The 56,927-nt window shown below is 71.4% G+C and carries 50 protein-coding genes, 1 tRNA gene and 1 pseudogene (1 of these 52 running past the window's edge); 20 read left to right on the top strand and 32 right to left on the bottom strand.

Annotated elements, in window-relative coordinates:
- Positions 1 to 269, top strand: the end of a protein-coding gene (locus AB0M11_RS04195) for a YIP1 family protein (RefSeq protein WP_365701119.1). It extends 682 nt beyond the left edge of the window; only the last 269 of its 951 coding nucleotides appear in the window; the start codon falls outside the window, past its left edge; it ends in the stop codon at positions 267 to 269.
- Positions 270 to 343: 74 nt separating this feature from the next.
- Here the strand turns inward: AB0M11_RS04195 and AB0M11_RS04190 are convergent, their stop codons facing one another.
- The 3 genes from AB0M11_RS04190 to AB0M11_RS04180 form a co-directional block, all read right to left on the bottom strand.
- Positions 344 to 850: a phosphoribosyltransferase gene (locus tag AB0M11_RS04190; RefSeq protein WP_365701117.1), complete on the bottom strand. Its 507-nt coding sequence runs from the start codon at positions 848 to 850 to the stop codon at positions 344 to 346.
- 10 nt (positions 851 to 860) lie between these two features.
- Positions 861 to 1,436: a dCTP deaminase gene (gene dcd, locus AB0M11_RS04185; RefSeq protein WP_294013767.1), complete on the bottom strand. Its 576-nt coding sequence runs from the start codon at positions 1,434 to 1,436 to the stop codon at positions 861 to 863.
- Between the two features lie 115 nt (positions 1,437 to 1,551).
- Complete coding sequence (locus AB0M11_RS04180) at positions 1,552 to 1,713, bottom strand: hypothetical protein (protein WP_365701114.1); 162 nt, start codon at positions 1,711 to 1,713, stop codon at positions 1,552 to 1,554.
- 283 nt (positions 1,714 to 1,996) lie between these two features.
- Between AB0M11_RS04180 and AB0M11_RS04175 the strand changes: the two genes are divergently transcribed.
- A tRNA-Gly gene (locus AB0M11_RS04175) sits at positions 1,997 to 2,067 on the top strand.
- Between the two features lie 75 nt (positions 2,068 to 2,142).
- Here AB0M11_RS04175 and AB0M11_RS04170 read toward each other — a convergent pair.
- Complete coding sequence (locus AB0M11_RS04170; RefSeq protein ID WP_365701112.1) at positions 2,143 to 2,757, bottom strand: TetR/AcrR family transcriptional regulator; 615 nt, start codon at positions 2,755 to 2,757, stop codon at positions 2,143 to 2,145.
- Between the two features lie 137 nt (positions 2,758 to 2,894).
- Between AB0M11_RS04170 and AB0M11_RS04165 the strand changes: the two genes are divergently transcribed.
- From AB0M11_RS04165 to AB0M11_RS04155, 3 genes are read left to right on the top strand one after another with little or no spacing between them, the layout of a single operon-like run.
- Entirely contained in the window at positions 2,895 to 3,353 is a 459-nt protein-coding gene (locus AB0M11_RS04165; RefSeq protein ID WP_358972104.1) for a cupin domain-containing protein, read from the top strand.
- 58 nt (positions 3,354 to 3,411) lie between these two features.
- Positions 3,412 to 4,230 (top strand): alpha/beta hydrolase, encoded by an 819-nt coding sequence (locus AB0M11_RS04160; RefSeq protein ID WP_365701110.1) that lies wholly within the window; start codon positions 3,412 to 3,414, stop codon positions 4,228 to 4,230.
- A 14-nt stretch (positions 4,231 to 4,244) separates the two neighbouring features.
- Complete coding sequence (locus tag AB0M11_RS04155; RefSeq protein WP_365701107.1) at positions 4,245 to 5,663, top strand: DHA2 family efflux MFS transporter permease subunit; 1,419 nt, start codon at positions 4,245 to 4,247, stop codon at positions 5,661 to 5,663.
- Between the two features lie 362 nt (positions 5,664 to 6,025).
- On the opposite strand, the gene AB0M11_RS04150 is transcribed toward AB0M11_RS04155, so the two are convergent.
- From AB0M11_RS04150 to AB0M11_RS04140, 3 genes are all read right to left on the bottom strand, one after another.
- On the bottom strand, positions 6,026 to 7,102 hold the full coding sequence (locus AB0M11_RS04150; protein ID WP_365701105.1) for a hypothetical protein: 1,077 nt from the start codon (positions 7,100 to 7,102) through the stop codon (positions 6,026 to 6,028).
- A 759-nt stretch (positions 7,103 to 7,861) separates the two neighbouring features.
- The gene (locus AB0M11_RS04145; protein WP_365701103.1) at positions 7,862 to 8,038 is read right to left on the bottom strand and encodes a hypothetical protein; all 177 of its coding nucleotides are present in this window, start codon (positions 8,036 to 8,038) and stop codon (positions 7,862 to 7,864) included.
- A gap of 2 nt (positions 8,039 to 8,040) precedes the next feature.
- On the bottom strand, positions 8,041 to 9,537 hold the full coding sequence (locus tag AB0M11_RS04140; RefSeq protein WP_365701100.1) for a hypothetical protein: 1,497 nt from the start codon (positions 9,535 to 9,537) through the stop codon (positions 8,041 to 8,043).
- 260 nt (positions 9,538 to 9,797) lie between these two features.
- On the opposite strand from AB0M11_RS04140, the pseudogene AB0M11_RS04135 reads away from it, so the two are divergent.
- Positions 9,798 to 9,988 (top strand): annotated as a pseudogene (locus AB0M11_RS04135) (PIN domain-containing protein); the annotation flags it as partial.
- Positions 9,989 to 10,389: 401 nt separating this feature from the next.
- Here AB0M11_RS04135 and AB0M11_RS04130 read toward each other — a convergent pair.
- From AB0M11_RS04130 to AB0M11_RS04115, 4 genes are all read right to left on the bottom strand, one after another.
- Positions 10,390 to 11,064 (bottom strand): response regulator transcription factor, encoded by a 675-nt coding sequence (locus AB0M11_RS04130; protein WP_365701098.1) that lies wholly within the window; start codon positions 11,062 to 11,064, stop codon positions 10,390 to 10,392.
- Positions 11,061 to 12,197: a histidine kinase gene (locus tag AB0M11_RS04125; RefSeq protein WP_365701096.1), complete on the bottom strand. Its 1,137-nt coding sequence runs from the start codon at positions 12,195 to 12,197 to the stop codon at positions 11,061 to 11,063. Before AB0M11_RS04125 ends, AB0M11_RS04130 begins: the two co-directional genes overlap by 4 nt.
- A 125-nt stretch (positions 12,198 to 12,322) precedes the next feature.
- Positions 12,323 to 12,844 (bottom strand): hypothetical protein, encoded by a 522-nt coding sequence (locus AB0M11_RS04120; protein WP_365701094.1) that lies wholly within the window; start codon positions 12,842 to 12,844, stop codon positions 12,323 to 12,325.
- Positions 12,841 to 13,044: a hypothetical protein gene (locus AB0M11_RS04115; RefSeq protein WP_365701091.1), complete on the bottom strand. Its 204-nt coding sequence runs from the start codon at positions 13,042 to 13,044 to the stop codon at positions 12,841 to 12,843. Before AB0M11_RS04115 ends, AB0M11_RS04120 begins: the two co-directional genes overlap by 4 nt.
- Before the next feature lie 260 nt (positions 13,045 to 13,304).
- Between AB0M11_RS04115 and AB0M11_RS04110 the strand changes: the two genes are divergently transcribed.
- Positions 13,305 to 13,832: a hypothetical protein gene (locus AB0M11_RS04110; protein ID WP_365701089.1), complete on the top strand. Its 528-nt coding sequence runs from the start codon at positions 13,305 to 13,307 to the stop codon at positions 13,830 to 13,832.
- Positions 13,833 to 14,306: 474 nt separating this feature from the next.
- Here AB0M11_RS04110 and AB0M11_RS04105 read toward each other — a convergent pair whose 3' ends face one another.
- Positions 14,307 to 15,014, bottom strand: a complete 708-nt coding sequence (locus AB0M11_RS04105; RefSeq protein ID WP_365701087.1) for a hypothetical protein — start codon at positions 15,012 to 15,014, stop codon at positions 14,307 to 14,309.
- A gap of 3 nt (positions 15,015 to 15,017) precedes the next feature.
- Between AB0M11_RS04105 and AB0M11_RS04100 the strand changes: the two genes are divergently transcribed.
- The gene (locus AB0M11_RS04100) at positions 15,018 to 15,395 is read left to right on the top strand and encodes a hypothetical protein (protein WP_365701085.1); all 378 of its coding nucleotides are present in this window, start codon (positions 15,018 to 15,020) and stop codon (positions 15,393 to 15,395) included.
- Positions 15,396 to 15,479: 84 nt separating this feature from the next.
- On the opposite strand, the gene AB0M11_RS04095 is transcribed toward AB0M11_RS04100, so the two are convergent.
- The 7 genes from AB0M11_RS04095 to AB0M11_RS04065 form a co-directional block, all read right to left on the bottom strand.
- The gene (locus AB0M11_RS04095) at positions 15,480 to 16,118 is read right to left on the bottom strand and encodes a hypothetical protein (protein ID WP_365701083.1); all 639 of its coding nucleotides are present in this window, start codon (positions 16,116 to 16,118) and stop codon (positions 15,480 to 15,482) included.
- Between the two features lie 128 nt (positions 16,119 to 16,246).
- Entirely contained in the window at positions 16,247 to 16,492 is a 246-nt protein-coding gene (locus AB0M11_RS04090) for a ferredoxin (RefSeq protein ID WP_365701081.1), read from the bottom strand.
- 5 nt (positions 16,493 to 16,497) lie between these two features.
- On the bottom strand, positions 16,498 to 17,853 hold the full coding sequence (locus AB0M11_RS04085; RefSeq protein ID WP_365701079.1) for an NADH-ubiquinone oxidoreductase-F iron-sulfur binding region domain-containing protein: 1,356 nt from the start codon (positions 17,851 to 17,853) through the stop codon (positions 16,498 to 16,500).
- Positions 17,850 to 18,629 (bottom strand): ferric reductase-like transmembrane domain-containing protein, encoded by a 780-nt coding sequence (locus AB0M11_RS04080; RefSeq protein ID WP_365701077.1) that lies wholly within the window; start codon positions 18,627 to 18,629, stop codon positions 17,850 to 17,852. The genes AB0M11_RS04085 and AB0M11_RS04080 overlap by 4 nt, the downstream gene beginning before the upstream one ends.
- Positions 18,626 to 19,603 (bottom strand): FAD:protein FMN transferase, encoded by a 978-nt coding sequence (locus AB0M11_RS04075; RefSeq protein ID WP_365701075.1) that lies wholly within the window; start codon positions 19,601 to 19,603, stop codon positions 18,626 to 18,628. The genes AB0M11_RS04080 and AB0M11_RS04075 overlap by 4 nt, the downstream gene beginning before the upstream one ends.
- A gap of 560 nt (positions 19,604 to 20,163) precedes the next feature.
- Positions 20,164 to 21,594 carry a HAMP domain-containing sensor histidine kinase gene (locus AB0M11_RS04070; protein ID WP_365701073.1) on the bottom strand — a complete coding sequence of 477 codons (1,431 nt, stop codon included), beginning with the start codon at positions 21,592 to 21,594 and terminating at the stop codon, positions 20,164 to 20,166.
- 6 nt (positions 21,595 to 21,600) lie between these two features.
- Positions 21,601 to 22,296, bottom strand: coding sequence for a response regulator transcription factor (locus tag AB0M11_RS04065; protein ID WP_365701071.1), 696 nt, complete (start codon positions 22,294 to 22,296; stop codon positions 21,601 to 21,603).
- A gap of 210 nt (positions 22,297 to 22,506) precedes the next feature.
- On the opposite strand from AB0M11_RS04065, the gene AB0M11_RS04060 reads away from it, so the two are divergent.
- Positions 22,507 to 22,776 carry a hypothetical protein gene (locus tag AB0M11_RS04060; protein WP_365701069.1) on the top strand — a complete coding sequence of 90 codons (270 nt, stop codon included), beginning with the start codon at positions 22,507 to 22,509 and terminating at the stop codon, positions 22,774 to 22,776.
- A 425-nt stretch (positions 22,777 to 23,201) separates the two neighbouring features.
- A complete protein-coding gene (locus AB0M11_RS04055) occupies positions 23,202 to 24,980 on the top strand; it encodes a hypothetical protein (RefSeq protein ID WP_365701067.1) in 1,779 nt (592 codons plus the stop codon).
- 66 nt (positions 24,981 to 25,046) lie between these two features.
- Here AB0M11_RS04055 and AB0M11_RS04050 read toward each other — a convergent pair whose 3' ends face one another.
- Positions 25,047 to 26,168, bottom strand: a complete 1,122-nt coding sequence (locus AB0M11_RS04050; RefSeq protein ID WP_365701065.1) for a Rieske 2Fe-2S domain-containing protein — start codon at positions 26,166 to 26,168, stop codon at positions 25,047 to 25,049.
- A gap of 337 nt (positions 26,169 to 26,505) precedes the next feature.
- Here AB0M11_RS04050 and AB0M11_RS04045 point away from each other — a divergent pair, with 337 nt between their 5' ends.
- The 3 genes from AB0M11_RS04045 (at position 26,506) to AB0M11_RS04035 (ending at position 33,418) form a co-directional block, all read left to right on the top strand.
- Complete coding sequence (locus tag AB0M11_RS04045) at positions 26,506 to 29,403, top strand: M36 family metallopeptidase (RefSeq protein ID WP_365701062.1); 2,898 nt, start codon at positions 26,506 to 26,508, stop codon at positions 29,401 to 29,403.
- A 325-nt stretch (positions 29,404 to 29,728) separates the two neighbouring features.
- Positions 29,729 to 31,243, top strand: coding sequence for a sialidase family protein (locus AB0M11_RS04040; RefSeq protein WP_365701060.1), 1,515 nt, complete (start codon positions 29,729 to 29,731; stop codon positions 31,241 to 31,243).
- Positions 31,244 to 31,714: 471 nt separating this feature from the next.
- Positions 31,715 to 33,418: an RICIN domain-containing protein gene (locus AB0M11_RS04035; RefSeq protein ID WP_365701058.1), complete on the top strand. Its 1,704-nt coding sequence runs from the start codon at positions 31,715 to 31,717 to the stop codon at positions 33,416 to 33,418.
- Positions 33,419 to 33,590: 172 nt separating this feature from the next.
- Here AB0M11_RS04035 and AB0M11_RS04030 read toward each other — a convergent pair whose 3' ends face one another.
- From AB0M11_RS04030 to AB0M11_RS04015, 4 genes are all read right to left on the bottom strand, one after another.
- The gene (locus AB0M11_RS04030; protein ID WP_365701056.1) at positions 33,591 to 36,020 is read right to left on the bottom strand and encodes a non-reducing end alpha-L-arabinofuranosidase family hydrolase; all 2,430 of its coding nucleotides are present in this window, start codon (positions 36,018 to 36,020) and stop codon (positions 33,591 to 33,593) included.
- Between the two features lie 144 nt (positions 36,021 to 36,164).
- Positions 36,165 to 36,962, bottom strand: a complete 798-nt coding sequence (locus AB0M11_RS04025) for a hypothetical protein (RefSeq protein ID WP_365701054.1) — start codon at positions 36,960 to 36,962, stop codon at positions 36,165 to 36,167.
- A complete protein-coding gene (locus tag AB0M11_RS04020; protein ID WP_365701052.1) occupies positions 36,959 to 37,489 on the bottom strand; it encodes a SigE family RNA polymerase sigma factor in 531 nt (176 codons plus the stop codon). Before AB0M11_RS04020 ends, AB0M11_RS04025 begins: the two co-directional genes overlap by 4 nt.
- A 143-nt stretch (positions 37,490 to 37,632) precedes the next feature.
- Positions 37,633 to 37,857, bottom strand: coding sequence for a hypothetical protein (locus tag AB0M11_RS04015; protein WP_365701050.1), 225 nt, complete (start codon positions 37,855 to 37,857; stop codon positions 37,633 to 37,635).
- A 177-nt stretch (positions 37,858 to 38,034) separates the two neighbouring features.
- On the opposite strand from AB0M11_RS04015, the gene AB0M11_RS04010 reads away from it, so the two are divergent.
- Both AB0M11_RS04010 and AB0M11_RS04005 read left to right on the top strand, forming a co-directional pair.
- Complete coding sequence (locus tag AB0M11_RS04010; protein WP_365701048.1) at positions 38,035 to 39,972, top strand: autotransporter; 1,938 nt, start codon at positions 38,035 to 38,037, stop codon at positions 39,970 to 39,972.
- Positions 39,973 to 40,144: 172 nt separating this feature from the next.
- A complete protein-coding gene (locus AB0M11_RS04005) occupies positions 40,145 to 41,968 on the top strand; it encodes a sigma-70 family RNA polymerase sigma factor (RefSeq protein WP_365701046.1) in 1,824 nt (607 codons plus the stop codon).
- Between the two features lie 78 nt (positions 41,969 to 42,046).
- Here the strand turns inward: AB0M11_RS04005 and AB0M11_RS04000 are convergent, their stop codons facing one another.
- Both AB0M11_RS04000 and AB0M11_RS03995 read right to left on the bottom strand, forming a co-directional pair.
- Positions 42,047 to 44,704: an RICIN domain-containing protein gene (locus AB0M11_RS04000; protein WP_365701044.1), complete on the bottom strand. Its 2,658-nt coding sequence runs from the start codon at positions 44,702 to 44,704 to the stop codon at positions 42,047 to 42,049.
- A 524-nt stretch (positions 44,705 to 45,228) separates the two neighbouring features.
- Positions 45,229 to 45,930, bottom strand: coding sequence for an SDR family oxidoreductase (locus AB0M11_RS03995; RefSeq protein WP_365701042.1), 702 nt, complete (start codon positions 45,928 to 45,930; stop codon positions 45,229 to 45,231).
- Between the two features lie 133 nt (positions 45,931 to 46,063).
- Between AB0M11_RS03995 and AB0M11_RS03990 the strand changes: the two genes are divergently transcribed.
- Positions 46,064 to 46,633 (top strand): TetR/AcrR family transcriptional regulator, encoded by a 570-nt coding sequence (locus tag AB0M11_RS03990; protein WP_365701040.1) that lies wholly within the window; start codon positions 46,064 to 46,066, stop codon positions 46,631 to 46,633.
- A gap of 225 nt (positions 46,634 to 46,858) precedes the next feature.
- Here AB0M11_RS03990 and AB0M11_RS03985 read toward each other — a convergent pair whose 3' ends face one another.
- From AB0M11_RS03985 to snpA, 3 genes are all read right to left on the bottom strand, one after another.
- Positions 46,859 to 47,044 carry a hypothetical protein gene (locus AB0M11_RS03985; protein ID WP_365701038.1) on the bottom strand — a complete coding sequence of 62 codons (186 nt, stop codon included), beginning with the start codon at positions 47,042 to 47,044 and terminating at the stop codon, positions 46,859 to 46,861.
- Between the two features lie 156 nt (positions 47,045 to 47,200).
- Positions 47,201 to 48,394 carry a hypothetical protein gene (locus tag AB0M11_RS03980; protein WP_365701036.1) on the bottom strand — a complete coding sequence of 398 codons (1,194 nt, stop codon included), beginning with the start codon at positions 48,392 to 48,394 and terminating at the stop codon, positions 47,201 to 47,203.
- Between the two features lie 353 nt (positions 48,395 to 48,747).
- Complete coding sequence (gene snpA / locus AB0M11_RS03975) at positions 48,748 to 49,599, bottom strand: snapalysin (protein WP_365701034.1); 852 nt, start codon at positions 49,597 to 49,599, stop codon at positions 48,748 to 48,750.
- Positions 49,600 to 50,162: 563 nt separating this feature from the next.
- Here snpA and AB0M11_RS03970 point away from each other — a divergent pair.
- Positions 50,163 to 50,483: a GYD domain-containing protein gene (locus AB0M11_RS03970; RefSeq protein ID WP_365701032.1), complete on the top strand. Its 321-nt coding sequence runs from the start codon at positions 50,163 to 50,165 to the stop codon at positions 50,481 to 50,483.
- Positions 50,484 to 50,551: 68 nt separating this feature from the next.
- Complete coding sequence (locus AB0M11_RS03965) at positions 50,552 to 51,151, top strand: cation transporter (RefSeq protein ID WP_365701030.1); 600 nt, start codon at positions 50,552 to 50,554, stop codon at positions 51,149 to 51,151.
- Positions 51,152 to 51,258: 107 nt separating this feature from the next.
- Here the strand turns inward: AB0M11_RS03965 and AB0M11_RS03960 are convergent, their stop codons facing one another.
- From AB0M11_RS03960 to AB0M11_RS03950, 3 genes are all read right to left on the bottom strand, one after another.
- Positions 51,259 to 53,499, bottom strand: a complete 2,241-nt coding sequence (locus tag AB0M11_RS03960) for a bifunctional polysaccharide deacetylase/glycosyltransferase family 2 protein (RefSeq protein ID WP_365701028.1) — start codon at positions 53,497 to 53,499, stop codon at positions 51,259 to 51,261.
- Entirely contained in the window at positions 53,496 to 54,392 is an 897-nt protein-coding gene (locus tag AB0M11_RS03955; RefSeq protein ID WP_365701026.1) for a hypothetical protein, read from the bottom strand. Before AB0M11_RS03955 ends, AB0M11_RS03960 begins: the two co-directional genes overlap by 4 nt.
- Positions 54,393 to 54,487: 95 nt before the next feature.
- The gene (locus AB0M11_RS03950; protein ID WP_365701024.1) at positions 54,488 to 54,997 is read right to left on the bottom strand and encodes a DUF1877 family protein; all 510 of its coding nucleotides are present in this window, start codon (positions 54,995 to 54,997) and stop codon (positions 54,488 to 54,490) included.
- 166 nt (positions 54,998 to 55,163) lie between these two features.
- On the opposite strand from AB0M11_RS03950, the gene AB0M11_RS03945 reads away from it, so the two are divergent.
- Positions 55,164 to 55,796, top strand: a complete 633-nt coding sequence (locus tag AB0M11_RS03945; RefSeq protein ID WP_365701022.1) for an RNA polymerase sigma factor — start codon at positions 55,164 to 55,166, stop codon at positions 55,794 to 55,796.
- A gap of 86 nt (positions 55,797 to 55,882) precedes the next feature.
- Positions 55,883 to 56,647: a hypothetical protein gene (locus AB0M11_RS03940; RefSeq protein ID WP_365701020.1), complete on the top strand. Its 765-nt coding sequence runs from the start codon at positions 55,883 to 55,885 to the stop codon at positions 56,645 to 56,647.
- Positions 56,648 to 56,927 lie beyond the last annotated feature (280 nt).

The following is a 56,927-nucleotide window of genomic DNA, read 5'->3' as shown; positions in this document are numbered from 1 at the left end:
TGGGCGGCGACGGCGCCTGGCAGCCGACGGTCGGCCTCTCCATGCTGATCATGTCGATCACCGACGCCCCCCGCCTCCTGTTCGCCATGTTCTTCGGCGGCGACGCGGGCTTCGTCCAGCTCCTCGGCTGGGCCACCTGGGTCGCGGCGGGTGCCCTGCTCACCCTGATGGTCAGCAGGTCCCACGACCTGCCCTGGCCGAAGGCCCTGGGCGCGTCGGCGATCCAGCTGATCGCCCTGCTGTCGATCGTGAAGCTGGGCACGTTCTAGCTCCGCACACAGGTGAAGGGCCCCGGCAGCCGCGCCGGGGCCCTTCTCGCGCTCGCCGTCAGGTACGGCCGCCGTCAGGCGTCGAGCACCTGCCCGGCTCTCCTCACCACAGGCGGAAGGACGCTCCACGGGAAGTTGATCCACTCGTCGGTCCGCTTCCACACGTACTCGCACTTCACGAGGGAGTGGGACTTCTCGTAGATCACCGCGGAGCGCACCTCGGCGACCGTTTCGAGGCAGAAGTCGCGGACCAGCTTCAGCGTCTTGCCGGTGTCGGCGACGTCGTCGGTGATCAGCACCTTCTTGTCGCTGAAGTCGATGGCGTTGGGGACGGGCGCGAGCATGACCGGCATGTCGAGGGTCGTCCCCACCCCGGTGTAGAACTCGACGTTCACCAGATGCAGGTTCTTGCAGTCGAGGGCGTAGGCCAGCCCGCCGGCGACGAACATACCGCCGCGGGCGATGGAGAGCACTATGTCCGGCTCGTACCCGTCGTCGGCGATGCTCTGGGCGAGCTCGCGGACGGCGACGCCGAACTGCTCGTAGCTGAGATTCTCCCGGACGTCGCTGCCGCTGCTCATGCCTGGTCCCTCACACCTGGGTCCGATGGAAATTGAGGTAGGAGCGGGAGGCGGTGGGCCCGCGCTGCCCCTGGTAGCGGGAGCCGTAGCGCTCACTGCCGTAGGAGTGCTCGGCGGGGGAGGAGAGCCTGAACATGCAGAGCTGCCCGATCTTCATGCCCGGCCACAGCTTGATGGGGAGGGTCGCGAGGTTCGACAGCTCCAGGGTCACGTGGCCGCTGAAGCCGGGGTCGATGAACCCGGCGGTGGAGTGGGTGACCAGCCCGAGCCGCCCCAGCGAGGACTTGCCCTCCAGCCGGGAGGCGAGATCGTCGGGCAGCGTGATGACCTCGTACGTCGAGGCGAGCACGAACTCCCCGGGGTGCAGGATGAAGGGCTCGTCGCCCTCCGGCTCCACCAGCCGTGTCAGGTCGGGCTGCTCCACGGAGGGGTCGATGTGCGGGTACCGGTGGTTCTCGAACACCCGGAAGAGACGGTCCAGCCGGACGTCGATGCTCGACGGCTGCACCATGGATTCGTCGTAGGGATCGATCCGTACCCGCCCGGCGTCGATCTCGGCCCGGATGTCCTTGTCTGAGAGAAGCACGCCCCGAGGATACGCAAGGCGCGCGGACCGACGAAAACCGTCACGAGTCCACGCGCCTTCGTACGGCCGTGGCCGTGGGGACTGTGCGGTCCCTACGGCCCTTCCCTGCCGTTCCCTACTGCTGCTTCTCCAGCGCGACCGGCACGACGCTGCGCAGCCGGGCGCACTTGGGACACCGCACGAGCCTGCCTGGGCCGAGTCGCTCGGCCTGCTGCATCGGGAACGAAGCGGTGCTGAACACGTGCCCTTCGGCACAGCGGACGACGGTGCTTTCCATCAAGTCCCTTAAGTCCCTTCCCCAGGAGCCGCGTCGGGCTACTGCCGTGACGACGGAAAGCCACATTACGGGATCAAAGGGACGGCTCTCCAGGCGGCACTCCGACCCCGCCCGGGCCCTCTCCCACACCTCCACCGTACGCCCCAACTCCGGCCGCTCGCACCCGGATCCCACCCCTCGACCCACTCCCGAAACACACACGGCCCCCCGGGTCCGAGCACCGGGGGTCCGTCATGAGGTACAGTGAGCGAGCGTTCGGACACCGACCCCGTCGGCGTCTTACGCGGGTGTAGTTTAATGGTAGAACATCAGCTTCCCAAGCTGAGAGCGCGAGTTCGATTCTCGTCACCCGCTCCGTAGCGAAGCCCCAGGTCAGTGACCTGGGGCTTGTGCTTTATCGGAAACTCTTCAGAGACATCCCCGCTCGGCTCACCCTCGCGCAGTCGTCCGCAGTGCGGCTTCGGTCAGAGTGGTCGCCGTGTGCACCGCGCTGGCGATGGCGTCGTCGGGGGCGAGGCCGCACAGGTCTGTGAGGGAGAAGAGGGCTTCTGCGCCGACGACCACGGCGAGGTCCCGCTTGAGCTGGGCGAGGACTTCCGGATCCGTGACCCCGAGGGTGTCCTCCAGGGGGAGGAGTGCGAAGTCGATCAACCCGAAGCGGACCCCGGGCCTGGCGGTCACCGTCTCCGGGCGGGTGATGGTGGCCGCGATCATGGCGCGCACCGCTCCCTGCCGGAGGAGTATGCCGCGCAACAGGAACTCGCAGGCGAAGGCGACCCGTTCGACGGGATCGGTGGAGTCAGCGACCGGTGCGAGCGCCTCGGCGGGGGGCGGCCAGGCGCCGGCCAGGGCCTCGCTGATCAGCGAGGGAAGGTCGGGGAAGTAGCGGTATGCGGTGGCCTCGGAGACCAGCGCCGCGCGCGCGATGGCGGGCATGGTCACCTCCCCGCCCGTGCCGATGAGTTCGCGGGCGGCTTCGACGATCGCTGTACGGGTGCGCTTCTTCTGATTGGTGCGGCCGGTCTCCGCCTGCGTCGTTGCCACCAGTACGTCCCCTTTCCTGTCCGTCCATCCGCCCTCACCTTATCACTGGCCACTCTCGTCATGAGAGTTCACTTGCATGATGATGCCGAACCCTCTAACCTCCTTCATGAGAGTCAACTCTCACGAAGGAGATGACGATGACCAAGGTTTCCGTGGTAGGTCCGGACGACGGCGAGACGATCCCTCTGGGTCCGGCACAGATCCGCATCCTCGAGGACGGCAGCACCACCGGGCACCGTCTCGGCATGGCCGAGATCACCCTCGCCCCGCATACCGAAGGGCCCCCGCAGCACCGTCACGCCCAGCACGACGAGGGCTTCTACGTGGTCTCCGGCACCGTGCACTTCACCGTCGGGGAGACGACACATGTCGCACCGGCCGGCACCCTCGCGATGATCCCGCCCGGGGCCCCGCACACCTTCGCCAACCTCGGCGACGAACCGGCGGTGATGCTCAACACCTTCACGCCCGACCTGTACGTGCAGTACTTCCGCGACCTGCGGGACATGATCGCCGGCGGTCGGGAGCTGACCCCGCAGGCGACCGTTCAGATGATGGGCCGTTACGCCACCGTGCCGGCGACCGACTACGCGTGACGGCGGCGTAATCAGTCTTCGCCAACCCCCGCCTCCGACAATAGACTTGGAGACCTCCATGACCGGCACCGCCCGCACTGTCACCCTCACCCTCGACTCAGGCGACGTCGACCTGAGTTTCACCGACGACGAGCGGGGCAAGGGTCACCCCTTCCTGCTCCTGCACGGCGGCGGCGGTCCGCAGACCGTCGCCGGGTTCGCCGGGCTCCTCGCCGGGCAACGGCCGGCGCGGGTCATCACCCCCGTCCACCCCGGCTTCGGCGGGACCGCCCGGCCCGACTGGCTGACCGACGTGCCCACCCTCGCCCAGGTCTACATCCGACTGCTGGAAGACCTCGGCCTGGAGGACGTCACCGTGGTCGGCAATTCCATAGGCGGCTGGATCGCCGCCGAAACAGCCCTGCTCGGCAGTGACCGGATCAGCAGCGTCGTCCTCGTCAACGCCGTCGGCATCCATGTACCGGGCCACCCGGTCGCCGACCCCTTCGCCCTGACACCCGCCGAGTTGTCCGCTCTCTCATTCCACGACGTCGAGAAGTTCCGCATCGACCCCAGCACGTTCTCCGACGAACAGCGCGCGGTCGCGGCCGCCAACATGGCCGCGCTGCAGGTCTACTCGGGCCCGCACACCATGGCCGATCCCACCCTGCGGGAGCGCCTGGCCAAGGTCACTCTCCCGGTCCTCGTCGCGTGGGGCGAGAGCGACCAGGTCGTCGACACCGTGTACGGACGTGCGTACGCCGCCGCCATCCCCGGCGCCCGGTTCGAGCTCCTCCCTCGCACCGGTCACATGCCCCAGATCGAGACTCCGGGGCAACTCCTCCCTCTGGTCTGGGACTTCGCCGAAGTACATGCAACCCATCGGCCCACCGACTGAGCGCGGGAGCCCACGTGTCCGATCCCGTACGGGGGCGGCGCGCCCCCGTCCTCGCCGTCTGCTGCCTGAGCGTGCTGCTCGTCAGTCTCGACGTCACCGTTCTCAACGTCGCACTTCCCTCGATGCAGCGGTCCCTGGACGCGTCCGTCTCCGGCCTGCAGTGGACGCTCGACGCGTACACCATCGTCCTGGCCTCGCTGCTGACCTTGGCCGGCGCCACCGCCGACCGCGTCGGACGGCGGCGCGTCTTCCAGTTCGGTCTCGTGCTGTTCACCGGCGGGTCGGCCCTGTGCAGTCTGGCGCCCACGACGGGATGGCTCGTCGTCTTCCGTATGGTGCAGGCGGTGGGCGGCAGCATGCTCACCCCCGTCGCCATGGCCATCCTCGCCAACACCTTCACCGCACCACGGGAGCGGGCGCGGGCCATCGGCGTCTGGGGCGGGGTGGTCGGCCTGAGCATGGCGGCCGGGCCGGTCCTCGGCGGGGTACTGGTGGAGTGGGCCGGATGGCGGTCGGTGTTCTGGCTGAACGTGCCGGTCGGGCTGGCCGCGCTGACGCTCGCCGCGCTGTTCGTCCCGGAGTCCCGCGCGCACACGGCCCGACGCGCCGACCCCGTGGGCCAGCTGCTGGTGATCGTCCTGCTCGGCGCACTGACGTACGCCATCATCGAGGCGCCCGGAGAGGGCTGGACCGCTCCGATCGTGGCCTGCCTGATCATGACAGCGGGCGCGCTGGCCGTCTTGATCCCGTACGAGAACCGGCGCGCCGAACCGCTGATCGACCCGCGGCTCTTCCGCAGCGCGCCTTTCAGCGGGGCCACCGCGACAGCGGTCCTCGCCTTCGGCGCGCTCGGTGGCTTCCTGTTCGCCAACACCCTCTACCTGCAACGGGTGGTGGGACTGAGCGCCCTGGGCACCGGGCTCCACCTGCTGCCGATGGCGATACTGGCCCTGGTGTGCCCGCCGCTGTCCGGGCGGATCGTGGGCAGCCGCGGCCCGCGGATCCCCCTTGTCCTCGCGGGGGCCGGTATCGGCGCCAGCGGTGTACTGGCTGTCGCCGTCACCCGCTCCGCCCATCCCTCGGACATCCTGCTGTACGTCATATACGGACTGTTCGGTCTCGGCTTCGGCTTCGTCAACGCACCGATCACCTACACGGCGGTGTCCGGCATGCCGCGCGCCCAGGCCGGCGTCGCCGCCGCAGTCGCCGCGACCAGCCGTCAGGTCGGATCCTCGCTCGGCATCGCGGTGATCGGCGCCGCGGTCGCATCCGGCGCGCGGCCTACGGCCTGGTGGATCATCGCCGGGTGCGGGGCGGCCATCCTGGTACTGGGCACCGTCACCTCCGGCCGCTGGGCCGCCGCCACCGCAGAACGTGTCGCCGCCCAGCTCGAACCCGACCCGCCGCGCGCCAAGGCGGACACCCCCGGGTGACCGTCACCGGTCTCACCGCCCTTCGCGAGCTGCAGGTGCACGTTCGACGGGAGAGCGGGAAGAATCCTCGAAGATCACGGCTCCAACGTCGTGCTGTGAAGGGCGGGTCCACTGCCTGTCCGACGCGCCGGAAGGTGACGGGGCCTGATCACTCGCGCCAAAGCAGCGCAAAGCCCGTGGACGAAGACGAGATCAAGCGCGCGGTGGCACCGTACGAGGTCAGCCGACATCGACCGGCAACGACAGAGGCCCGCGGCGTCCGAGCTGGTCAGAGGCGTGGGCTTTTCTTTCTCACGGGCCAGTAGACCGGTTGCCGGCCGCAGTCGTCGGAGTCGGCCACACCGGTGGAGACGGCCGTCTGTTCACCCGGCCGAGCCGGCGACACCGCTCGGCCGCCAGCTGGAGAGGTTCGTGGCCCGCTGGACCAGTCCCGCCTTCGACCAGGTGCCGTTGGCGTACCGGATGGTGTGGAACAGCGAACCCTGGTCGTCGTCGGAGGCGAAGACGAGCTGGAGGTTGCCGGAGACATTGACTGCCGTGACCTCTTGCAGGACCGTTCCGATGAAACCAGCGCGATTGAAGTCCACCTGCGCGTTGATGTCACCCCACCGGCTCCAGGATCCGTCGGCGTGCCGGATCGTGTGGTATTGGGCAACTTGTCCATTGGTGAGCGCCACCATCTGGAGGCTGGACCCGAAGCCGGCCATCGCCACGCGGATCGGCATGCCCCAGTAGCGCGGCTTGCCTGCTGGCGACAACACGTTGCCCCACGGCGCCCAGGTTCCGTCGGCGTGCCTGACGGTGTGCAGCACCGTCTTGTGGGCCTGGTCGACGACCGCGATCTGCAGGAGGCCACCTACCGAAGCGGCCGACACACTGGCGAACTTGTCATGCCGGTAGGCGCTTCCAGGAGCCACCTGGTCTGGGTACGTCCAGGTGCCGTCGGCGCGTTCGTACGTGTGCATGATCTGGCCGGTGCTTCCGATGTAGACCAGATGAACATGTGTGCCGACGACTGCCGCGGCCAGGTAGTTCCGAGTCGGTAGCGACGTGGTGGCGTCGATCGTCGGCAGTCCGGCCATCGGTGCTGGAGTTGTCCAGGTGCCGTCGGATTTCTGCTCTGCCTCTTCCATCGTGAGGACGGTGCCACCGGGCTGCTCGATGAACAGCCGCAACCGGTTGTTCTGGACGACATCGGTGAAGTCGTAGAAGAGCTGGTTCTTGAACAGTTGGTGGGTGGGTGCCCAGTGTCCGCTGGCATAGCGGGACGTTTGCAGCACTTCGAAGTTGGCGCCTTGGGCCAGCAGATCCATCCCCCCAGTGCCCGCTGCCGCGGCATACACGGGCGCCGACGTGGCTGCCATGCCACCCGCGAGCGCGGCACCTGTGACGAGCGCTGCCAGCGTCCACCGCACCCACCGGCGGATGAACACAGGCACTCTGAACATCCTCAAGAGTCCGCCCCCCAGCCCACTTTGCCTTCATCCTGCTGAAGGCTCTTGCATAAAACGCCGCCAAGTTTGCCAGATCATGAGCGGCTGTAATGTCATGGAGTGGTCAAGTTGATGCAGGTATCGTCCCTTCCCGGCCAGCGATGGCGAATTGGCCCCGTGGGGAGGGGGTGACAAGACGACACACCGTGAACGGCGACGCGTTGATGGCCGCGGTGAGTACGACGACGATCTCACGCAGCGTCTCGCGGCGGAGGCGATCGCCCGAGCGCTGGGTGCCGGCCACGTCGAGTCGATGGGGCCGACCGAGGGCGCCACGCGTGCGGAGTGGGCACGGGGCCTGCTGAGGGCCGCGCGTGATCGACTGCGCGAGGCGGCGCCGCGGCTCTGAATCCGGGTAGGAGGACCTTTGATCGTGGCTGAGCTTTCCCGGTGTGCTTCTGTAAGGAGGCATTGCGGCTGCAGGCCGTTTCCGTGGCCTGGGCGGGGCCAAGTCCGGAATGGCGCTCTCGCGCCTTCCGCGGTAAACAACGGTGCGACGCTGTGCTCCCGGGTATTGAGTCAGGGCGCGTACGTCCAGGTCGGAAGCTATCTGACCGTGCGAGCGCCGTCGCTTCCCAAGCTGAGAGCGCGAGTTCGATTCTCGTCACCCGCTCCAGCAGAACCCCCTAGGTCAGGGACCCGGGGGGTTCTTGTCGTCTAGACCGGTGGGCGGGCTGTGCACCACATCCGCACCATAAGGCGCCGCTAGGTGCCGGTGGGTTTCTCCTTGTGGGGCGCGCTCTCGTTCTTGTGGTGCTTCGCACGCTCGGCGCGGACCATGTCGTCGAGCCGGGCCGTCACGTCGCGCTGACGCTCCTCGTCGGAGTGGCCGGTGGGGCGGGACGTGAGGATCGGTCGCTGGCCCGCCCCGGCTGGCCGCATCCCTACTTGTCGGCCGGGGTGATCTCCCACGTGGTGTTGTCGCCGTGCTGCTGGGTCCAGAACAGCCGCCAGCCGTCACGGAACAGGGTCGGCACCTTGGCGCCGAGGATGCCGTCCGTGCCCGGGTCGCCGTCGGAGACGTGGATGCCGGTGATCTCGTTGTCACCGTCGTTCTGGATGCCGCCGTTCACCGAGGACAGCATGTTGTCCAGGGTCGCCGACGGGTCGCGGCCCTCGGCCAGGAAGCGCACCGGCTGCGCGCCGCCCGAGTAGTCGGTCGTCGTGGCGAAGACGAACCCGGAGTCGAGGGCGTCCCGCTGGGCGTGCACGGTGTCGCTGGCGTCCTCGACGAAGGCGACGTGCGTGCGGTCGAGGAACGTCACGTTGTCGATGCCGGTGTGCGCCTTGTCGCCCGCGTAGAAGACGCTGAGCTTGCCGTCGTTGGAGCGCGGGTCGCTCTGGGTGAGCTTGTACAGGGTGCCCCAGCCGCCGTAGCCGTCGTTGGCGGTGCTGGTGGCGTTGGTGTCACCGGTGGCGTCGAAGTAGAACTCACGGAAGTCCGTGCCGGGGCGGAACTGGCCGTTCTCCGGACGCTTGAACGGGGTCGCCTTGAACGACTTCGCCAGGGCGTTGGCGTCGAACGCCTTCCCGCTGGTGTCGGTCTTGGTGTCGTGGATGGTCACCCAGCGGGTGCTCAGGGCCGGACCGTAGTTGCTCAGGTCCTTCTGGTCGTCGGTGAACGCCCCGCCGGTGGGGTGCGCGCTGTCGACGTCCTGGTAGGCGATGGGCGAGCCGCTGCGGCGGGAGACCACCTGCAGCGCCTGGAGCTTGCCGCCCTTGGTGAGGTCATGCTTGTCGTAGGGGATCAGCCGGTAGACGAAGCTGTTGGGAACCTTCGTCTTGGTGGCGACCGTGGCACCGCCGCTGTCCTCGACCATCAGCAGGTTGCCGGCGGAGTCGTTCTGGATGCCCTCGTAGCCGGCCCGGCCGGTGACGGAGGAGATGTCCTGGACCTTCGAGTCGATGTCCGGGGTGGCCTGGAGCACTGCGCCGTCGGCCCCCTCCTCGGAGGTGAACAGCAGCCGCTTGGCCCACGGGTCCCAGGTGGAGCCGTCGATGGCGGGAAGCGCCGTGCCGTCGGTCTCCTTGGTGGCCAGCAGCGTCACGCGGTGGGCCTGGTCGGCGTCGAGGTTGATGCGGGTGATGTACCCGGCCTGAGCGCCCTCGTGTCCCTGGAAGAGGAAGTGCTTGCCGTACCGGTACGACGGGTCGGCGCCGTGCAGGCCGGACATCCGCAGGTAGGTGTTCTTGTCGGGCTCGGTCTTGCTCGCCTCGATCTTCACGCCCGGGGCCTGCTTCACGGCGGGGTCGGGCAGCAGCGTGCCGTCGCCGAGGTATCCGTAGTACGGGACCTGGTCGGTCGGGTTCTCCAGCTTCAGGGATCCCTGCGCGACGGGGTGTTCGGTGAGTCCGGGCGACAGGACGTTCGGAGTGGTCACGCCGCGGACGTCGGTGACAGCCGGCACCGATGACCAGGCGGCCACGCCGCCACTGGCGTCGGCTGCACCGGGGGACAGTGCGAGGCCGACACCGATCACACTCGTCGCCACCGCTGTTGCGACAACCCTGCCACGTCTCTTTTTGGCCATGTGCGATCACCTTCCAGATGAGCGAGGGCACACAGTCAAGACACAGTCGCCGTCACGGGATGGCTGGATTGGCGTCAGTCCGATGGATGATCCGTGAACATTCGGGCGCGCCGGTCCACGACCGCGCCTACGACAGTGCCGGGCAGGTCCAGGAGATCCTCAGCCGGTGCGGACAGCACCGCAACGCGCGAGCCGTCGACCTCGTGGTGGCCGCCACGGCCGAGTTGCAGGGACTGACCCTCCTGCACCGCGACCGGGACTTCGAGTGCATCGCCGCCGTCACCGGCAGGCACTCCAGTAGTACGGCCCGGACGCCGGCCAGTGAAAGGGCAGCGCAGTGCCGGAGGGCTGTGCACTGGCGAAGAGCTCTCCGAGCTGGGCATGCGAACACATCAGGCAGCCTTCCGCACGGCGCTGCGGCGGAGCCGGCTCGGTTCAACGGTACGGGCCCCGCGGTATTCGTTGACCCCTTCGGATCGTGGCTGTGCGGGGGCCGCAATGTCAGTGGTCGGCCGTAGCGCGGTGGTGCAGGAGCGCCGAAGGGCCACGGGCGCCGTGTCACGGAAGGGACTCAGCCGGCCCCGTGGCTCAGGAGTCATGGGCAAACCGTAAGGGGAGAGCACCTCAACATGGGTGAGGGCGAGGGCGACTTCGACGAGTTCCTGAGGCTGGCTGGATCTGCCCGGTCGGGCCCGGTACCGGTCAGTCCAGGCCGTGGTCGCGGGCGTAGCGGATGGCGGCGACGCGGTCGCGGGAGCCGGTCTTCGTGAAGACGCGGCTGATGTGGGTCTTCACAGTGTTGCCGCTCAGGAAGAGGGCTGTGGCGATCTCGGCGTTGGTCATGCCACGGGCCATGAGGGTGAGGATCTCCGCCTCGCGGCGGGTGAGGCCGTCGGGGAGCGGCCGGTCGGAGAGGGCGGGTTGCGGGGGCTGGGCGGGAGCGCTCGCCGCGGCGAGCAGGGTGGCCTGGACCTTGGGGTCGAGGACGGACAGACCCGAGGCGGCACTGTGCAGCGTACGGGCGATGTGCAGACGGTCCGCGTCTTTGGTGAGGTACGCGCGGGCCCCGGCCCGTAGCGTTTCCAGGACGGAGGTGTCGTCGGCGTAGGTGGTCAGGACGACGACGGCGACCTCGGGGAACTCGGACGTGAGACGGCGGGTGGTCTCGGTGCCGTCGAGCACCGGCATGTGCAGGTCGAGCAGGATCGCGTCCGGGTGGTGCTCGGCGACCCGGTCGAGCGCCTCTTGGCCGTTGGCCGCGGAGGCCACGACGTCGATGTCCGGGAGCAGGTCGAGTATGAGGACCAGGCCCTCGCGGACGCTGGCCTGGTCATCGGCGACCACCACCCGCAGTGGCCGGGCGTCCTGGGCGCTCATCGCGGCACCTCGGCGCACACGCGCCACCGGCCGTCCCATGCCCCCGCGTCGAGTGTCCCGCCCAGCAGCAGGAGGCGCTCGCGCATCCCGGTGAGTCCGTAGCCGCCATTGAGGGTGGCGAACTCCGGCCTGTCGGCGGCTCGTTGAGAGAGTGGGTTGTCGACGGCGAGCGTCACGTGGTCGTCCTCGTAGGTCAAGGTGATCTCCACCGGCTGGGCGGAGGCATGTTTGGCGGCGTTGGTCAGGGCTTCCTGCGCGGTGCGGAGAAGCGGCAGCGCCTGGTCCGCGGAGAGCGCGAAGGGGGCGCCCTCGACGGTGAGCCGTACCGGTACGCCGTGCCGCTGCCGGTGGGTGTTCGCCAATGTGGCCAGTTCCTCGTCGAGCGGTGCGAGGGACGAGCGCAGGGCATGCACCGCGCGGCGGGTCTCGGTGAGGCCGTCGGCAGTCAGCCGCCGCGCCCCGGCGAGCACCGTCACGGCCCGGTCGATGTCCTGATGGTCCGTCAACAACACTTCGGCGGCCTGGATCTGGATGCTCAGGGCGCCGAGAGAATGAGCCAGTACGTCATGGATCTCGCGGGCGATCCGGGTGCGCTCGTCCAGCACGGCCACCTGCCGCTGCTCGGCGCGCAGCAGCTCGGTCTGGGCGAGCAGGGTCGCGGACTGCTCGGCGCGCACCCGCCAGGCGCGTCGGTTGTGGCTTGCGATCAGCACCGCGACCACCAGCACCGGGTAGCCGAGGGCGATCTCGCGGCCCGCCCCGTTGGCCAGTACGCCGGCCTCGACGGCCGCCACCGTGCACCCTGCCGTTGCCCAGCCGACCGCGAGGCTCGCCTGGGTGCCCAGTTGCATGACGAAGGCCAGCGACAGACCGATGAGTGATTCGGCGTGCGGGGCGGCGCTGGCGTACCCCGCGAGGACGGCGGCGGCGCCGAGCAGCAGCCTCAGGGAATGCGCGGCCTCGTCGCCGCGGGCCTCGGTGAGCCCCCACAGCAGCAGGGCGAGGCTGCTGAGGACGTAAGCGGCGACGGCCCAGACCAGGGGCGCGGTCCCGGCCGGAGGGTGGGTGAAGGTCTTCACGCCGATGAACACATACGCGCCGGTCCGCAGCAGCCATGACACCGTACGCAGCACGGGCGCAGGATACCGGCCCGCGGGTCGCCCGGTCGCTCGGGTCTCGCCTTCCCAGTTCGGTGCGGGTAGTGGTGTGGGGGGTTCGGACAGTGGTGCGGGCGGCCGGCCCGGTGGGTGGCGTCGGGTCATCGCGGTCGCCGACCATCCTGGTCGCTCGGGACATCACGCTGCGGGCGGTCGTGGGAGGCCATGGTCCGAGCGGACCGCGCAGGACGCGTAGGACGCCGAATGGCCTGGGGGTACGGTGCGGGCTGGGGGCTCGGGGCGGCGGGATGCGACGCGGGCTGGGGGATGTCGGGTGACGACGGGTGGGCCGTACCGACCAGGAGACCCGCCGGTGTGGCCCGCACGTCGAAGGGGCGGCCGTCCTTCTCGGGGGCGAACGGCACGCCGGAGACGAGCGCGCACTGTGTGCTGACGGCGGCCTGACCGAGCCGGTTGACGCCCAGCAGCATCAGGATCGGCGTCCTGGAGGCCGCCACGGGGGCGTCGAATGCCATGGCGACGAGCGTCATCGCCAGCCGCGAGGCCACCAGCGCGGGCCACAGCCACAGCCCGCGCACCGGCATCCGCGCCCACCACACACTGTCGCGCGGCTCCAGCCGTGGCCGGGCTCCCTGTGCCGCGCCGATCCCGGCCGCGATCACGCGCCGATGACCAGGCACGCGGTGCCGGCGGTGGGGAGGTGGCCGCCCATGTCGAGACCGGTGAGACCGACGACGGCGAGAACCATGGGCAGCACCACAAGTCGCCTGCCGCGCAGCGGCTCACCGCACACCTGACGCACGATCACGAAGGCCACGACCGCGAGTGCGGCCGGCGCTTCCAGCAGGTTCAGCGCGTTCACTTGAGGACCCCCGGTGAGGTACGTGTCTGCTCGGACCGCCTGTTGGCTGCGCCGACACTAGACGCGCCCGAGGCCCGACGCGTCACCCCGTGCGGTGACCCGCGGGGTGACACCGGCGCCCGGACCGGTACCACCGCGTGCCGCACGGCTCACCCCGCGATGTCACCCCCTGCTACGGCGCGAGGAACCCGCTGCCGGCGCGAATCTGAGCAGGCCGACCGGAACCCCCGGCGCACCGTCCACCGAGAGGCTCGCGTCCCATGTCCACGCTCACCCAAGCCCTGATCATCAACGGCGCGGTCCTGTTCGCCGTCCTGGAAGCGGACCTCGGACCCCGCCGGAAGATCGGAAAGCTGCGCCTTCTGCGGCCCCTGCTGACGGCCGCCGTGATCGTCCCCCTGTTCATCAAGAGCCCCGCCACGGACGGCTCTGGCCTGGTCCTCGAACTCGCCGCCGTCGTCGCGGGGCTGGTCGTCGGCCTGTTGGCGATGGCCTTCACCACGGTCTACCGCAGCCCCAGGACCGGCGGTCCGGTCAGCCGGGCGGGTGTCGCCTACGCGGCGCTGTGGATCGTGGTGGTCGGCGCACGGACCGCGTTCTCCTATGGTTCGGAGAACTGGTTCGGCCCGCAACTGGGCCGCTGGATGCTCGACAACCAGGTGACCGGCGACGCCCTCACCGACGCGCTGATACTGATGGCCGTGGTGATGACGCTCACCCGCACCGTCGGGCTCGCGGCGCGAGCGGCCACGGTCGGACGGGAGGCGTCGGCCCCCGCCTCCGTGTAGAGGTTGCCCTCGGGGCGGCATCGTGGCATCGGACCCAATGAGACCCCAGGTCGGTGACTTGGGGTTGGTCCGTTGTCCGAGCGCCGGCGGCCCGCACCGAGGAGGGGATCCTGAGTGCGTCGCCGTCGCCTTGTGCACTCGGGAAGGCGCCCTTCGGCCCCCCATCCGGAACGGCCGCGCCGAGCATGGAACCAGCTCGAACGGCGCTCTGCCTGCTCTCCTTCGACGTCGTGCCCACAGCGTGCCCAAGAGGCGGACAACGACGGTCGACAGCGGTGCGATCCAGCACCACAATCATCTCATCGAGACAGCATCTGCGCAGGTCAGGCGCGCAGAGCCCGCCCAGGCGCCGTCGCTCCCAGCAATCCGGGCCTTTTTGCTGTCCATCGTGTGGCACGCCCGTCCGCTCCGGGAGCTGATGGGCTCCCGGAGCGGGGGGCTGATACGCGTAAAGCGGTTCCCGGCACCGTGCAGTCAGCTGCCCGAGAGCCAGTCCGCCACGTCGTAGACGGCGTGACAGTAGGGGTCGTGGACGTCCTTGCGCATGCGTTCCAGCTCGCCCAGCAGAAGTACTGGGAGTGCACTGTGCACTGCTGTTACGCCGACCGTGACGGATCCTTTCTCGTCTTGGAGGGGGAGGTCGATGCCGAACGGGGGTGCGTCCTGTGATTCGGGGGTGTCCAGGTAGAGGCGGCACGTTGTCCGGTCGAGAAGGAGGAACCCGCGCAGGCGCAGTTCTGGAGGCTCTTCCGGCTCCGGCGGGAGGGAGAACGCAGCCGCTGCGGCATGCAGTGCGTCCGGCACCTTGAAACGCGGCTCGGCTGCGAAGGCGTGAACAGGGGCGGATGCGTCGATCACAGGGATCTCGAAGGCGTCGCGCGGTGCCTCCTGGATCTCGTGTTCCGAGCGGTCCACCGCCACGCCGCGCAGGGCGGCTGCGATGTCCCCCGAGGGGATGTTTCCGCCGTGGGTGTCCGTGAGCGGCACGTCGAAAGCGACGGAGCTGTCGAGCCGCTGCCCGTCCCAGAGGACGACGCGGCCGGCGTCGGGCCGGTCCGGGGAAGTCACCACACCTCGGACGAGCCGGACTTCCGGTCCGAACGTGAAGGCCGTGACACGGCTCAGCATTTCGTGCGCCAGCTGCGCCTGCAGACCGGACAGGCTCGTCTCGTCCCATGCCATCGAGTGCTCCGTCATACTCGGTTCAACGGTCGCCGCCGCGGCCGGCACGCCACGGAAGTCCTGGTCGACCCCGGCGACGGCGCGGTCTGGTTCGAACACGGCCCGGCGATGACGTGGAACACCGACTACGGCATGGCACTCCTCTTCGGCGGCGGGAAGCCCCGCGTCACCGCTGCCGACGCCCGCACGATCGCCCGCCAGTGGCTGGACGACCACCGCGCCGGCTGGACACCGGGTGCGGCGGAACAGTTCCCCGGCCATTACACGCTGCACACCCTGGCCAACGGGAAGATCACCGGCATGCTGTCGGTCAACGCCGCCACCGGCCAGGTCTGGTACCACAGCTGGCACGGAACCTTCATCGCGATGACCGACGACTGAACGGCGTCGACGAAAAGCACCTGGCGCAAGTATCCGGTTCATCCGCACATCGATTCCCGACCGGGCAGGGAAGAAGCGTCGGCCCTATCCGGTCCAGCCGGAGACCAGGTGGACTCCTGCAAGCGCGACGGCGAGGCCCGCGCCGAGCGACAGCGCCAGCAGCGACCAGCGTCCGGCCCGCAGGGGAGCGGGAGCCCCATGACGTGCCGGGCGGCGCCGCAGATCGGCGCCGATGAGGCGCGGCAGCCGCCACAGGTAGGCGAGGACGTGCACGGCCGTAACCGCGATCCAGCAGACGAAAGCGGCTTTGTGCAGCAGGAGTACCGGGACCGGGCCGGTGTCGGGTCCGAGCAGGGCCAGTGCCACTCCGGTGCCGAGGACGGCGACGCTCGTGACGACGACGAGGGGTCCGAGCGCCCGCAGCAGCGGTGCGGGCGGTCCCTTGCGGCGGTACGCGGGCGAGCCCGTGTAGTAGCGGTAGAACCGGTAGCCGGTCGAGCCGATCTTCAGACAGACCGGGCCGGTCAGCAGCAGCCCGACGAAGAAGTGCAGGGTGAGGAGTCGCCCGAGGAAGAGGATGGTGACGCCCTCGACGGCGAACAGGACCAGTAGTACCGCGCCGGTCGCCGCGGTCAGCCGCTCGTTGCCCTCGGGGCCGCCGGACGCCGTGCCGGGCGTCTCGGACGTGTTGTGCGCCGGTGTCCGGTCGCCGGTCACGGTCACTTGTCCGTCCTCCTGGTGATCCCGCTGATCAGGCCCCGCCCGGCCCGGACGGCAGTGTTGTCCCGCTCGCTCCCGCACCGTGCGCCGGAGCGGGCTGAAGTATGTCTGACGTGGGGTTAAGAACTCGTTCACGACCGCTGGGCCGGCTGCCGGTCCACGGCTCGCCCCGGTGCCGGGTCCAGGCGCAGGGCCAGTGCCGGGCACGCGGCCACGGCGCGCCGTGCGTGTCGGAGGGCTTCACCGGTGAGAGGGGCCGATCCCACGACCGGGTAGCCCCACTCGTCCAACTCGACGATTTCCGGCAGTAGTTCCGCGCACAGGCCGTAGCCGTCGCAGGCGATGCGGTCGATGCCGAGGGAGTGGGCGCCGGGCATGCCGATCACCTCCATTCCCGGTCGTCGGGTGCCGGTGAGTCCGGAACGGGCAGTACGGGCTCGTCCCAGGCCGCAGCGCACGGGCCGAGGTCCAGGTGGTGCCGTACGTCGGCGGCGAAGACCCGCAGTGCGGTCGCGGCGAACCGGGACGCGCCGTCGGGGTGTCGGCAGGCACCCCGCCCGGCGAGCAGCCCGGCCCGGTCCTCCAGACGCCGTATCGACTCCGGGGTGGGACGGCCCCAGGCGAGGTCGGCGAAGTCCGCGGCGACGGCCGGCAGCCCGAGCCGGCACGGTCCGCACTGGCGTGCGCTCTGCGCGGCGAGGTGGCCGAGCACCCTCGCCGCCTCGGCCAGACCGCAGGTACGGACGGGGAGCGCCACGATCACTCCGGCACCGGGTCCCGCGCCGAGCGGGGACAGGTCCTGTTTGGCGAACGGGACGCGCAGCGCCTGGGCCGCCGGCAGCCAGCTGCCGAAGAAGCCGCCCAGCAGCACGGATCCGAGCGGTTCCGCCGGTCCCCCGGCGAAGTCCAGCACATCCGCGAGCGGTCGGCCCATCGGCACCTCGTAGACGCCCGGTGTGCGCAGCGCACCGGAGAGGGTCACGAGCGTGGTGCCCGGGGCGTCGGGGCGCCCGGCGCTGCGGAACCAGCCGGGACCGTAGCGTGCGATCAGCGCGAGGTGGGCGAGGGTCTCGACGTTGTCGATCAGAGTGGGGCGCCGGCCGACACCCTGCTCGAAGGGGCGCGGGGGTGTCGCCAGCGGGCGGGCGTCGCCTCCGTTCAGCCAGCGCACCAGCGACGTCTCCTCGCTGGAGACGTAGTGGTGGGGCAGTTCGTGCACCAGCACCGGCACAGGGGAAAGGCCCCTCCTCCGCCGTTCCTCGACGGCCTCGCGCAGTGCCTGTGCCTGGTCCTGCCTGGTGCGCGGCAGACACAGGTGCGCCACGTCGGCGCCCACCGCCACGGCGGCCAGTGCGGCGCCGTCCAGCACCAGGTGCGGGGCGAGGTCCAGCAGGGTCTCGTCCTTGCGGCTGGCCGGTTCGCTCTCCATGCCGTTGGCGACCACCACGGCGGTGCCCCGGCCCGCGGCGACGGTGCGCAGTTTGCGCCCGGTGGGGAAGGCGGCGCCGCCTCTGCCGGTCAGTCCCGCGTCCTCCACCGCGCGCACCAGCCGGTCGGCCGCGTCGGCGGTGCGGGGAAAGGGCGGCGGACCGTACCGGTGGAGGTGCTCGTCCAGGTCGGCCGCGCGGCCGGTGGCGTACCAGCCGTGCAGCAGCCGGGAGCCGTACGGGCCCAGCATGCCGTCCCGGCCGTCTTCGGCCCGGACGGTTGCCGGGCCCTCGGTCATCGCGTCGGTCATTGCTCGCCTCCCTCGTCGTCGTCGGTCGGCGCGGGCGTCGGGTGGACGGTGCCGGTGCCTGTGCCGGTGCCTGTGCCTGTGCCTGTGCCTGTTCCCGTGCTCGTGGCACCGCCTGCGCGGTGCGCCCACCCCGATTGCAGCGGACCGGAGTTCAAGAACGCGGCCAGCACCACGGGCATGGCCACCGCGGCGAGGCCCGCCCAGAGCCGTACCGCGAACCGCCCCGGACCCGCCCGGTACAGCCGCCACCAGACGGCGGCGACCACGAGGGCCACGCATCCGGCGTACAGGGCGAGTTGTGGCGTGAGCCGGGTGTCGGTGCCGGTTCCGGCGGCGTGGAAGAGCGCCACCGGCCAGGCCGCGTAGGCCAGCCAGTGCACGGCCTTCCACCGTCGCTGCCCCATGCGCAGCCGTACCGCGCTGGTGGCGGCGACCGTGAGCAGCAGGTCGAACGCGACCGTGCCCAGGCCCAGCCAGAGCGGCCGGTACGAGGCGGTGAACGGCACCACGGTCACCAGCCAGCCCAGGTGGACGAAGGTGTCGAGGATCGCGGTGACGATGTGCAGGGCCAGGAAGACCAGGGTCAGCACCGACAGGTTCCGGTGCAGCGCGTGCACCTCGAAGCGGGCGAGCCGCCGGGGTGTGTACCGGCCGCCGACGGCGATGCCGAGTGCGACGGTCGCGGTGAGCAGCACCAGGGCGACGGTGCCGCCGGCCCGGGTCGCGTACCACAGCGGGCTGGGACCGGCCGCGGCCAGCGGGACGAGTCCGGTCATCGGGCACCTCCGGTGAGGGTCTCCGAGGCGGTGTCCTCGGTCCGTTCCGCCGTGTCCGCGGGCCAGCCGCAGACCCGCTCGACGGTTCCGTCCATGCGGACCAGCCGCGCGGGCAGTCCCGTCCGGCGCAGCCGGCCGAGGGCGCGGTCGCCGAGGACGACGGCCTCGGTGCTCGCGGTGTTGGCGGCCACGCAACTGGCGGCGGCCACGCTGACGGTCCGCCAGACCGGCGTCGGATTGTCGCCGGTGACGGGATCGACGATGTGGTGCACGCGCCGCTCCTCGCGGCGCCAGGTCCGCACGGTGGTGCCGGAGGTGGCGAGTCCGCCCTCGGTGATGCTCACCGTGGGCCGGGCCGCCGTACCGGGTGCCGCGTGGTCGTCGGCGAGGGCGATCCGCCAGCCGCCCGGCGGCGGATCACCCGCGACCGCGAGGTCACCGCCGAGGTTGACCAGGACACCGCAGCCCGTCACCTCGGCGGCGCGGCCGGCCGCCCGGTCGGCGGCGAGGGCCTTGGCCGTCGCGCCGAGGTCGAGCACGACGCCCGGGGGCAGCTGCAGCCGCCGGGCGGCCCGGTCCCAGTCCACCGCCCGCCAGCCCGCGGAGGGTCCGGCGACGTGTACGGGGCCCAGGTCCTGCGGGCGCAGCGCGGCGAACGTGACGCCGTAGCCGAGCGCCCGTACGGCGGCTCCGACGGTGGGGTCCACGACGCCCGAGGTCACCTGCGCCGCGTGCAGCGCCACGTCCAGCGCCTCGGCGAACAGGGTACTCACGTGCACGGCGGCTCCCGCCGCGGCGTTGGCGCGGGACAGTTCCGAATCGGGCCGGAAACGGCTGCACGCCGCGTCGACGGCGGTGAGTTCGGCGTCGAGCACCTGGCGTGCTGCTCTCATGGCACCGGGGTCGGTGACGAGCAGCGAGGCGGTGGTGCCCAGCGCGGGGAAGGAGACCGACGCCGGAGTGCCGGGGGTCATGACGCACCCGAGGTGGTGTGCGAGGGCTGCGGGGTCGCTGCCGGGGGTTTCGTGGTGGCGGGGGCCGCCGGCCGGGTGAGGGCGGGAGCGGCCGTGCGTCGCGGGGCGGTCGTGTGCGGTGCCGTACGCGAGGGCGGTACGGGGGTCTTTGCCGGGGCCGCCGAGTGGGATGCCCCGGGAGTCGCGGACGGGCTCGGCGGGGGCGCGGACGCGGGGACGGACGGTCGTGAAGTGTTCCCGGGCGGGGGTGCGGACTTCCCCGGCAGGGCATAGGCGTATCCGGCTGCGAGCGCCACGGAGCCGACGGCTGCCGCAGCGGCCACCCAGCCGGTGGTGTTTCCGACCCGGCGCAGGCCGCGGTCACGGCGGCGGGCGGCACCGGCCGATGTGGGGTGGTCGGGGTGGGACACGGTTCCTCCTCGGCCGTCGGTGTGCCCCGGTGAAGCGTCCGGCACCTCGCGGCCACGCCTGTGGTTGTCCGACCATCAGCCTGCGCGGGCGGCTGTCGGGATCCGGTTCAGGAATCCTTCAGAACCCGCAAAGATCGGTGAAACCGCAGGTCAGGGCAGGTCAGGGGAATGCCGGTCCGGGATCGGACCAGGCGCCGCCCGGGCACCGGCGGCTCCGGACTCCCCGCCCCGGTCGCGTCGGCGCCGCGACGCCGGCAGCGACAGCGCCACGGTCAACCCGCCGCCTGGAGAGTCCAGCAGCTCGGCGGTACCGCCGTTGGCGGTGATCAGCCGGTGGACGATGGCCAGGCCCAGCCCGGTACCGCTCGCCTCGGGGTTTCCGAACCTGCGGAACGCGTTCTCCCGTGCGGTCCGGCCCATCCCGGGACCGTTGTCGGCGACCCGCAGCTCAACGGTTTCGCCCTGCCGCCTGCCGGAGATCAACACCCGCCCGCCCTCCTGGACCGCGTCGAGAGCGTTGGCGATCAGGTTGTCGAGCACCTGCTCCAGATCGCCCTCGCCGAGGAAGGCGGTGAGCCCGGCGCGGCAGTCGACGGCGAGCCGGACCCGGCCCGCGTCGGCGACGGGCTCCCAGGCGGCGATCCGTTCGGCCACGAGCCGGTCCACCCGGACCGGGACCGGCTGCGGCACCGCGTGCTCGGCGCGCGCCACCGCCAGCATGCCGTCCACCAGCCGGGACAGGCGGGCGATCTCGCCCTGCGCGTCGGCCAGCTCGGCGGCGGTGTCCCCTTCGGCGTCGGCGGCGAGCAGGTCCAGGCGCAGCCGGAGCGCCGCGAGTGGGGTGCGCAACTGGTGCGACACGTCGGCGACCACGGCGCGGTGGCCGTGCACCAGGGCCTCCGTTCGCGCGGCCATCGTGTTGAACGTCGCCGCCAGACGGCGCACCTCCTGCGGCCCTGCCCCGGCGGGCGCCCGCGCGTCCAGCGCTCCCTCGCCCAGCCGTCCTGCCGCCTCGTCCAGTACCCGCAGCGGGCGGCCGACCCAGCGGGCCAGCAGCACCGACACCAGCACGGCGGCGCCGAGGCCGCCGACGCCGATCAGCGCGAGCCAGCCCCACATCGCCAGGATCCGGTCGTGCAGGGGATCGGCGGACCGGCTCAGCACGGCCACCCCGACGGGGTCCGAGGCGTCGCCGATCGGCACGGCGGTGGTCAGCCACTGATCGTCCTGCCGCACCCGGGTGTCGGGGTGGGCGAGCACGGAGGAGACCAGCCCCGCGGAGTCGTCCCCGGCCACGTCGGAACACGCGGTCGACAGCACCACACGGCCCGCGCTGTCGTAGACGGTCGCGCAGTCGCCTCTGCGGTGGGCCTCCTCGACGAGGCTCCGCGCCGGCGCGTCCGACCTGTGGTCGGACAGATGCTCCTCGGCGGCGGAGGCGATCGACCTCGTCTTCGCGGCCGCTTCGTCCCGGAACGAGGTCTGCTCGCGCTGCGTCATGAGCAGCCCGAGCGGCACCACCGCCAGCACCAGGACCGCGGTGATCAGGGCGATGACGCTGAGCGCGATTCGGCGGGTCACGGCGCGTCAGCCGACTTCACCGAGGCGGAAACCGCGCCCGTAGACGGTCTCGACCAGCCCGGGCACACCCAGCTTGCGGCGCAGTGCGGCCATATGGACGTCCAGCACCTTCGTGGGCCCGTACCAGTGGGCGTCCCAGGCTCGCTCCAGGATCTCCTGCCGCGTCACGACCCGGCCCGGATCGGCGGCGAGGCACTGGAGGATGTCGAACTCCTTCGGTGTCAGGGCGACGTCCTCACCGCCGACCGTCACCTTGCGGGTGCGCGGGTCGACGGCGAGCGGGCCGTGGGTCAGCAGTTCGGATCCGGACGGGCGGATGCGCCGCAGTACGGCCCTGATCCGCGCCAGCAGCTCCGCCAGCCCGAAGGGCTTGACCAGGTAGTCGTCGGCGCCCTCGTCGAGTGCGGCGACCCGGTCGCCCTCCTCGCCGCGGGCGGTCACCACGATGATCGCAACGTCCGACTGGCGGCGCAGCAGGCGGCAGACGTCGACACCCTCCATGTCCGGCAGACCGAGGTCGAGCAGTACCACGTCGGGCGACGGTACGTGGGTGAGCGCACCGCGTCCGGTGCCGACGCAGGTCGCCCGGTACCCGGCTCGCTCCAGGCCGCGCACCAGCGATCCGGCGAGCCCGGGGTCGTCCTCGACGACCAGCACGGTGAGCTCTTCGGGAACGGCGCGGGGGCCGGTTTCCTGTTCCACGGCATCCAGCGTAGGACGACGTGAAGGGCTCTCCGGATCGGCCGAGGGCAGGGTACGCGCCGGGGCCACCGCCCGCTCCGACCGGCTTTGCCACATCTGAGGATTTCCTGAACGGCTCTCCGACGCGGTGCGGCGCAAGCTGATGACATGGCGCCCACGAGTCGGACGATCGCCTCGTGGTACCGCCTTCGCCCCGAAGGAGGCCGGCCCATGCCCATGTCCGGATCCGCGCACGACCCCGCCGCCCTGCGCCGACGCGAACGCGGCCTTCGGCGGGTGAGCACCACGACCCGCCGGACCGCCACTGCCGCGACGGCCGCGGCCCTGCTGCTCGGAGCCGGCTACGCGCACGCGCTGCCGGACATCTCCCACCTGGCGTCCGGTGCGGTCGAGCACCCCGTCCGCGACCCTGCGCGTCTCCCGGCGAACGCCCCGGCGTCCACCACGCAGCCGGCGCAGACGACGACCGGTGCGTCCTGACCGCCGAGCCCATGGTCGAACGGCGGGCATCGCGGCCGACACCACTGCCGCAGCCGACGCCCGCACGAGGTTTCGCCATGTGCGCGGCCCGCACACCTGTGTGTGCTTCCGCGACGGCATCCGCCGACCGGTGCTTGCACCCGGGCGCCGATACAGGGGTTCGACAGGAGAAGTCCTGGACTCTCGTCCTGGGCCCTGTGTGCGGGCGCGTCGGAGGTCGGCTCTAGGATTGGCCGACCCGTACTGCTCTGCGATCGGCGCTGAACTGCCGCGGGTGGCAAAGGCATTCGCCTTTTATTGGGGGGATTCGTCGAGTGAGACTTCGTGCTGTTCTGCCTGCTCTGACAGCCGGTGCACTGCTTACAGCCGTACAGGCCCTTCCGGCAACCGCCGCCGACTCCGCGACATCCGCGCCGCACGAGTCGGTGTCGGGCACCACCGCGAGCCCGTCCCTCGCTGCGAGCCCGAGGCCGACGGCCACACCCACGAGCCCCGCGGCCGCCGCACCGGCCGACACCGCCGACCCGGTCCCGTCCGACACCGCCGACCCGGTCCCGTCCGACACCGTCGCCCCGGTCCCGTCCGACACCGCGACGTCCGCCCCGACCGACAGCAGCCCGGACCCGCACCAGTTCGAGGTGTACGGAGTCGGCAACTCCTGGCCGGACCACTGGAAACTCTCGCTGTCTGTCTACAGCGCCACCGCGACGGTCACGGGTGTCACTGCCCGCTACCGGCCGCACGGGGCGCCCGCGGATGCGCCCGATGCCGCGACGACGTCGGACTTCGTGCCCAATCCCTACTATGGCGGTCAGGTCTCGGCCGACCGGCCCACCCTTCCCGCCATGGGCGTCTACGACGTCTCCGTGGATGTGACGGACAGCTCGGGAAACGTCGAACATTTCCCGGACGCCGGCGAGTTCACCTACGCGGCGCAGGTGTCCGTCGGGAAGCTGGCGTCCGACCGGAGTTCCGTGGACTACGAGCACCGCTCGTACACCGTATCCGCGCCGGTCACCGTCACCGACCCCAGCACCGGCGCGGTACTCGACCCGGCCGGTGTGTCGGTTGCCCTTGCCGACCCGGAGGCGGGGGTGCCGTCGGAAACGGTCGCGGTCGCCACCGCGCGGGCGGACGGGCGGGTGGCCGCACCGGTCACGGCGAAAGGTGGCGTCACCTACCGCACGGCTGGCGCCGACGGCACCGCCACCGCGGGCTATCCGTATTTCCTGGACACCAGTGACCAGAGCCCGCTCACCGTGCCGGCGACGGCGGAGACCACCCGGATTCGCATCCTGAGCAAGACCGACGTCGACGTTCCCCAAGGCGGCCGCACCACGATCACCGGCGTGCTCGAACGGAAGGTCGGGTCCACGTGGGTGGGCACGCCGGACCAGAAGATCTACACCATGGGGCCGGCCTCCTTCTCCGCCACGGTCAAGACCACCGCCACCGGCACCTTCGCCGTCAGCACCGGCACCGCCGGTGCGTACTATTTCAACAACTACTGGGACTACGATCCCTTCCTCCTGAGCACCGACAGCGACTCGGCACCGGTGTATGTGCACGTTCCGTCGCCCAGCCGCGTCACCCCGTTCCACGTCAGCGAGGACGAGTACGGCGAGGCTGTGATCGACGGCCATCTGGATCTGCACGGGGCGGAGTTCCCGAGCAACACGCACTCCATGACGATCCAGTACTCGTCCAACGGCAAGACGTGGCATACCGTCGGCAGCACCCGGATCGGCCGATCAGGTCTCGCCGGCGATGAGTTCATGACCTACGCGACCTACGGCGGCCAGGCGAACGGCTACTGGCGGGCGTACTTCCCGGGCACCCCGGACTACTCGCCCTCCTACAGCGCAGCGGTCAAGATCTACCGCACCCCCACCCGCGTCACCGGCGGCAAACCCAGCCATACCACGGTGCGCAAGAACACGTACGTGACATTCGGCGGCCACCTGCAGCAGCGCAGTTCCTCCGGCGCCTGGTCCGGCATGTCCCACACCTACGCGTACCTGGAGTTCCGGGCCGCAGGAAGCAAGACGTGGCACTACGTCACCCGTGTGAAGACCGACACCAAGGGCACCTACCACCTCAGCGGCAAGGCAACTCACGATGGCACCTGGACCGTCGTGTGGTTCACCTCCGACAGCCACCACATCGACTCCAACGGTCCGGAGACGTACGTCCACGTGCACTGACTTGTTCCTGCAGCAGTCTGCGGATCACCGCCAGGGGTCGGCGCGCGGGGGCATGCAGAACGGGGCTCAAGGAGCGCCGGTCGGCGCTGATCCTGTGGGACGGCGAGGAGGACGGGACGCCGCCGGACCGCTCGACGGCGGGTACGGACGGAGGGGTGGCGGTGGTGCGGATCGCGGAGCGAGGGCCGGGGCCGGATCCGGCGCGGGATAGAACTGGGCGTACCAGCGGCGGAGCCTCCTGATCCCCTGTTCGTGCGGAAGCAGCACCGGCCGCGCCTGATGGATCTTGTGATCCCAGATCCGCACCTCTTCCCGCACCTCACCGAGCGCCTCAGCCCGGAAGACCAGCTTGAGCGCGGGGGTGAGCAAGCGCAGGCCGCCGCGGCCCGGATGCCGCAGGTAGTACAGCATCCGCAGCTCGCTGCTGGTCTCGTCGACGGGCGTGGAGAGCGCGACGGCGGTCACGGACAGCGCGGGTCCGTGCGTCCGGACCACCATGACCCCCGGCCCGTACATGAACGCGTCGAACGTGTTGTCGATGTCCCAGCCGAGCACGCGCCGCCGGATCCGTCCGCGTGCCTCGGCGTACGGCCCGTCGGCCCGCCACTCCTGTACGGGCGGCTCGCTCTGCCCGTGGATGAAGTGGAAGTGGGACTCGTCGACGATGTTCTCCCGCATCTCCTGTACGTGGATCCGGGCCCGGCAGGTGTCGTCGACGGGCGCGGCAAAGTCGCGGGACGTCGCCTCCGGGATCTCCGGCACCTCCCAGGAGGGCTGTGCCTCGGGGCCGACGTACACGAAGACGAGCCCGCTGTGCTCGCGCACCGGGAGCCCGCCGAGTGTCACCTTGGGTGTCCGCGCCGCGAACGGCGCCTCGACACACCGCCCGTCCGTTGCGAACCGCCAGCCGTGAAAAGGGCACTCGACCGTGCCGTCCACGACCTTTCCGCCGACGCCGAGATGGGCGCCGTAGTGCGGACAGTGCGCGTCCCTCACGGTGGCCCGCCCGTCTGTCCCGCGGAACGCGATGAGCGCGCGGCCGAAGTAGTGCAGGCTGACGACCTTCCCCGGCCGTAACTCACCGCTACGCAGCAGGCCGTACCAGCCGAACGGCACGAAGGGCATCGGATATGCGTCGGCCCGGGGATCCCGAAGCGCCTCGACGTTGTCATGCCTACGACGTGCCATGAGGGCAGAGTAGTGGGGCACCACCGGAAGTGCACCGGTGCGGCCTCGGAGATCCGGGTGCGGCGGCCGGCCGCCCCCGAAGTGCCCGTCTTCCGGCACTCCCCGGCCCGTCGGCATGGGCCCCCGCCGGTGCCCGGTCGGCGGTTGCGGCAACCGCCTCGTCGGATCTGTGCGTTTTCTGTGAAACTTCAAGTTCCGTGCTTCCTTGACGGGACAGTGCGATGAAAGGGTCGGGAGCGCTCAACTCGGCTGTTTTGTACGGCCGTTGGAATCCTCACCCCCCACGAGGCGAAAAGTGGCGCAAGCCTCCGCGCACAGAACGCGCGCGACCATATTCGTGACGACGGCCGGCCTCGCGCTGACCGTCGCCCTCCTGCCCGGCGTCGCGGACGCGGCTCCGGGCAACCCGACGCACTCGACCGACACCGGTACCCCGGGGGCCCGGACATCGCCCCCGCCCTCGCAACAGACGCTGATACGCCGCGACGCGACGCTGATGAAGGCCGAACAGCGGCCCGGTGTACGTGAGTTGCGCAAGCAGCTCGGTACTCAGGGCGTGCTGGAGCTGGACCCGGCCACCGGCACCGCTCGCCAGGTGGCCAAGCTGGACGGATACCTGACGCCGCCCAGCGACGACAGGCCCGAGGACGTCGTCCGGGACTACCTGCGCGCCCGTCCCGACGTCTTCGGCCTGACCGACGCCCAGGTCCGTGACCTGACGCTGCGCAAGCAGTACACCGACGTGGCAGGCATACTCCACCTGTCCTTCCTTCAGTCGGTCGACGGCGTGCCGGTGTTCGGAAACGGCGTCAAGGCGAACGTCTCCCGGGACGGGCGGCTGATCAGCGTGCTCGGCTCCCCGGTGCGGACGCTGCCGTCGGCTCTCGCCCCGGCCCGGGTCACCGGAACACAGGCCAGGCACACCGCCGTCCGTGACGTCGCGGGTGCCGAGGCCGACGGCAACCCGCCCACCGGCACCGCCAAGCAGGTCGTCTACCCGGTGCCCGGCGGCACCGCTCGCCGCGCCTGGCAGACGGTGACCTCGCCGGACGGCCACGGCATGTGGCTGCACGTCGTCGACGCCGTCACCGGCCGGGTCCTGTACCGGCAGAACCTGTCCTCCGATCTGAACGCCGCCGACGCGCCCGCCGCGGCGCGGGACACCGGGCAGCCGCTGCTCTCCCCGCAGGGCACGCTCCTGAGCTCCGGCAACGTGCTGGCCTGGGACTACTCCCACGGTGCCGACAGGGGCGGAAAGCAGCTCACGCGGAACCTGACCGCTTCGGGCTGGCTTCCCAAGGGGGCCAGGACCCTCGACGGGCCCATCGCGCACGTCTACAGCGACGTGAACGACAACAACAAGGCGGACGACGGGGAGGAGATCACCCCGGCGGCCAACGGAACGTTCTCCTTCCCGTTCAAGCCCTTCACCGGAGACAACTGCGGGCCCGCGGCCTGCTCCTGGGATCAGAAGAAGTCGGACTCCTGGCAGACCAACCGCGAGCAGAACGCCGCGCAGGTCCTCTACTTCCTCGGGAAGTACCACGACCACCTCCAGGCAGCCCCGATCGGCTTCACCCGGAAGGCCGGCAACTTCGACGGGCGGGACGGCGACGCCGTCCAGGCGCAGACCGACGACGGCGCGGCCATGAACAACGGTCTGCCCGACGACAACCACATCAACAACGCCAACATGGGCACCCCGCCGGACGGCCAGGCGCCCACGATGCAGATGTACCTGACCGGCGGTTACTCGGACGACCCGGACTACAAGGTGCCGTCGGGGAACTACGGCGACGTCGCCCCGGTCGTCTACCACGAGTACACACACGGCCTGTCCAACCGGCTCGTCGTCGACGCCGACGGGGTCTCGACCCTCGTAGGACCGCAGGGCGGGGCCATGGGTGAGGCATGGAGCGACTGGTACGCCGTCGACTTCCTGGCCGACCAGGGGTTCATGAAGGACAACCCGCACGTCGACGGGGAGCTGTCGGTGGACCCGCCGCACTGGCAGGGTGACCTGCAGTTGCGCTCCCAGCCGATGGACTGCCCGGTGGGGTCGAAGTCGGCCAGGTGTCCGGGCACGAAGGGGGCGGGGCCGGGCGGCTACACCTACGGCGACTACGGGAAGATCTGGGACGGCGGTCCCGAACCGCACGCCGACGGCGAGATCTGGGGCGAGACCCTCTGGGACCTGCGCACCCGGCTCGGCAGCAGGCTCACCGAGTCGCTGGTGACCCGGGCGATGGAGCTCTCGCCCGCGAACCCGACCTTCCTCGACCAGCGCAACGCCATCCTCCAGGCCGACACCGTGGTCAACGGCGGTCGGGCCCACAAGACCATCTGGAAGGTCTTCGCGCACCGGGGGATGGGGTACTTCGCCGCGGCTCTGACCGCTGACGACGTCAAGCCCGACGAGGACTTCTCCCTGCCGCCCGGCCCGAACACCCCGCGGGTCACGCTCACCGGCAAGGTGACCGACGACACGAGCGGCGCACCCGTGAGCGGGGCCACGGTCAGCGTCAGCGGCCACAACTCCGGCTTCCCCGGCGCCGACTTCTCCGCCGTGACCAAGGCGGACGGGACCTACGCGATCCCCGACGTCCCCGAGGGCACGTACCGGAAGGTGTACGCCAGCGGCAACGGCTACGAGCCGCTTGGCCGCACACTCGACGTCAAGTCCGGTTCCGCCGCGGCGGACTGGTCGCTGCGCCGCAACTGGGCGGCCTCCTCCGGTGGCGCCAAGGTCACCGACTTCACCGGTACCGACGACACCGAGTTCGGCTGTGGTCCCGCCGATCTGATCGACATGTCGGCCGCCGTGTGGGGCTCGGACGCCACGGGCGGGACCAACGGCACCGGGGTGAACCCGGTCCACGACACGGTGGGACTGCCGGGGGCCGTGGACATCTCCGAACTCCTCGTCGACCCGACGGCGGGCTGCGGAGACGACACCACGGCGTCTCTCGGCGACTACCGGATCGAGACCTCCACCGACGGCACCACCTGGACCACGGCCGCCGAGGGCCACTTCAAGCCCGCCGACACCGGCCGGCAGAACGTCGTGCCCCTCAAGGCCGGCACCGGGCAGAACGTCCAGTACGTCCGCCTGACCATGCTCGGCAACCAGGCCGCCGACAACGGCGTGGACTGCGCGAAGGACTCCGGTCCCGCAGGCTGCAGGTACCTGGACGCGACCGAACTCGTCGTCCACGGCGCATCGCACCAGGGCTGAGAAGCCGGATTCAGAAGCCGAGGGCGGCCTCCCACTGACGGGAGGCCGCCCTCGGCGACTTAGGTACCGAGAGCCCCTCGCCGAGGACAACGTCCTCCCAAAGGGGGGTCAATTCCTCATTTCCGGGCGGTGTCAGGCCGGAGTACATTGACATGATCATGCAAATGCGGCAAAAGTGTCGGCGTTCTGACGCACGTCCTGCACGATGTTCGGTCCGGCCGGGCTCCGCCCGCCCCCGTGGCGCGGACGTGTACGAGGCATGCTCCCGTCCCGTTCCGCGACGCACCGATGCCGGACGTGCCCCTTCTCGGAAAGGGAACGGATCATGTCCCTGGCGTCACTGCTCCGCCGCCTCGCGAGACCCGGCCTGGTGACGACGGCCCTCGCGGCCGGCGCGCTGGTCCTGACGACGACCACTGCTTACGCCGCCCCCGCTCTCACCCAGATCAGCGCCGATCCGTACACCAACACCACCAGCCAGCACGCCACCGAGGTCGAGCCGGACACCTTCTCCTACGGTTCCACGATCGTCTCCGCCTTCCAGGTCGGCCGGTTCACCGACGGCGGCGGTGCGAACGTCGGCTTCGCCACCTCCAAGGACGGCGGCGCCACCTGGACCAGGGGATTCCTGCCGGGGATCACCACACAGGCGGGCGGCACCTTCCAGAGGGTCAGCGACGCTTCCGTGGCCTACGACGCGAAGCACAACGTCTGGCTGATCTCCTCCATCCCCATCACCTCGTCCGTCACCGTGCCCGAGGTGTACACCAGCCGATCCACCGACGGCGGCCTGACCTGGAGCAACCCCGTGGTCACCGCGACCGGTTCGAGCCTCGACAAGAACTGGGTCGTCTGCGACAACACCGCCACGAGCGCGTTCTACGGCAACTGCTACACCGAGTACGACAACAACGGCGACGGCGACCGCATCAAGATGACCACCTCCTCCGACGGAGGACTCACCTGGGGCGCCTCGAAGAACACCGGCAACAACGCCACCGGCCTGGGCGGCCAGCCCGTCGTGCAGCCCAACGGCACCGTCGTGGTCCCGATCGCCAACGCCTCGGAGACCGCGATCCGCGCCTTCACCTCCACCAACGGCGGCAGCTCCTGGACCAACGCCACCACCGTGGCCACGGTCAGCACGTTCACCGTGGGCGGGGGCCTGCGCAGCGGCCCGCTGCCCTCCGCCGAGATCGACTCCGCCGGGAAGGTGTACGTCGTCTGGCAGGACTGCCGCTTCCGGGCGAGCGGGGGCTCCTGCACCTCCAACGACATCGTGATGGCGACGACCACCAACGGCACCACCTGGTCGTCGGTGACCCGCATTCCGATCGACGCGACCACCAGCACCGTCGACCACTTCATCCCGGGCCTCGCGGTCGACCCGGCCACCTCCGGCAGCACCGCGCACCTGGCGCTGACGTACTACTACCACCCTGTCGCCAACTGCACCGCGTCCACCTGCCAGCTGGACGTCGGATACGTCTCGTCGACCAACGGTGGCAGCACCTGGACGGCGCCGACCCAGCTGGCCGGCCCGATGACCCACTCGTGGCTGGCGAGCACCACGCAGGGCACCATGGTCGGCGACTACATCTCGACGTCCTTCTCCGGCAGCACGGCACACCCGGTGTTCGCCGTGGCCTCGGCCCCCAGCGGCTCGGTCTTCAACGAGGCGATGTACACACCGGCATCGGGTCTCGCGGCGGCCGCCGGCAGCACCGCCGTCACCACCGCCACGGCACGCGACAACGCCTTCTCGGCCCGCCTCGCAGCGATCGCCTATGTGCAGTGGCTGGCCAACGGCGGCACCGAGGGCGGCGAGGACAGCCCCTGACCGCAGCCCGCGGGTCTGTCCGGCGATGAGCCGCCGGACAGACGCGGGTGGCGCCCGGAGCGAGGAAGGGACTGCGGAGACTGCAGCAGCCCGGCGGGCGCAGGGGCCGGGCACGTCCCCGCGTGGCAGCGGAGCCGCCGGCCCCCGTCCGCCGCATCCTCCTGGTTCGCATGGCCGCCCACTCGCTCACCGCTGAGAATCCGCGAAAAAAGTTCTGTGCTCTTCGCGGCAACCTTTCCGGCCTCCCGGACCACTCAGTGTCGTCCGGCCAGGTGGTCCGGTCAGATGCAACGGCTGAAAGAGAGCACAGGCGTGTCCCTGGAACGAGAGCACAGACATGTCCCCGGCCCACCCCCGTCGTCGGCGGCGCCCCGCGCAGGCCATCGTGCCGACGGGGGCGCGAGCGGTGGCCGCCCGAGGCATCGTGGCCGTCGGTTGCTCGCGCGTCGGGGTCTCTGGGCGGGTCTCACCATGGTGGTCGTGGCCGGCTCGGCTGTCGTGGTCAGCCAGGCTTCGGCGGATCAGAAGAAGACCCCGGATCTGACGAAGTGGTACGTGCTGGTCAACCGCAACAGCGGCAAGGTGCTGGACGACCGCGCTTTCGCCAACAACGACGGCGCGGCGGTGGTGCAGTGGACCCGTCATGGCGGCGCCAACCAGCAGTGGCGGTTCATCGACGCGGGTGACGGGTACTACCGGCTGCAGAACCGGAACTCCGGCAAGGTGCTGGACGACCTCGGCTGGTCGAAGACCGCCGGCTCCGCCATCGTGCAGTGGAAAGACCTGAACGGCACCAACCAGCAGTTCAAACTGGCCAAGTCGGCGGGCGGTTACGTGCGTCTGGTCAATCGCTTCAGTGGCATGGCCGTCGATGTCGACAAGGCCGCCAAGGCCGACGGGAGCGGTGTCGTCCAGAACCGCGACCGGGGCGGCGCCGATCAGCAGTGGCAACTCGTCCCGGCCGGGAGTGTCGGCAGCTCCGGTACGCCCACCACCGCGCCGAGCAGCACCGCCCCCACCAGCCAGGCTCCGAGCGGCTCGCACGCGTCGTCCACGCCGTCGTCCACGCCGTCTTCCGTGGCCGGTGGCGGCAGCTCGACGACCCGTTTCCTGGGCAGCAGCACGGTGGTCATCGGCGGCTCGATGTCCGACGACTCGGCGAAGGCCGCGCCGTTCGACGCGCGCTACGCCTATGTGCACAGCCAGCCCGCGCCCTCCTCGGACTACTACACGGCAGCGAAATGCCACGACGACTGGTCGGGTTGGTGGGGCTGCTGGAACGGCAGCACCACGGCGCCCGGCACGTACGTGACCTGGCGGGACGACGTGGTGTCCCAGGCGACGTACAAGGGCAGCGCGCGTCCGCAGAAGATGCTCTGGACCTGGTACTCGTTGCGCGACCTCGGGGACGCGGCGGGCGAGGGCGACGGTCCGGGCGAGGTCAAGGCCATCAACCGGACCGACCTGCTCACCCGCTACCTGAACGACTACCGCTTCTTCCTCCAGAAGATCGGCAAGACGCAGGCAGCGATCGACCTCGAACCCGACTTCTGGGGCTACGTCCGCTCGCTCGGCGATCCGCACCAGGTTCCCGCACAGGTCAAGAGCGCGAATCCGACGGACTGCGGATCGCAGGAGAACAGCGCCACCGGGCTCGCCCAGTGCCTGATCTCGATGGCGCACAAGTACGCGCCGAACGCCGAGGCGGGGATGCACCTGTCCTGCTTCGACTGGGAGACCAACACGCAGGCTTGCGTCAAGTCCTACGAGGACTTCGGCGCGAAGAACGCCGACTTCCTGGTCAGCGACGTGTCGGACCGCGACGCGGGCTGGTACGCGCAGCCGGCCCACGGCGGCCGTGACACCTTCTGGACCGACCAGAAGGCCGCCGCCACGCTGCAGTTCTGGAAGACGATGGCCGAGTCCGTGGGCAAGCCCGTGGTCCTGTGGCAGATCCCCGTGGGCAACATGGCGCAGAACAACACCCTCAACCACTACAAGGACGACAAGGTGGACTGGTTCTTCGCCCACATGGACCAGGTCGCGAACGCCCACATCGCCGGCCTGTTCTTCGGTCCGGGGCAGCAGGAACAGACCTCGGTCGAAACCGACGGCGGAAACCTGATCAACAAGACGATCGCATACCACAACTCGGGTGGTACACCCATCAAGTAGGTGAAGCCGACGAAATGCGCCCCCATCTCTTCGATGGGGGCGCATTTCGTCGTCCAGGAGGAGCACACCCATCGGCCCGACAGGCCTCGCCGAGCATCCCTCTGGTCCTCGAACGACGGAAAACCCCAGCCGGCGCACGGCTGGGGTTTCTCGACGAGGCGGTGAGCAGCGGTCAGCGCTGCAGGGTGAGGACACCCGGCCGCCACGGCAGCTGGTCGTAGGGGCCGGTCGCGGCGGGGGACTTGCCCTGGTAGAGGAACTGCAGGTGGCAGGGGTCGATGGTCATGGTCTGGTCGGGGTTGTCGCGGACCAGGTCACCGTGGCTGATGTCGTCGGTCCAGGTGGCACCGCTGTTGGCCTTGCCCGCGAAGGGGTTGCTCTCGCCGGCGGCCTGCGGGGTCCAGGAACCGCTCAGGCTGGTGGCGGTGAAGGAGCGGAAGTAGCGCTGCTCGTTCGCACCCCGCGCCTCGACGATCATGAGGTACTGGTTCTGGCCCTGGACCTTGTAGACCTGCGGTGCCTCGAACAGGTTCTTGACCGTGTCGCTCATGACCGTCGTGTACGACGAGCCGAAGCTGCCGGGGAAGTTCCCGATCGGCATGCTCGCCCGGTAGATCTTGCCGTTGTCGCCGGCGAAGAACAGGTACATGTTCTTGTCATCGGCGATCAGGGTCTGGTCGATCGGGCCGGTGGCGGACTCGGTGCGGGGGATGCTGCCGGTGAACAGCGGCTGCGGCGCGGACCAGCCGTCGGGGTTGGTGGGGTCGCTCGACGTGCGGTAGACGAAGGGCGACGCGCCCCACTGGGACGCCAGCACCCAGATGTTCTTGGGCGCGAAGTAGAACAGGGTGGGCGCCACCGCTTTCTGGCTCATGCCGGTCTGGCCGGCCGAGGCCATGTCCGACCAGTTCGTGAAGGGCTTGAACATCATCGAGCCGTACGACGATCCCGCCACGTTCGACGCGTAGACCAGGTGCTTGCCGTTGTACGTCACGGTGGTGAAGTCCTTCACCGCGTCCCACCCGTTCGCCGGCTGCGCCAGCGCACCCGTCGAGGTCCACCGGTACGCCGACGGAAGAGCACACGTGGTGCTCTTCGGCGCCGCGGCCTGCTGGAAGGTCCAGCGCTGGTTGGCACCGCCGTTGGTGTCCCAGATCTGGACGGGAGTGCCGTTGGCCGTCCGACCGCCGGGGATCTCCAGTGCCCGGCCGCTGGCGACGTTGGTCAGCGTGTAGGAACCGTCGCCGTTCCGGGCGGCCTTCCAGCGCTGGTTGGCGCCGCCGTTGGTGTCCCAGACCAGCAGCTTCGTGCCGTTGCCGGTCTGGTTGCCCGGCTCGTCCAGGACCCGGCCGCTGGCGACGTTGGTCAGTGTGTAGGAGCCGTCGCCGTTCTCGGTGGCCCGCCACTGCTGGTTGGCGGCGCCGCTCGCGTCCCACACCTGGAGGGGGGTGCCGTTGCCGTTCTGTCCCGCGGGCTCGTCGAGAGCGCGTCCGGCGGCCGCGTCGGAGAGCGTGTAGACGGTGCCGGACGTGATGCCCCCGGCCTGCGTACCGCCGCTGTTGGTGCTGCCCAGGGCGGTGAGCACCGCGCTGTAGGCGGGCTTCTTGTTGCCGCCCGCGTCGAACAGCAGCGGGTTCTCACCGGTGCGCCAGGAGTCGCTGTCGCGGATGCCCCACACGGTGATGCCGGTGCAGCGGGCGACGCTCATGCACGCCTGGACGGCGGCGGTGTACGCGGTCGGCGACGCCTGGGCGATGTCCAGCTCGGTGATCTGGACGTCCACGCCGAGCGCGGCGAACTGGGACAGGGTGGTCCGGAAGCTCGCCGGTGGACCGCCGGCGCCGAAGTGGCTCTGGAAGCCGACGCAGTCGATGGGCACACCGCGGGACTTGAAGTCCTTGACCATGTTGTAGACGCCCTGCGTCTTGGCGTCGGTCCAGTTCTCGATGTTGTAGTCGTTGTAGCAGAGCTTGGCCGCGGGGTCGGCTTTCCTGGCGGTGCGGAACGCCTCCTCGATGAAGCCGTTGCCCAGCACGTCCTGGAAGACCGAGCTGCGGTGCCGGCCGCTGCCGTCGTCGGCGAAGGCTTCGTTGACCACGTCCCAGGCGTAGATCCTGCCCTTGAAGTGGGTCATCTCGGTGGTGATGTGGTTGTCCATCACGCCGCGCAGGGTGTTGGCGTCGGTGATGGACTTGACCCAGCTGGGCAGCTGGGAGTGCCACACCAGTGTGTGGCCCCGCAGGCGCTGGCCGTGCGCGGTGGCGTGGCTGACGATCGAGTCCGCGGGCGCGAAGTTGAACGACCCGCGGGAGGGTTCGGTGGTGTCCCACTTCATCTCGTTCTCCGGGGTGATCATGTTGAATTCCCGGTCGAGAAGCGTGGAGTACGTCGAGTCGCCGAGCCTTCCGGCAGCCACGGCCGTACCGAAGTAGCGGTGGCTGTCGGCCGCTGCCGCGCCCAGTGCTGGGGAACTCGGCGTGTGGGCGGCCTGGGCGACCAGGGGTACGGCAGCGCCCGCGGCGGCGAGGACCACGGCGGCGGCGAGCACGCGGCGGGTTGCCGGACGGCGGCGATGAGAGCGGTTCTGATCTGACAACGGCATGTCCTTCTGGCGCAGCGGGCCTTGATCCGGCCCTGGTCATCCGCCAGTTGCCGCCACGCACACAAAGGTTGCCGCGGTCGAGGGAGGGATTCTCCCGGCCGCCGTCACGGCAAGGGGCCTCGTACCCCTGCCGCGCGGCGCCGTTCAACGGGTCGGGACGAACCCTCCCCGGACCGAATTGGAGCCGCCCGAACCCTGCCCGTCGACGCGGTAACCGTCGCCCGCGGCACTGCGGACACCGGTGCCGTTGTTGAACTGCGCGGCGAACTCGTGGCTCCCGGCCGGCACGGTCTGGCCCGGCTTGAGGACCCAGCGGTAGACCAGCGTGCCGCCGGTCTCCTGGACGGTGACGGTGAAGTCACCGCTCGGCAGCGTCTGCCAGGTGCCGGTGCTCTTCACCCCGCCGGTCTGCACGATCCGCATCTCGATCGTGAGCGAGGTGAGCGGCTGGGTCGTCTTCAGGAGGAGGTTGCTCTGCGTCCAGTAGACGGTGCTGGCCGGGTCCACCGAGCCGGCCGACCACAGCGCCCCGTCCCGGCTCTCGTCGGCGGCCGGCGACGCACTGGTGGCGGACGGGGTCGGGCGCGCGCTGCCCGGGGTGGTGCCCAGGGTGGTGGCCGGGGCCGGCGCGACGGGGGTGGGGCGGGCCGATGTCGGGTGCGGGGCGCTGACAGTCGGCGACGGGGTGGCAGGCGTGGTCACGGTGGCCGGCGGCGACGAGTGGGTGACGATGGCGGCGACGGCGAGGCCGCCGGTCGCCAGGATGCCGGTGGCGGCGAGTCCGGCGAGCGCGATCCTGATCCCGGACCTCGCGAACGGCCGCGCGCGGTGACGCACGGGGGGGCCGGCCATGCCGCGTTCCACCCGGGCCAGCATCCTGGCACGGTCGGGCCGGTGAGCCTCGGCGGCCTCGCGCAGCCGGCGGTCGATCTCCTCGTTCACCGGTTCCTCCTCCCTGCCATCAGGTCCCCGCCCGCGCGTGCGCCGAGCAGCTTTTGCAGCTCGGCCATTCCCTTGGAGGTCTGGCTCTTCACCGTACCGACCGAGATGCCCAGCGCCGCCGCCGTGTCCTTCTCCGACAGGTCGAGGGCGTGCCGCAGCACCACGCAGGCGCGCTTGCGGAACGGCAGCCGGGCGAGCGCCGCGCGGACGTCCAGCACGGCCGCCGTGTCCGGCCCCTCCACCTTCTCGGGGCTGCGGGACCAGAAGAGGGCGATCCGGCGTCGCTCGCGCACCGCGCTGCGGATCCGTCCGCGCGCCAGGTTGGCCACCACACCGCGGGCGTAGGCGAGCGGGTGGTCGGCCTGCCGCATCCGGTCCCAGCGCTGCCACAGGGCTACCAGGGCATCCGCCGCGAGGTCGTCCGCCGCGTCGGTCTCGCCGGTCAGCAGGTGAGCCAGACGGGCGAGTTCGGCATAGTGGCGTTCGAAGAATTCGTGGAACTCCGCGGACGCGTCATCGAGGACCATCCCCCGGTCGCCCTCTCCTGGCAATGATGTGCGCGTTGCTTGCGCGTTCAACAATGGGGAGCGCAGCCTAACAGTGCCCAGCCCCGGATTCGAACAGCGGTCGCGCTCGGTTGCGGGGCGGTGGAGGCGGACCGGCGGGCTGGTCAAGGCCGGACGGACCGGACGCCGGTCTGCTGCGCGGCGTCCGGCCGCACGGCGGTGCCGTCGGCGGGCAGCGGCTCCCTGTGGATGCCGGTGGTCCCGACACCGGCTCCGCTCCCGGAGGGACGGCACGCCGGCATCCCGACGACCCGCAGCCCCGAGGGAATGCCCGGGACCGGTCCGCGCCTGCGCCACGGTTGCGGCGCGGCGTGCTTCGTGTTCCTCATGCCCGTCCATCCGGTAGTTCGACTCGGTCTTCCGGCTCCTGGTTGCCGCGGAGCACCAGAAGGTTGCCGTCCCGACGCGGTTTTCAGAACTTCTCCGAGTTTTCGAGATCCCGGTGGCCGCCCACCGGTCTACACGTCCGTAAGGATCACCAGCACTTCAGGAAGCACCCTGACTCGATGAAGCGATCTTGGCACCTAGTCCTGGCGTCGGCTCTCCTCGCGGGAGCCGTCACACCGGTGGTCGCGGTGGGCAGCGCGGTCGCCGCGGACGGCGACATCACCTCGGCCGTCCTGGCGAACCGTGACGTCGTCCTGACCGGCGACGCGGTCGTGCGCGTGCCGCGGGGAACCCACACGTACACCGGCGTGATCAGCGGTGAAGGAGCCCTTCGCGTGTCCGGCACCGGCACGCTGGTCCTCGCCAAGGACAGCACCTTCACCCTGCCGCGCTCCCGGCAGCACCAGAGGGTCCGGATCCCGGGCGGCAACCACCCGTACGTCGTGGTCAGCAGTCCAGACCAGCCCGCGGTCACCGTGGACGCGGGGGCGACCCTCCAGTACGGCACCGGCGGTACGACCGGCCTGATCGGGTCCTTCCCGTACAACACGCCCGGCTACCAGCAGAACCAGGACAACATCCGGGTGGACGGCACCCTGCGGCTGTCGCTGACCCGGCTGTTCAACCTGGGCGTCATCAGCGGCTCCGGCCTGGTCACCCAGCCCCGGAACATGTGGGGAACGCTCCAGATCTGTGGCACCAACCCGTTCTCCGGCATCTTCGACAACGGCACGGGCGTCAACTTCGCGAGCACCACCTGTGCCGCCGACCTGCCGGGCGCCCGCTCCGTCGTCAACCGCGGTTCATGGATCATCGACACCCCGCTCCACCACACGGTCGTACAGCGGCAGAACTTCTACAGCCACGAGTACGGCAACGACGTCAACGTGCACTCCCGTCCGGGCAGCAAGGTGATCCTCACCGGCGTCTACAGCTGGAGCGACAGCGGTGACGGGGCGGCGCCGTCGCTGAGCGACCCCGGGCTGAACTGGCGGCCCGTGGCCCACCAGCTGAACAAGCGCGGCACCAACATCGAGGGCGCCGACGTCCAGTGGGGCGACGGGACCACGCACCAGATCTTCATGCCCGGCACGGCGCAGACCGTCTACATCAACCTGCACGCCAGACGGCAGCGCTCCCGGCTCACCTTCGACTACGACGGACCGGTGACCCTGGGCGCGCCCATCGGCGGCGGCATGTACCACGACACCCTCGGCGCTCCCGGCGCCGGCGACGTCGTCATCGCCGGCACCAGCGGCAACGACGTGACCTTCGCGGCAGCGCAGTACTACGACGGATCCACCACCATCGACAGGAACGCGACCCTCCGCCTCGGCTCCGGGACCGCGGGCGGCGACGGGAGCCTCCACACCGGCGGAGCCCTCGACAAAGTGATCGACAACGGGTCACTCGTGCTCCGCAACGCCAGAACCCCCGTTTCCCTCCCGGCGGTGACCGGTGCCGGATCGGTGACGCAGAGCGGAGCCGCGGCCACCACCGTCACCAGCGCCGCCTACACCGGCGCCACCACCGTGGCCAAAGGCGGCCTGATCGTCTCCGGGACCTCTCTGCGGACGTCCAGCGCGGTCGCTCTGACCGGTTCCTCGGCCGTCCTGGATCTCAGCAGGGCACGCGACACGACCCTGCGCAGGCTGCGGGTCGTCACCGGCGCGAAGATCCTCCTTCCCCGGAACTCCCCTGAGCTGACCGTCGGTTCGACGACCGCAAGGGTCTCCGGTAACCGCCTCGCCGTCGGCGGGGCGCGCTTCTCCGTCAGCCGGGGCGACACCCACACCGTGCTCACCGCTCTCCCGTCCGCCACGACCGCACACCCGTCCGCCGCCGCGAGCGCACCGGCACCCTCCCCCGCCCGGACCGGCCGAGCGGCCACGCCCCTGGACTCCTCCACCGGCGCCATGGCGGACACCGGCAGCCACTCCGGTGCCCTGTGGGCCGGCACCGGACTGGTGGGCGTCGTTCTCGCCGGCGTCGCCGCGGTCTGCTTCTTCGTGCGCGGCCGCTCGCGTCCGCGCACGTCCCCGCGTCACGCCCGCTGATCCCCGGCCGCCACGGATCCACCGGCCCGCCCATGGCCGTCGGCGCTCACCCCTTACGATGACTTCGCCGCCGGTGGGTGCGACACCCACGGCGATCGCCCGAGGGCCCCGCGACCCGGCTCGGTCGGCGCGAGCGGGGCCTCGTACCCGCGTCAGGTCGAAGGGAGACCCGATGCCCAGGCATGCCGCGCCCGCGGCCGACGTGATAGCCGCGGCTCGGGCCGGCGATCGCGGCGCTCTGGAAGAGCTCAGCTCCCGGACGCTTCCGCTGGTCTACAGCGTCGCGGCGCGTGCGCACCCGTACCGCGACGACGTCGACGACATCGTCCAGGAGACGATGGTGCGCGTCCTGCGCGGCATCGGGGGACTGGAGCGCCCGGAGGCGTTCCGGTCCTGGGTGATCACCATCACCGTGAACGAGGTCCGTGACCAGATCCGCAGGCGCGGCAGGAGGGAGACGACGGGAGCGGCGTTCGACGCGGCCGAGCACCGGCCCGACCCGGCCGCCGACGTCGCCGAGGGGGTCATCCTCGACCTGCGGCTGTCCGGGCAGCGTGCCGAGTCCGTGCGCGCGACCCGCTGGCTCGACGAGGACGACCGGGAACTGCTGTCGTTGTGGTGGCTGGAGACGGCCGGCCGGCTCGGCCGGGCCGAACTCGCCTCCGCTCTGGACATGTCCGGCCATCAGGCGGCTGTACGGGTGCAGCGCATGAAGGAGCGCCTGCACATCTCCCGCGTCATCGTCCGAGCCCTCGCGGCCAGGCCCGCATGCGGGGAACTGACCCGGCTGACCGTGGACTGGAACGGGGCCCCGAGCGGCCTGTGGCGCAAACGCCTCGGCCGCCATGTGCGCCAGTGCCCGCGGTGCGTGCGCCACGAGGAAGGCCTGCTGGCCCCGGAAGGCCTGCTGGCGTCCCTGGCCCTCCTGCCCGTGCCGGCGGCACTGCTGGCCTGGCGCCCGTGGCTGTCCGCGGGAACGCACGCGGCGGCGGCCGGCCAGGCCGGCACCACGGCCGCGTCTGGCAGCGGGGGTTCCGCGACTGCGGGGACGGCCGGGACCGCCGGGTCGGCCGGGGCCGCCGGGGCAGCGGGGACGAGCTTCACCGCGAAGGCCGTGGTGGCGGCGAGTGCGCTGCTCGCCGTGGGCGGTGGCGTGCTCGTGTACGCGGCCCCCTGGTCCAGTCCGTCGACGCGCCCGGCCACCGCCCCGACGGCTTCCGGCCCGGCACCCGCGCCCTCGTTCACCGCATCCGCATCCGCATCTGCCTCCGCATCACCGTCACGGCCGGCACCGCCACAGGGCTCGGCCGTCCCGCGTCCCTCACCCCGGCCCCTGCCCCTGCCCCGGTACGGGTCCGTGGTCGACACCGTGGACAGCGCGCCACCGCCGGACCGGCCGCCCGCCGCACTGCCCCGCCGCCCGCAGACCGCGGTGACGATGACGGGGCTGAAGAGACACCTGGACGGCTACCAGCTCGTCCACCGAGGGGACACGGTGGTACTGCGCGGGAAGGGCTACTTCACCGTCCACTGGGACGTGATGTACGGGCTGCGCCCCGGGCTGCTGACCATGCCCTCGTGGACCGGACTGCGAGGAAGGCTGTTCCACGTGGCCTCGGGCGGCGGCCACCGCATGGACGACCGCCAGCCGGGCGCGACCGCCGACGGCACCTGGATGGGCAACCGGCAGCAAGGGCTGATCACCCTGCCGCCGGGAGCCCAGCAGATGTGGCAGAACGAGTACTACTACCTCGACGGCAGCGTCACACTCCACCTCAACGAAACCCAGGCCGACTACAACCTCGACGTCCTGCCCTCCTCCTGGCAGCAGACAGCCGACGACCTCGCCAGTCCTCCCGCCCCGCACTCCGCCGACCGCGAACGGTACGGACTCGTGCGCGACACCGGCCGCGACGACGCCCCCGTACCGCAGTACACCACCCGCTCCACGCCGACCGACGCGGGCACCGTGCCCCAGCGCTCCGTCGTGTCCTGACCGTGTCGATGACCGCTCGGACGGCCGTCCCGAAGTTCCGGGGGCCGTCCAGGCTCACGAACCGGTCGGGCGTCGGGGTCAGGACGACGGGTCGCCGTACTGCAGACCGCGTCCGTTGGTGCCGATGTAGACGCGGCCGTAGGTGTCGGGATCGCCGGTGATGACGCCGAGGCTTCCGATGGCGCCCCACTGGTGGGCGTCGTCGTTGATGCGGAGCCAGGTGGCGCCCTTGTCTGTGGAGCGGAAGACTCCGGTGACGTCCTTGACGGTGCCGATCAGGTACAGGGCCTGGTAGTCGGCGCCCGGTGCGGCCTTGCCGTAGCCGAGGGCGGAGGCGGACTTCACCGTCGTGAGGGTGGTGAAGGTGCGGCCGCCGTCGGTGGAGTGCAGCAGCCCCCTGTCACCGCCGGCGATCCACAGGTCCCCGGCGATGCCGGGGACGGCCGTGAGCCGGCCGGAGGGCAGGTTGCCGGCGCGGGCGGTGAAGGTCGCGCCGCCGTCGGTGCTGGCGTAGAGGGTGCCGCCGGACAGGGAGTAGAAGGTGTTGCCCGACGAGCGGTCGGCGACGACCTCGGCGTCGGTGCCCAGGCCGCTCACCCTCGACCAGCTCGAACCCTTGTCGGTCGAGCGGTACGGGACCTGACCGTCCTCGGTCCAGACGATGGTGGAGCCGTCCGCCGCAAGCGCGACATGGCCCATCTGGGAGCTGCTGACCGGCTCCGCCCTGAAGCCGTTCCAGGTGCTGCCGCCGTCGGTGGAGTAGGCGCCGTCCTGCTCACCGCCACGGCCGACACGGACCATCATCGAGGGGTCGGACTGGGCGAAGTCGATGTCGGTGCTGCTGCTCATCAGCGGGTTCTTCAGCCTCCCGGCGGGCTCCTCGGTCAGGGAGCCGCCGTACCGGAAACCGCCCTGGTCGCCCATGGAGGTGATGAGGGTGGCGCCGCCGGGCGGGGCGATCGCGTCCGCCAGCGAGGTCTCCTCCAGCCCCACGGCCCCCGACGTCCAGTGGCTGGTGCCGCCGCTGTCGGAGGCATTGGCGTCCTTGCTGCGCCAGACGCCGTTGCCGGTGCCGTACAGCACGTGCCCGGAGTCGAAGGGATCGATGGCCAGGGCGGTCATCCAGTGCCCGATGCCGGTACCGACGTAAGGAGCGGCGGAGGCGTCCCGCACCGACTTGTCGGCCAGCGCCTTCCAGGTCGCACCGCCGTCGGTGGTGCGGTAGAGCTCGTCCTGGGGCCACCAGCGGTCGAGGGTGGTGACCATCACCGTGGACGGCTTCTGCGGGTCGACGGCCAGACCGGAGAACCCGTAACCGCCCTGGGACGGGGAGACGTTCTTCCATGCCCCGCCGGCCGGCGTGTACTTCCACACCGAACCCGCCGTCACACCGTTGGGTCCGAGGGCGTCGGTGTACGTCAGGTACAGCGAACCGTCACCGGAGACCACGCCGTGCTGCGGCATCTGGCCGGTGGGCTCGCCGGGGACGGCCTGCCAGGTGCTGCCGCCGTCGGTGGAGCGGTACAGGGAGGTGGACCTGTCGGCGACACCGACGTAGATCGTCCTGCTGCCGGCCGGGCCGTACGTCACGAAGGAGATGCCCCCGCCGCTGCTCGCCCCGTCCTTGACGGGGAACGAGGAGACCTGGCTCCATGTCACGCCGTAGTCGGTGCTGCGCCACAGGCCGTTCTTGCGGGTGCCGAGGAGCAGGGTGCCGTGGTCCGAGGGGTCGATCACCAGCCGCTCGCCCGCCCCGCGGCCGTCCTCGTTGCCGCCCAGCTTGAAGGGCAGGTCGGTGCGCTGGAAGGTGCGGCCCTGGTCGGTCGAGCGCAGGATCGCGCCGTTGCCCGCCCAGTCGTTGGTGTAGGTGCCCGTCCCGAGGTAGAGCCGGTCGGGGTCGACGGGGTCGGTGGCCAGCGAGTCGATGCCCAGCAGGTTCCAGTCCTTCTCGCCGACCCAGTCGGTCAGCGGGATCCACTGCTCGGCCCCGGTGTCCCAGCGGTAGGCGCCGCCCATGTCGGTACGCGCGTACAGCAGGCCCTTCTGCTTCTGGTTGAACACCAGACCGGTGACGTAACCGCCGCCCACCACCTGGGCGTTCTTCCACACGTACGGTCCGGACGCGGACTTGGCGTCCGCACTGCCGGCTCCACCCGCCGAGGGGGCGGCCATCTTCACCAGCTTCCACTGCTGGTTGGTGCCGCCGTGGCCGGGATACTGGATGACGGCCGCCCCGTTGGCCGAGGAGCCTCCGGAGACGTCCAGGACCTGGCCGCTTCTGCGGGAGGTGAGGGTGACGGCGTCGGAACCGCTCACCTCGTCGATCCGCCACTGCTGGGACGGGGAGGAACTCTCGGTCTGCTGCTCGGCGGCGGCCGTCCGCGCGGTTGAACCGCCCGCTGTGCCCAGGACCTTGCCGCTGTTGCGGTTCACCAGTTCGTAGTAGCCGTCCCCCACGGACTTCAGCTTCCACTGCTGGTTGGCGGTGCGCTGGTCGGTCCACTGCTGGATCCGGGTGCCGTCGGCGGTGGAGAAGCCGTTGACGTCCAGCACCTTGCCGCTGCGCACGGAGACCAGCTCGTAGTAGGCGTTGCCGTCGACCGTCGCGGCCTGCGAGTCCTCCTGCACGAACAGGAGATACGGCACAACGGCGAGGGGCGCGCCGAGCAGCACGGCGGTGGCGGTCCAGCGGCGGCGGTGACGCCCGCGACGCCCGCCGTGCGTGGGGTTCTTCATGGGGAGGTGCTCTCCTTGCATACCGTTCCCAGGGGAAAAGCGGATCCGGCCACCGGGACTGGCCGGATCCGACTCCTTGTGGGCGCCGGAACCGCAAAGGTTGCCGCGAGCCGAAAACCTTTCGCTGTCCGACGCTGCCGCCCGCCGACCGCGAGGTATCGTCCGGCTCGGTGCCACCGGCACCGGCATCGGCGCGGTAGGCGATCAAGGCGAGAACATGACCGAGGACAAGGCCACGCAGGAGTCATGGCTGAAGCGGAACGCTGATGCGCTGGAGCGATGGCAGGGCGTCGTTTTCTCCCTCGGCGGCTGCGTCCTGGTCGTCGACGATCTGCGTCAGCACGCCTACGTCCGCGCCGCACTGTGGTTCGCCCTCACCTGCTACACGGCCTGGGGAGTCGTGGACGACGCACGACAGGCGAGGCGCAGGGCCGTGCAGGCAAGACAGCGGCAGCTGCGTCTCCTCGCGGAGTTGATGCGTGAGGTCGCCGCGCGGCGGACCCCGGCTCAGGCGGACGGGGCGGTTACTTGGCCAGCTGGGGGTAGAGCCCGGCCAGGTCGCCGGCCAGGCCCGCCTTGACCTGGCGCGAGATGTCGTCGGCGAGCACCTCGTGCGCGCCCGTCTCGATGCCGTCCAGGGCGAGTGCGGCGACCACGCGCGGGTCGGACTTGGGGGCGTCGACGTCGGCGGCGAGGTCGGTGTCGACGTAGCCCACGTGCAGTCCGGTGACCCCGATGCCGCGCGGCTGGAGTTCCAGGCGCAGGGAGTTGGTCTGCGACCAGAGGGCGGCCTTGGAGGCGCTGTAGGAGTTGGCGAGCGCGAGCCAGGAGAGCACCGAGTGGACGTTGAGGAGGTGGCCGCCGCCGTTGCGCTCGATGACCGGCACGAAGGCGCGGGTGACCAGGAGCGGGCCGTAGAAGTTGGTCTCGAACTCCCGGCGCACGTCGTCGACCGGGGAGTCGAGGAAGGAGGCGTTGACCGAGGCGCCGGCGTTGTTGATCAGCACGGTGACGTCGTCCGCCTGGGCGGCGGCCGCGGCCACGGAGGCCGGGTCGGTGACCTCCAGCGCCACCGGGACGGCGTCGGGGTGGGTCACGGTGCGCGGGTCGCGGGCGGTGGCGTAGACCTTGCCGGCGCCACGGGCGTACAGCTCTTCCACCAGGGCCTTGCCGATGCCGCGGCTGCCGCCGGTGACGAGGACGTTCGCGCCCTTCAAAGCAGTCATGACTGTCTCCTCAGCTGAGAAACCGATCAGTTTCCACCACCGTAAACCGATCGGTTTCTCGATGCAAGCGCTGTCGGAGGCGGAGGAAAACCGATCGGTTTTGATTTCGGCCGCTCCGGGCTAACCTCGCGGTATGACCACCGAACTGAAGCTGAGCCCCAGGGAACGGTTGCTGGAGGCGGCGGCCACGCTCACCTACCGAGACGGCGTCACCATCGGTATCGAGGCGTTGTGCAAGGCGGCGGGGGTGTCGAAGCGCTCCATGTACCAGCTGTTCGAGAGCAAGGACGAGCTGCTGGCGGCGAGCCTGGAAGAGAGCGCCGCGGCCTATACGGCGGCCCTCCTGCCCGCGGCGGACGACGGCCGGTCACCCCGCGAGCGGATCCTGCACGTCTTCACGCAGGCGGAGGCGGCGGCCGGCGCCCCCGAGTTCCGCGGCTGCCGGTATCTGGCCGTGCAGGTCGAACTCAAGGACCAGAGTCACCCCGCCAGCCGGGTCGCCCATCAGGTCAAGGCGGGCCTGACCGCCTTCTTCCGCGCCGAGGCGGAGCAGGGCGGGGCGGCCGACCCCGACCTGCTGGCCCGCCAGCTCAGCCTGGTCTTCGACGGAGCCAGTGCCCGCGCGGGAATCCAGGCCGACCACCTGACAGGGCTCCTCGCCCCCACGGTGACCACCCTGCTCGACGCGGCAGGCGTGCGCTGACGCATCCCCGCCACCGACATACCCGCCACCGACATCCCCGCCCCACCGACAGGCCCTTCGCCGTGAGCGTCCCGGCCGTCAGCCCCGCGTTCGCCGACACCACCGGCACGGTGCTGCCCGTCGTCTCCGCGCTCGGCGGCGACCCGGACGACGCAGGACGGCGACTGTGAGCAGGGCGTGCCCGGGGTGATCGCCGGGATCACGCGCCCGTGGTGATCTCCGGGATCACGCGGAGGGGAAGGGGAGGCCGGCGTCGCGCGTGGTGATCGGGCGCGGGAGGCGGAAGTCCATGGCCCGGCCGACCTCCTGCCAGGTCGCCTCCGCCGTCCTGCGCGCGTCGGCGGCCACATCGCCCCGTTCGCGTATGAGCCGTTCGTAGATCGGGGCGTCGCTCCGCGCCGTTGCACTCACCGTACTGGTCCCTTCCTGGTGACGGCACCCGCTCGCCCTCCGGGCCGCGGGCGGCCCGAGTCTACGGCGGCCGTTCCGTCGGCATCGTCCGCTTCCGTCAGGTGGGACACGAGGCGCTCGGGGTCTTCCGCACCCGTGGCCGTGCGTCGCGAGAGGTCACAGGAGCGGCTGTTCCGGTGCGCCGGGCGTGGCTCTCTTCGCCGCGTCCGGCGCCTGGTCGGCTGCCGTCCGTCCGGTGCGGGACGGGGAGCGGCGGCGGCGTCGGTCTCGTACCGGCCAGAGCAGGACGTATGCGGTGGAGACGATGACGAAGCCCAGGCGGATCAGGCCGCGGGCCGCGTCGTCCGGGACGACGAAGACCGTGCCGTACAACGTGAGCAGGGCTATCCAGCTCCACCAGGGGACCAGACGCCGCTGCCCGATCACGTCCCACAGCAGTGTGCCCAGCAGGACGGAGGCGGTGTAGTACGTGTAGACGCTGGGGTCCAGGGCGATCCGGGCGTTGGCGCCGAGCAGGACGACGGCGGGCCAGCGGCCTCGCCAGACCGCGACGCACCCCAGCGCCAGCCCCGCCGTGGCCTGGGCCGGCCGGTCCCAGGGAGGGGTGCGGGGATCGTCGACGCCGAGCCAGTGCAGCGCGGACGCGGGCTGGTTGGGGATGGTGAACTCGGCCGCGGTCAGCGACTGCGGGGCGTTGAGGAGGAACGGCAGCCAGGCGAGCGCGACCAGCGCCGCGCACCACAGGCCCGCGCGCAGCCACTGCTTCCTCGGCAGCGCGAGCAGCAGCGGCAGGAAGGCCAGCGCGGTCGGCTTGGAGTCCATGGCCAGGGCCAGGAAGGCGCCCGTGGCGGCGGGGTTGCCGCGAGTGAGAGCCCAGACGGCGAGGGTGGTGAAGAAGAGTGCCAGGACGTCGTCGAGGTGGCCGAACCGGACGGCGACCTCGATCCACATCGGGATGAAGGCCAGGCCCGCGACCAGCACCCGCTGGCGCAGTCGCCGGTGGTTGGTGCCCGTGCCGAGGAGGTGCCAGGCGGCGCTGCGTCCGACCACCACCAGGATCAGCAGACCTAACAGGGACATCAGGGCGGCGGCCAGGAGCTGTCCGTCGGACTCGGGAAGAGGGTTGAACAGGCCCGCCGCCAGGAAGCTCACCGGGCCCATCTGGAGTTCGGGGTGGTGGGCGTACAGGTTCAGGCCACCGTCCGCCCTGCCCGAGCCCGCGTAGAGCAGCTCCCCACCGGTGCGCAGGTAGTGCCAGGAGAACCCGCCGTGCGGCTGGACCACGCCGAACCAGAGGGTCGTCCAGGCGGAAAGCAGCAGCAGGTGCACCCGCTGACTGATGGCCGACACGCTTTCTCACTTCCGCTTCTCGTCGCCTCGCTCGGTTCCCCGGTGTCATGCGCCCCTCTGGGAGATGAGCGGAAGGCGGGGCAGGTTCACGGCGTGAGGTAAGAAGCGGGAGTCGGCCGGTCCAGTCCCGAGACGTGGACGGTGAGGTCCGGCGCGGTCGCGGCCGGCGGGGCTGGGCCTGCTCGACTCCGTCCCCGCCCGCACCGACCCGACCACCAGGCCCTGGGTCGTCGCGCGCCTTCGGGGCCGTGACGCCGCCGAGAGCGCGCTGCGCCACGTCGCCCTGGTCGGGGAGAAGGAGGAGTACGTCGAGCGGGCCTGGCGCGCCATCACCCCGTACCGGCCGACGCCGGTCACCAGGGCGTGATGAGGACCGGGACCCCCGGACCCCGGCCCGGCGTCACCGTCGGCATCTGCGGCACGGTGCGCAGCTGGGCGGAGGGCGAGGAGGGCAGGGTGGGCGACGTGGGCGAGGTGGGCAGGGTGGGCGAGGAGGGCAGGGTGGGCGAGGAGGGCGAGGTGGGCTGGTTCGCCGTGCCGCCCGGGGCCTGCGCGAGCCCGGTGGCCCACAACTGGTCGACACGCGCGCGCTCGGTGGCGTTCGGGTAGCGGTTGGTGCAGGACGGCCCGGGGCCGCCGCCCGACATCAGCTCGCTGCACGGCCCGCTGTAGTCGTCGGACAGGCCCAGAACGTGCCCGGTCTCGTGGGTGACGACGCGGACCGAGTCGTACTGCCGGGCCTGGGTGTAGTCGATGAAGATGTAGCCGCTTCCGTGGCCGTTGGTGGAGGCGTAGGACCCGCGCGAGTCGTTGCCCTCGTAGTAGGAGAAGTCGGCACCGCTCGACGCCTCCCGGAGTTTGACGTGGGACTCGGAGCTGTTCCAGATCGCGGCCGCGCTCGCTATCTGCGAACGGAAGCTCGGTGCCCGGGAGGCGTCGTAGGAGATCGTCACCGCCTGCCCGGCCGGCTGGGCGGCGCGCTTCGCCGCGACCGACTTGAGCACGGCCTGGAAGAACGCCGTGTTGTTCGCGGCCTCCTCACCCGCCCCGCCGTACCGCGCCACGGTGGTACCGGTGGCGGCGGACGGGGCGGCGGCGGTCCGGGCGCTCGCCGGTGCCGCCGCGCCCAGCGCGGCGGTGGCCAGACCCAGGCCCAGAGCGAGGGCGAGCGCGACGGGGCGCGCGGACGTGCGGGACGGGTTCATGTGGGGGGCTCCTACTCACTCGGTGACGCCGAGCGCCCGGCGCGGGGTCGGCTCCGCGTGCGGCACCGGTTCCGAACTGCGGCGACGTCCTGTGGGGCGACATTCTTAGAACGGCCCCACAGGGAGCGCAAAGGGTCCCCGCCACTACGTCGCCTCGTAGGTCCGCGGACCGTGCCAGGGCGGTGCGACGCTGCCCGGTCCGTGCGCGGCGGCGCTCCGCAGGAACTGTCGCGGCGTCAGAAACCGTGCGGCACGGGGGAATGGACGCGTCGGCCGGCCGAGCGCGCTTCCGGACGGTGCGCCGGAGCCGCTACCCACCCCAAAAAGGACAAATACTCAGATGTCCCCTGTGTCGTGTCTACTAAGCATGCCGAGTGATTGCTGCAACCCTGTGACCGACCTCATAGAACACGGGAGAGAACACGAGCCACCGCCCCGCCTGGCCGCCACGACGTCCTGGGGGAGTGGCTTACGGGTGAATCCGGAAGGGCGGTGGGCGGCCCGCGGTGTCAGGGCGGGAAGGGCATGGTGCGTACCGGACACCTCACGGGCAGGAGCGCCCCATGCCGAAGTTCCTCATCCAGGCCGCCTACACCCCCGAGGGGACGCAGGGCTTGCTCAAGGAAGGGGCGAGCGGGCGGCGGGCCGCCGTCGAGCAGGTCGTCGCCGGCCTCGGCGGGACGGTCGAGGCCATGTACTTCGCCTTCGGGGAGGACGACTTCGTGGGCATCCTCGACTTCCCCGACCATGTCTCCATGGCCGCCGTCAGCCTCGGCGTCAAGGCCAGCGGCGCGCTCCGCACCCGGGCCACTCCCCTCCTCACCGTCGACGAGATCGACGCGGCCGCCCGCCGGCAGGTCTCCTTCCGCCCGCCCGGCGCGTGAGCCCAGGGCCGTGCGCGGATCTGCCAGGAGCCTTCCCGATCCCCGCGCGGGCCTGCGAGGATCCCCCGGTGACCAGCATCGACGACGCCACCCGCGGGACACTCGTCCGCCGCGGCTTCGCCCTGGAGTACGCCACCCTCGGCTGGAACGTGATCGGCATCGGGGTGCTCGCCGTGGCCGCGACCGGGGCGCGATCCGTGGCGCTGGCCGGGTTCGGCCTGGACTCCCTGATCGAGATCGGCGCCTCCGCCGTGGTGGTCTGGGAACTCTCCGGTACCGGCGAGGACCGCAGGCGCCGCGCGCTGAAGCTGATCGGTGCCGGCTTCGCACTGCTGGCGGTGTATCTCCTGGTGCAGTCCAGTTGGGTGCTGGCCACCGGGTTCCGGCCCCGCCCCTCGCCGCTCGGCATCGGCTGGACGGCGGTGACGGCCGTGGTGATGTTCGCGCTCGCCGCGGGCAAGGCACGCACCGGCAGCGCACTGGACAACCCCGTGCTCCGGACCGAGGGCAGGGTCACCCTGATCGACGGCCTGCTGGCCGCCGCCGTGCTGGCCGGCCTCGTGCTGAACGCCGCGGCCGGCCTGTGGTGGGCCGACCCCGCCGCCGGGTACGTGCTGGTCCACTACGCGGTGCGCGAGGCCAGGGAGATCTTCCGCGGCACGCACTGACCGGGCCCGCACACCGGACCGCGACGGCGTCCCCTGCCGAGGCCGACCGCGGCTCGGAGGGCTCGGACGGCTCGGACGGCTCGGAGAGCTCGGAGGGTTCGCACGGCTCAGGCGGGGACCCGCGGCGGACGGTCCTCGCCGGGTGCCTCCACCGGCGCCGGTGCCCGCAGGCTGCCGTAGCGCTCCATGCGCTGCCACCGCAGCCGGGAGCCCGACACTGCCGTGAACACGGACTGGACGACCACCAGGTACATCAGCTGGCGGTAGACGAACTGCTGGAGCGGCAGGCTCCACAGCGGGCCCGGACGCTCGCCGTCCAGGCGGAACGCGTACAGGCCCATCAGCAGTTGCAGCAGCAGGAAGGCGAGCCACAGGGCGGTGACCCGAAGCGGGTCGAGGAAGACCAGGCCGTAGAGGGCGAAGACGTCGACCACCGGAGCCAGCAGCGGCAGCAGGACCTGGAAGAGGAGCAGGTAGAGCAGGCCGCGGCGGCCGAGCCGGCCGGCGGAACCGCGTTGCGTCAGCGCGCCGCGGTGCTTCCACATCGCCTGCAGGGTGCCGTAGCACCACCGGTACCGCTGGCGCCACAGGGCGCCGAGCGACGCGGGTGCCTCGGTCCAGGCGACCGCGCCCTCCTCGTACACCACGCGCCAGCCGGCCCGGCACAGGGCCATGGTCAGGTCGGTGTCCTCGGCGAGGGTGACGTCGCTGACCCCGCCGAGCGCGAGCAGGGCCCGGCGGCGGAACGCGCCCACCGCTCCGGGCACGGTCGGCATGCACTCGGCGAGGTCGAACAGGCGGCGGTCCAGGTTGAACCCGACCACGTACTCGATGTGCTGCCAACGGCCCAGCAGGCCACCGCGGTTGACGACCTTCGCGTTGCCGGACACGGCGCCCGTCCGCGGATCGGCGAAGGGCTGCACGATGCGGCGGACGGTGTCGGGTTCGAAGACCGTGTCGCCGTCGACCATGACGACCAGCTCGCAACTCGCCGCCGCCAGCCCGGTGTTGAGCGCGGCGGGCTTGCCGGCGTTCCGCTGCCGGATCACCCGTACCCCCGGCAGCCCCAGGGACTCGACGAGATCTGCGGTGCCGTCGGTCGACCCGTCGTCCACCACGATGATCTCCACCGGATGGTCCGAGGCGACCAGCGAGCGTACGGCCGCCTCGATTCCGGCGCTCTCGTTGTACGCCGGGACGATGACGCTGACCCGTTCGGTCACCGGCGGTCCCCAGGGCGCGGCCCGGCGTCCGCTGCGCAGGCGGCGGTGGCGGCGGGCCGCGATCAGCACGATCGCGGCGCGCAGCGCGCTGACCGCCCCGGCCGCGTACATCAGCACGCCGAGCAGCCCGATGGTCCGGTCGCCGAGCCGCAGCATCCCGATGAGGGCGGTGCCCAGCAGGTGGTCGCCCGGTCCGGCGGGCCGGACGGCGCCGGTCATGCCGACCGCGGCGCCGACCGTCGCGAACCGGTAGCCCTGTGCCTTGAGCCGGGGGATCAGGGTGGTCAGGGCGGCGACGGTCTGGGAGCGGTCACCGCCGGCGTCGTGCATCAGCAGGACCTGGCCGGCCCTGCCGTGCGGAGTGGCGTTCGCGAGGACGCGCGCCGTGCCGGGGCGCTGCCAGTCCTCGGCGTCCAGGGTGGAGAGCACCGTGACGTACCCGGCCCTGTCGGCCTGCTTCAGGACGGACCAGTCGGCGTCGTCCAGCGAGTCGTTCTCCGCGGAGTACGGCGGCCTGAGCAGCGCGGTGGTGACACCGGCCGCGCCGGCCACCGCCAGCTGCGTCTCGCGCAGTTCCAGGGACCGCTGCCACGGGGCGAGGCGGGACAGGTCGGGGTGGGTGAAGGTGTGGACGCCGATCTGGTGGCCCTCGGCGACGATCCGGCGGACCAGCTCCGGGTGGGCCACGACCTGGGTGCCGACGACGAAGAAGGTCGCGTGCACGTGGTTGCGGCGCAGCACGTCCAGGATGCGCGGCGTCCAGACCGGGTCGGGACCGTCGTCGAAGGTGAGGGCGATGGTGCGGGCCTTCGGGCGGGCGGTGTGCGGGGAGCCGGCGGCGTCCGCGATCACCGGGCCGCCGTGGACCACCCGGCCGGGCACCGTGTCGGCACGGCCGGGCGGGCCGGTCACGTCGTCCGAGGTGATCCCGAACATGTGGTGGGTGTAGCCCTGCAGCAGGAGCGCGGTCGAGAGGGTCACCACGAGCACGGACAGCAGCAGCCAGTGGGTGCGGGGGACCACCTGGCGGGTACGGCCGCGGCGGCGGAGCACGGCGGTGCGGCGCCGCCGACCGGTCGGGGCGGGGCCACCGGCAGGGGCGGCCGGGGAGGTCGGACGGGTCACGGCTGGGCCTTCGGTGACTTCACGGGCTTGTGGGACGCGGCGTTGGCCCGCCCCTTGGTGGAGGGTGCGGCGGTGCCGGTGGGAGCGGCGCTCGCCGGGGCGCTGGTGGTGGGGTCGGCGGTCGTGGTCGGTCCGGGGGCCGCGGTAGCGGTTCCGGCGGGCGACGCGGGCGACGCGGGCGACGCGGGCGACGCGGGCGACTCGGAGGTGGCGGCGGTGGCGGAGGCCGCGGGAGTGGTCGCGGCCGTCGGCCGGCCGGTCAGGTCGACGGCCGCCTGGGGCACCGTGGCGGCGGAGGTCGCGTCCGCCGCGCCGGCGTCGGTGCTCCCCGCCGCCGGCGCCGCACCGGTGGCAGAGCCGGGGGCGGTCGCGTGGGGTGCGGCGGCCGGGTGCGTGGGGTCCGGGAGGGGCAGCGGCACGAACGGGGTGCTGAGGGTGGGGCCGCCCAGCAACGCGCTGACCAGCAGCGCGGCATAGGCACCGGCGGGGAGCACCAGCAGCCGCGCGACGCGCCGCACGCGACGCTGGCGGCGTCCCGAGGCGTCCACGAAGACCGGCCGGACCCGGTCGCTCTCCGGCGGCTCCGGCTCCGGCACGGGGTGGCCGACGGTCTCGGGGTCCGCGGGCGGCACGGTTCGGACGACACCGTGCGGAGCGGGCCGCTCCACCGTGGCCGTGGCGCCGGGAGGCGCGGTGAGGGGGGTGGTGCCGGGGGCGGCGGCGGTGGTGCTGACGGTGCGGGAGGTGGCGGCGGTGCTGGTGGTGGCGGTGGTGCCTGAGGCGGCGGTGGTGCTGGTGGTGGCGGTGGTCGCCTGGCCATGGGTGTGTCCGTAGCCGGTGCGTCCGTACGGCTCCTGGCCGTACGCTGCCCCGCTGTCGCCCGTCCGCTGCACGAGTGGTCCCGCCCCTCTCCATGACGACCGACGTGGTCGTCCGCATGGAGAGAGCGCGGCGGGCGGAAACTGTTACACCTCCCGCCTCGGCCGTCTCAGCTGTGCGCGCACTTCTCGGACCGCCACTTCACCACCGCGTCGCCGCAGTCGGCCGTGTGCGCGTAGAACGCCCGCAACTCCTGGTGGGCCGCGGCGAACGCGCGCGACGTCTCGGGTTCCGCGGTGGCTCCGCCGTAGCGGGGCAGCAGTCCCGTGCGGGCGGCCTCCCACAGGGCCTCGAAGTCGGCCCGCTCCAGGAATCCGGCCACCCGGCGGGCCTGGGCCGCCGTGAGCACCAGCAGCGGGGGCTTGTGCCGGTCGGTGCGGAACACAGGGCGGCCACCGAGCACCACCTGGGCCTGCGGCCGGTCCCCGGGACCGGTCGGCGGAGCGGCGGCGTAGAGGCGCGCCTGGTCGAGACAGCACTCGTCCAGCAGTTCCTCGCGGGAGGGTACGGCCGGGCCCCGGCCGCTCTCCGCGTCGCTCGCGAAGAGCCGCTCCAGCCAGGCCGGACTGTTGCGCAGCGCCGGGGGCGGCACCGCTCGCAGACGGAGGTAGGTACTCATGACAGGGGGAGCGCACGGCAGCGCCCAGGCGTCACGCCGTCTGCCGCTCCTGTGGCACTGTGACGTTTCTGTGAGGGCGCACGCTGGTCACCATGGGGCCGTCGTCGCGACCGGAGCACGGCGGTCGACGTGGACTCGGCTGTGATCGGTGCGAACGAGGGCAATCTTGGGCCAGGTACGGCAACCCCGGCGTGTGCAGGAGTACGACGGGGAACTGGGCGCGGCGGTCGCGCGCGCCCAGGACGGCGACGAGAGCGCCTTCGCGATCGCCTACCGGATCGTCCAGCCGGGCCTCCTTGGCTACCTCCGCGGTGTCGTCGGCGACGACGCGGAGGACGTGGCGTCCGACGCGTGGCTGGAGATAGCCCGCGACCTCGGGCGCTTCCGGGGTGACGGGGCCGGCTTCCGCGGCTGGACCGCGACGATCGCCCGGCACCGGGCGCTGGACCACCTGCGCCGGCGGCGGGTACGGCCGCAGGCCGGCGGCACCGACCAGGACGTCCTGCATCTGGCCGGTCCGCACGACACGCACGAGCAGGCCCTGGAGTCCCTCTCCACCGAGTGGGCCCTGGAGCTGATCCGCGGCCTGCCGCGGGACCAGGCCGAGGCCGTGCTCCTGCGGGTCGTGGTCGGTCTGGACGGCCCCGCCGCCGCACGCGTCCTGGGCAAGCGTCCGGGCGCCGTGCGCACCGCTGCCCACCGGGGCCTGAAGCGCCTCGCCCGTCAGCTGGGCATCGGCGGTGCGGCCGAGGAGGGTGTGACGGATGCGGCTTCCGGCGCGCTGGGGGAGTCGACATGAAGGACAACCGCGACAGGATCGACAGACGGGCGCCGGAACCGGGACAGCGGGCGAATCGAAGCGGTCGGACAGGAACGGAAACGGACATGGGTGAACGGCTGAGCGGCGACGGGCCAGGGAGCCGTCGACGTGCGCGGCCCGACGGCACCCTGCCGGACCGCCGGGACGCTGGTGACGGCACGGCGGGGGAGGACGCCGCGCTGGAGACGGCGCTGGCCGCCGCCGTCCGGGCGGCCGAGCTTCCGGCCGAGGGCGAGCGGCACGCCGTCGCCGCGTTCCGGGCCGCCCGTGCGGGGGGCGCGGGTCGCACGCGTACCCGGCGCCGGGACGACTGGCGGCCGGCGGCCGAGCGGCGGGCCCGGCGCCCGGCCAGGCTGACGTTCGGCGTCGTCTTCGCCAGTCTCGCCCTGGGCGGCGTGGCGGTCGCGGCCATCGGTTCCGCCGGTTCGTCCGGCGAGGGTGCCGGACCTGGCCGGGGGACCACGAGTCCCTCGGCGGCCGCCGCGGCCCTGCCGGGCGGTGCGGCCTCCTCCGCGCCGTCCGCCGGGCAGCGGGCCAGGCCGACGGACCGGCCCGCCACCGCCCAGGACACCGTGGCGCACTGCCGTGCCTACGAGCAGGTCCAGGGGCACGGCAAGGCGTTGGGCGCGACGGCCTGGCAGCGGCTGGTCGCGGCAGCGGGCGGTGCGGACAAGGTGGCCGCCTACTGCTCCGGGCAGCTGGCGGCGGCGACGCCCAAGCCGAGCCGTTCGAGCGGGGCCGGCAAGTCCGCCAAGGGTGCCTCGCATGCCGGGAACGGCACCAGCCGGGGGAACGGCGGCCAGGGCAAGGGCAACGGCAAGAACAAGTAGCCCCGGCCTCGCGGCGGGCGGGACGGGACTTCGGGTGCGGGTGTGTGGGCGTTGCTCGCGCAGTTCCCCGCGCCCCTTCGGGGGCGCCAGTGCCTCGCGGCGGACGGGACTTCGGGTGCGGGTGTGTGGGGGTTGCTCGCGCAGTTCCCCGCGCCCCTTCGGGGGCGCCAGTGCCTCGCGGCGGGCGGGACTTCGGGTGCGGGTGTGTGGGGGTTGCTCGCGCAGTTCCCCGCGCCCCTTCGGGGGCGCCAGTGCCTCGCGGCGGGCGGGACTTCGGGTG

It is taken from the genome of Streptomyces sp. NPDC051987 (assembly GCF_040680735.1).
Classification (GTDB): domain Bacteria; phylum Actinomycetota; class Actinomycetes; order Streptomycetales; family Streptomycetaceae; genus Streptomyces.
The sequence above is the reverse complement of the archived record's forward strand: the minus strand, read 5'-3'. Positions and strand labels throughout refer to the sequence as shown.

What these genes read in the sequence shown, in the direction of transcription:
- AB0M11_RS04110 (WP_365701089.1), top strand. Translation starts at nt 13,305, where the DNA reads ATGTCCACGCTCACCCAAGCCCTGATCATCAACGGCGCGGTCCTGTTC.
- snpA (WP_365701034.1), bottom strand. Translation starts at nt 49,599, where the DNA reads ATGAACCCGTCCCGCACGTCCGCGCGCCCCGTCGCGCTCGCCCTCGCT.
- AB0M11_RS04010 (WP_365701048.1), top strand. Translation starts at nt 38,035, where the DNA reads ATGAAGCGATCTTGGCACCTAGTCCTGGCGTCGGCTCTCCTCGCGGGA.
- AB0M11_RS04030 (WP_365701056.1), bottom strand. Translation starts at nt 36,020, where the DNA reads ATGCCGTTGTCAGATCAGAACCGCTCTCATCGCCGCCGTCCGGCAACC.
- AB0M11_RS03970 (WP_365701032.1), top strand. Translation starts at nt 50,163, where the DNA reads ATGCCGAAGTTCCTCATCCAGGCCGCCTACACCCCCGAGGGGACGCAG.
- AB0M11_RS04090 (WP_365701081.1), bottom strand. Translation starts at nt 16,492, where the DNA reads ATGCCCGGCGCCCACTCCCTCGGCATCGACCGCATCGCCTGCGACGGC.
- AB0M11_RS04145 (WP_365701103.1), bottom strand. Translation starts at nt 8,038, where the DNA reads ATGCGGCCAGCCGGGGCGGGCCAGCGACCGATCCTCACGTCCCGCCCC.
- AB0M11_RS04020 (WP_365701052.1), bottom strand. Translation starts at nt 37,489, where the DNA reads ATGGTCCTCGATGACGCGTCCGCGGAGTTCCACGAATTCTTCGAACGC.
- AB0M11_RS04040 (WP_365701060.1), top strand. Translation starts at nt 29,729, where the DNA reads ATGTCCCTGGCGTCACTGCTCCGCCGCCTCGCGAGACCCGGCCTGGTG.
- AB0M11_RS04165 (WP_358972104.1), top strand. Translation starts at nt 2,895, where the DNA reads ATGACCAAGGTTTCCGTGGTAGGTCCGGACGACGGCGAGACGATCCCT.
- AB0M11_RS04085 (WP_365701079.1), bottom strand. Translation starts at nt 17,853, where the DNA reads ATGACCGACGCGATGACCGAGGGCCCGGCAACCGTCCGGGCCGAAGAC.
- AB0M11_RS04005 (WP_365701046.1), top strand. Translation starts at nt 40,145, where the DNA reads ATGCCCAGGCATGCCGCGCCCGCGGCCGACGTGATAGCCGCGGCTCGG.
- AB0M11_RS04105 (WP_365701087.1), bottom strand. Translation starts at nt 15,014, where the DNA reads ATGGCATGGGACGAGACGAGCCTGTCCGGTCTGCAGGCGCAGCTGGCG.
- AB0M11_RS04180 (WP_365701114.1), bottom strand. Translation starts at nt 1,713, where the DNA reads ATGGAAAGCACCGTCGTCCGCTGTGCCGAAGGGCACGTGTTCAGCACC.
- AB0M11_RS03995 (WP_365701042.1), bottom strand. Translation starts at nt 45,930, where the DNA reads ATGACTGCTTTGAAGGGCGCGAACGTCCTCGTCACCGGCGGCAGCCGC.
- AB0M11_RS03990 (WP_365701040.1), top strand. Translation starts at nt 46,064, where the DNA reads ATGACCACCGAACTGAAGCTGAGCCCCAGGGAACGGTTGCTGGAGGCG.
- AB0M11_RS04060 (WP_365701069.1), top strand. Translation starts at nt 22,507, where the DNA reads ATGCCCATGTCCGGATCCGCGCACGACCCCGCCGCCCTGCGCCGACGC.
- AB0M11_RS04035 (WP_365701058.1), top strand. Translation starts at nt 31,715, where the DNA reads ATGGTGGTCGTGGCCGGCTCGGCTGTCGTGGTCAGCCAGGCTTCGGCG.
- AB0M11_RS04000 (WP_365701044.1), bottom strand. Translation starts at nt 44,704, where the DNA reads ATGAAGAACCCCACGCACGGCGGGCGTCGCGGGCGTCACCGCCGCCGC.
- AB0M11_RS03950 (WP_365701024.1), bottom strand. Translation starts at nt 54,997, where the DNA reads ATGAGTACCTACCTCCGTCTGCGAGCGGTGCCGCCCCCGGCGCTGCGC.
- AB0M11_RS04190 (WP_365701117.1), bottom strand. Translation starts at nt 850, where the DNA reads ATGAGCAGCGGCAGCGACGTCCGGGAGAATCTCAGCTACGAGCAGTTC.
- AB0M11_RS04015 (WP_365701050.1), bottom strand. Translation starts at nt 37,857, where the DNA reads ATGAGGAACACGAAGCACGCCGCGCCGCAACCGTGGCGCAGGCGCGGA.
- AB0M11_RS04050 (WP_365701065.1), bottom strand. Translation starts at nt 26,168, where the DNA reads ATGGCACGTCGTAGGCATGACAACGTCGAGGCGCTTCGGGATCCCCGG.
- AB0M11_RS04075 (WP_365701075.1), bottom strand. Translation starts at nt 19,603, where the DNA reads ATGACCCCCGGCACTCCGGCGTCGGTCTCCTTCCCCGCGCTGGGCACC.
- AB0M11_RS03940 (WP_365701020.1), top strand. Translation starts at nt 55,883, where the DNA reads ATGGGTGAACGGCTGAGCGGCGACGGGCCAGGGAGCCGTCGACGTGCG.
- AB0M11_RS04080 (WP_365701077.1), bottom strand. Translation starts at nt 18,629, where the DNA reads ATGACCGGACTCGTCCCGCTGGCCGCGGCCGGTCCCAGCCCGCTGTGG.
- AB0M11_RS04130 (WP_365701098.1), bottom strand. Translation starts at nt 11,064, where the DNA reads ATGAGCGCCCAGGACGCCCGGCCACTGCGGGTGGTGGTCGCCGATGAC.
- AB0M11_RS04160 (WP_365701110.1), top strand. Translation starts at nt 3,412, where the DNA reads ATGACCGGCACCGCCCGCACTGTCACCCTCACCCTCGACTCAGGCGAC.